46 protein-coding genes (1 of these 46 running past the window's edge) are annotated in these 57671 nt (G+C 39.4%); 24 read left to right on the top strand and 22 right to left on the bottom strand.

Translation table 11 applies throughout. The features are described 5' to 3' along the window. From L2672_RS02935 to L2672_RS02925, 3 genes are all read right to left on the bottom strand, one after another. A protein-coding gene (locus tag L2672_RS02935) for an RsmB/NOP family class I SAM-dependent RNA methyltransferase (RefSeq protein WP_248994353.1) crosses the window boundary here: on the bottom strand, window positions 1–1228 show its 5' portion. Its footprint begins 119 nt before the window's first position; only the first 1228 of its 1347 coding nucleotides appear in the window; it begins with the start codon at window positions 1226–1228; the stop codon falls past the left edge of the window. A 134-nt stretch (window positions 1229–1362) separates the two neighbouring features. Beyond that, window positions 1363–1680 (bottom strand): EscU/YscU/HrcU family type III secretion system export apparatus switch protein, encoded by a 318-nt coding sequence (locus L2672_RS02930; protein ID WP_248994352.1) that lies wholly within the window; start codon window positions 1678–1680, stop codon window positions 1363–1365. Between the two features lie 17 nt (window positions 1681–1697). Next, on the bottom strand, window positions 1698–3827 hold the full coding sequence (locus tag L2672_RS02925; RefSeq protein ID WP_248994351.1) for an MSCRAMM family adhesin SdrC: 2130 nt from the start codon (window positions 3825–3827) through the stop codon (window positions 1698–1700). 270 nt (window positions 3828–4097) lie between these two features. On the opposite strand from L2672_RS02925, the gene L2672_RS02920 reads away from it, so the two are divergent. Both L2672_RS02920 and L2672_RS02915 read left to right on the top strand, forming a co-directional pair. Beyond that, window positions 4098–4901, top strand: a complete 804-nt coding sequence (locus L2672_RS02920; RefSeq protein WP_248994350.1) for an MlaA family lipoprotein — start codon at window positions 4098–4100, stop codon at window positions 4899–4901. Between the two features lie 48 nt (window positions 4902–4949). Beyond that, a complete protein-coding gene (locus L2672_RS02915; RefSeq protein WP_248994349.1) occupies window positions 4950–6098 on the top strand; it encodes a response regulator in 1149 nt (382 codons plus the stop codon). Between the two features lie 82 nt (window positions 6099–6180). On the opposite strand, the gene L2672_RS02910 is transcribed toward L2672_RS02915, so the two are convergent. From L2672_RS02910 to L2672_RS02900, 3 genes are all read right to left on the bottom strand, one after another. Further along, complete coding sequence (locus L2672_RS02910; RefSeq protein ID WP_248994348.1) at window positions 6181–6546, bottom strand: cytoplasmic protein; 366 nt, start codon at window positions 6544–6546, stop codon at window positions 6181–6183. Window positions 6547–6807: 261 nt separating this feature from the next. Then, window positions 6808–7956, bottom strand: a complete 1149-nt coding sequence (yiaY, locus tag L2672_RS02905; protein WP_248994347.1) for an L-threonine dehydrogenase — start codon at window positions 7954–7956, stop codon at window positions 6808–6810. Window positions 7957–8189: 233 nt separating this feature from the next. Next, complete coding sequence (locus L2672_RS02900) at window positions 8190–8825, bottom strand: peptidylprolyl isomerase (protein WP_248994346.1); 636 nt, start codon at window positions 8823–8825, stop codon at window positions 8190–8192. Between the two features lie 205 nt (window positions 8826–9030). Between L2672_RS02900 and L2672_RS02895 the strand changes: the two genes are divergently transcribed. The 3 genes from L2672_RS02895 to L2672_RS02885 all read left to right on the top strand — a co-directional run bounded on the left by L2672_RS02895 (window position 9031) and on the right by L2672_RS02885 (window position 12401). Further along, entirely contained in the window at window positions 9031–10317 is a 1287-nt protein-coding gene (locus tag L2672_RS02895) for a DEAD/DEAH box helicase (RefSeq protein WP_248994345.1), read from the top strand. Next, window positions 10314–11369, top strand: coding sequence for a CobW family GTP-binding protein (locus L2672_RS02890; protein ID WP_248994344.1), 1056 nt, complete (start codon window positions 10314–10316; stop codon window positions 11367–11369). The genes L2672_RS02895 and L2672_RS02890 overlap by 4 nt, the downstream gene beginning before the upstream one ends. A gap of 114 nt (window positions 11370–11483) precedes the next feature. Further along, window positions 11484–12401, top strand: a complete 918-nt coding sequence (locus tag L2672_RS02885; protein WP_248994343.1) for a LysR family transcriptional regulator — start codon at window positions 11484–11486, stop codon at window positions 12399–12401. A gap of 56 nt (window positions 12402–12457) precedes the next feature. On the opposite strand, the gene L2672_RS02880 is transcribed toward L2672_RS02885, so the two are convergent. The 5 genes from L2672_RS02880 to nadK all read right to left on the bottom strand — a co-directional run bounded on the left by L2672_RS02880 (window position 12458) and on the right by nadK (window position 19597). Then, a complete protein-coding gene (locus L2672_RS02880) occupies window positions 12458–13198 on the bottom strand; it encodes a sulfite exporter TauE/SafE family protein (protein WP_248994342.1) in 741 nt (246 codons plus the stop codon). A gap of 100 nt (window positions 13199–13298) precedes the next feature. Continuing rightward, entirely contained in the window at window positions 13299–13589 is a 291-nt protein-coding gene (locus L2672_RS02875; RefSeq protein WP_248994341.1) for a putative quinol monooxygenase, read from the bottom strand. 252 nt (window positions 13590–13841) lie between these two features. After that, the gene (locus L2672_RS02870; protein WP_248994340.1) at window positions 13842–16655 is read right to left on the bottom strand and encodes an FAD-binding and (Fe-S)-binding domain-containing protein; all 2814 of its coding nucleotides are present in this window, start codon (window positions 16653–16655) and stop codon (window positions 13842–13844) included. Window positions 16656–16719: 64 nt separating this feature from the next. Then, window positions 16720–18375 (bottom strand): L-lactate permease, encoded by a 1656-nt coding sequence (locus L2672_RS02865; protein WP_248994339.1) that lies wholly within the window; start codon window positions 18373–18375, stop codon window positions 16720–16722. Window positions 18376–18718: 343 nt separating this feature from the next. Next, window positions 18719–19597, bottom strand: coding sequence for an NAD(+) kinase (gene nadK, locus L2672_RS02860; protein WP_248994338.1), 879 nt, complete (start codon window positions 19595–19597; stop codon window positions 18719–18721). 157 nt (window positions 19598–19754) lie between these two features. On the opposite strand from nadK, the gene grpE reads away from it, so the two are divergent. After that, a complete protein-coding gene (grpE, locus tag L2672_RS02855) occupies window positions 19755–20357 on the top strand; it encodes a nucleotide exchange factor GrpE (RefSeq protein ID WP_248994337.1) in 603 nt (200 codons plus the stop codon). A 108-nt stretch (window positions 20358–20465) separates the two neighbouring features. On the opposite strand, the gene dxs is transcribed toward grpE, so the two are convergent. Genes dxs through xseB form a run of 3 tightly spaced genes read right to left on the bottom strand, consistent with a single transcriptional unit; the run spans window position 20466 to window position 23493 of the window. Continuing rightward, the gene (gene dxs / locus L2672_RS02850) at window positions 20466–22331 is read right to left on the bottom strand and encodes a 1-deoxy-D-xylulose-5-phosphate synthase (protein ID WP_248994336.1); all 1866 of its coding nucleotides are present in this window, start codon (window positions 22329–22331) and stop codon (window positions 20466–20468) included. A gap of 19 nt (window positions 22332–22350) precedes the next feature. Next, window positions 22351–23232: a (2E,6E)-farnesyl diphosphate synthase gene (ispA, locus tag L2672_RS02845; protein ID WP_248994335.1), complete on the bottom strand. Its 882-nt coding sequence runs from the start codon at window positions 23230–23232 to the stop codon at window positions 22351–22353. A gap of 30 nt (window positions 23233–23262) precedes the next feature. Continuing rightward, on the bottom strand, window positions 23263–23493 hold the full coding sequence (xseB, locus tag L2672_RS02840) for an exodeoxyribonuclease VII small subunit (protein ID WP_248994334.1): 231 nt from the start codon (window positions 23491–23493) through the stop codon (window positions 23263–23265). A 230-nt stretch (window positions 23494–23723) separates the two neighbouring features. Between xseB and pomA the strand changes: the two genes are divergently transcribed. The 3 genes from pomA (at window position 23724) to thiI (ending at window position 27216) form a co-directional block, all read left to right on the top strand. Continuing rightward, window positions 23724–24491 (top strand): flagellar motor protein PomA, encoded by a 768-nt coding sequence (pomA, locus tag L2672_RS02835; RefSeq protein WP_248994333.1) that lies wholly within the window; start codon window positions 23724–23726, stop codon window positions 24489–24491. Between the two features lie 2 nt (window positions 24492–24493). Next, window positions 24494–25426, top strand: coding sequence for a flagellar motor protein MotB (locus L2672_RS02830; RefSeq protein WP_248994332.1), 933 nt, complete (start codon window positions 24494–24496; stop codon window positions 25424–25426). A 335-nt stretch (window positions 25427–25761) separates the two neighbouring features. Then, window positions 25762–27216, top strand: coding sequence for a tRNA uracil 4-sulfurtransferase ThiI (thiI, locus tag L2672_RS02825; protein ID WP_248994331.1), 1455 nt, complete (start codon window positions 25762–25764; stop codon window positions 27214–27216). Between the two features lie 158 nt (window positions 27217–27374). On the opposite strand, the gene L2672_RS02820 is transcribed toward thiI, so the two are convergent. Next, a complete protein-coding gene (locus tag L2672_RS02820; protein WP_248994330.1) occupies window positions 27375–27611 on the bottom strand; it encodes a hypothetical protein in 237 nt (78 codons plus the stop codon). A gap of 180 nt (window positions 27612–27791) precedes the next feature. Between L2672_RS02820 and L2672_RS02815 the strand changes: the two genes are divergently transcribed. The 4 genes from L2672_RS02815 (at window position 27792) to rlmM (ending at window position 31146) form a co-directional block, all read left to right on the top strand. Further along, on the top strand, window positions 27792–28703 hold the full coding sequence (locus tag L2672_RS02815) for a transcriptional regulator GcvA (RefSeq protein WP_248994329.1): 912 nt from the start codon (window positions 27792–27794) through the stop codon (window positions 28701–28703). After that, a complete protein-coding gene (locus L2672_RS02810; protein WP_248994328.1) occupies window positions 28684–29415 on the top strand; it encodes an alpha/beta family hydrolase in 732 nt (243 codons plus the stop codon). Before L2672_RS02815 ends, L2672_RS02810 begins: the two co-directional genes overlap by 20 nt. Window positions 29416–29435: 20 nt before the next feature. Continuing rightward, the gene (locus L2672_RS02805; protein WP_248994327.1) at window positions 29436–29825 is read left to right on the top strand and encodes a DUF423 domain-containing protein; all 390 of its coding nucleotides are present in this window, start codon (window positions 29436–29438) and stop codon (window positions 29823–29825) included. 217 nt (window positions 29826–30042) lie between these two features. After that, window positions 30043–31146 carry a 23S rRNA (cytidine(2498)-2'-O)-methyltransferase RlmM gene (gene rlmM / locus L2672_RS02800; RefSeq protein ID WP_248994326.1) on the top strand — a complete coding sequence of 368 codons (1104 nt, stop codon included), beginning with the start codon at window positions 30043–30045 and terminating at the stop codon, window positions 31144–31146. A 107-nt stretch (window positions 31147–31253) separates the two neighbouring features. On the opposite strand, the gene L2672_RS02795 is transcribed toward rlmM, so the two are convergent. Further along, the gene (locus L2672_RS02795; RefSeq protein WP_248994325.1) at window positions 31254–32264 is read right to left on the bottom strand and encodes an isocitrate dehydrogenase; all 1011 of its coding nucleotides are present in this window, start codon (window positions 32262–32264) and stop codon (window positions 31254–31256) included. 479 nt (window positions 32265–32743) lie between these two features. On the opposite strand from L2672_RS02795, the gene L2672_RS02790 reads away from it, so the two are divergent. The 6 genes from L2672_RS02790 to L2672_RS02765 all read left to right on the top strand — a co-directional run bounded on the left by L2672_RS02790 (window position 32744) and on the right by L2672_RS02765 (window position 42225). After that, window positions 32744–35497, top strand: a complete 2754-nt coding sequence (locus L2672_RS02790) for a S9 family peptidase (protein WP_420833128.1) — start codon at window positions 32744–32746, stop codon at window positions 35495–35497. Window positions 35498–36812: 1315 nt separating this feature from the next. Next, complete coding sequence (locus L2672_RS02785; RefSeq protein ID WP_248994323.1) at window positions 36813–37433, top strand: fimbrial protein; 621 nt, start codon at window positions 36813–36815, stop codon at window positions 37431–37433. Next, window positions 37399–39972: a fimbria/pilus outer membrane usher protein gene (locus tag L2672_RS02780; RefSeq protein ID WP_248994322.1), complete on the top strand. Its 2574-nt coding sequence runs from the start codon at window positions 37399–37401 to the stop codon at window positions 39970–39972. Before L2672_RS02785 ends, L2672_RS02780 begins: the two co-directional genes overlap by 35 nt. Further along, window positions 39956–40645 carry a fimbria/pilus periplasmic chaperone gene (locus tag L2672_RS02775; protein WP_248994321.1) on the top strand — a complete coding sequence of 230 codons (690 nt, stop codon included), beginning with the start codon at window positions 39956–39958 and terminating at the stop codon, window positions 40643–40645. Before L2672_RS02780 ends, L2672_RS02775 begins: the two co-directional genes overlap by 17 nt. Next, complete coding sequence (locus L2672_RS02770; protein WP_248994320.1) at window positions 40635–41147, top strand: DUF5462 family protein; 513 nt, start codon at window positions 40635–40637, stop codon at window positions 41145–41147. Before L2672_RS02775 ends, L2672_RS02770 begins: the two co-directional genes overlap by 11 nt. A gap of 244 nt (window positions 41148–41391) precedes the next feature. Beyond that, entirely contained in the window at window positions 41392–42225 is an 834-nt protein-coding gene (locus L2672_RS02765) for a F4 family fimbrial subunit (protein WP_248994319.1), read from the top strand. Window positions 42226–42316: 91 nt separating this feature from the next. Here the strand turns inward: L2672_RS02765 and L2672_RS02760 are convergent, their stop codons facing one another. From L2672_RS02760 to L2672_RS02740, 5 genes are all read right to left on the bottom strand, one after another. After that, the gene (locus L2672_RS02760; RefSeq protein WP_248994318.1) at window positions 42317–42730 is read right to left on the bottom strand and encodes a DUF3192 domain-containing protein; all 414 of its coding nucleotides are present in this window, start codon (window positions 42728–42730) and stop codon (window positions 42317–42319) included. A 61-nt stretch (window positions 42731–42791) separates the two neighbouring features. After that, the gene (gene xni, locus L2672_RS02755) at window positions 42792–43562 is read right to left on the bottom strand and encodes a flap endonuclease Xni (RefSeq protein WP_248994317.1); all 771 of its coding nucleotides are present in this window, start codon (window positions 43560–43562) and stop codon (window positions 42792–42794) included. 4 nt (window positions 43563–43566) lie between these two features. Beyond that, window positions 43567–44922, bottom strand: a complete 1356-nt coding sequence (ppnN, locus tag L2672_RS02750; RefSeq protein ID WP_248994316.1) for a nucleotide 5'-monophosphate nucleosidase PpnN — start codon at window positions 44920–44922, stop codon at window positions 43567–43569. A 48-nt stretch (window positions 44923–44970) separates the two neighbouring features. Beyond that, window positions 44971–46527 (bottom strand): GGDEF domain-containing protein, encoded by a 1557-nt coding sequence (locus tag L2672_RS02745; RefSeq protein ID WP_248994315.1) that lies wholly within the window; start codon window positions 46525–46527, stop codon window positions 44971–44973. Window positions 46528–46764: 237 nt separating this feature from the next. Continuing rightward, window positions 46765–48915, bottom strand: coding sequence for a tetratricopeptide repeat protein (locus L2672_RS02740; protein WP_248994314.1), 2151 nt, complete (start codon window positions 48913–48915; stop codon window positions 46765–46767). 424 nt (window positions 48916–49339) lie between these two features. Here L2672_RS02740 and L2672_RS02735 point away from each other — a divergent pair, with 424 nt between their 5' ends. Continuing rightward, on the top strand, window positions 49340–51154 hold the full coding sequence (locus L2672_RS02735; protein ID WP_248994313.1) for a M61 family metallopeptidase: 1815 nt from the start codon (window positions 49340–49342) through the stop codon (window positions 51152–51154). 90 nt (window positions 51155–51244) lie between these two features. On the opposite strand, the gene rdgC is transcribed toward L2672_RS02735, so the two are convergent. Further along, entirely contained in the window at window positions 51245–52156 is a 912-nt protein-coding gene (gene rdgC, locus L2672_RS02730; protein WP_248994312.1) for a recombination-associated protein RdgC, read from the bottom strand. A gap of 303 nt (window positions 52157–52459) precedes the next feature. Between rdgC and L2672_RS02725 the strand changes: the two genes are divergently transcribed. The 4 genes from L2672_RS02725 to L2672_RS02710 all read left to right on the top strand — a co-directional run bounded on the left by L2672_RS02725 (window position 52460) and on the right by L2672_RS02710 (window position 57004). After that, window positions 52460–53389 (top strand): porin, encoded by a 930-nt coding sequence (locus L2672_RS02725; protein WP_248994727.1) that lies wholly within the window; start codon window positions 52460–52462, stop codon window positions 53387–53389. Between the two features lie 225 nt (window positions 53390–53614). After that, window positions 53615–54304 carry a phosphate regulon transcriptional regulator PhoB gene (gene phoB, locus L2672_RS02720; protein ID WP_248994311.1) on the top strand — a complete coding sequence of 230 codons (690 nt, stop codon included), beginning with the start codon at window positions 53615–53617 and terminating at the stop codon, window positions 54302–54304. A 232-nt stretch (window positions 54305–54536) separates the two neighbouring features. Beyond that, the gene (phoR, locus tag L2672_RS02715) at window positions 54537–55835 is read left to right on the top strand and encodes a phosphate regulon sensor histidine kinase PhoR (RefSeq protein ID WP_248994310.1); all 1299 of its coding nucleotides are present in this window, start codon (window positions 54537–54539) and stop codon (window positions 55833–55835) included. 197 nt (window positions 55836–56032) lie between these two features. Then, a complete protein-coding gene (locus L2672_RS02710; RefSeq protein ID WP_248994309.1) occupies window positions 56033–57004 on the top strand; it encodes a PstS family phosphate ABC transporter substrate-binding protein in 972 nt (323 codons plus the stop codon). The last annotated feature ends 667 nt before the right edge of the window (window positions 57005–57671 follow it).

Here is a 57671-nt window from a genome sequence, read left to right as displayed (position 1 = left end):
CAAACTGTGGGTGTTGAGCCAAAAATGCCTCAACCACTTGTTGGTTTTCTACGGGTGACAGTGAACAAGTGGCATAAATTAATTCACCACCGGTTTTAACCGCGGCTGAGCTTCTGGACAATATATCAAGTTGAAGAGCCGGTTTATTCGTTATGCTGCTGGCATCATCTATCCAGCGCATATCTGGGTTTCTACGCCAGGTACCGGTACATGAACATGGGGCGTCAACTAATACTCCATCAAAGGAATTCTCTTTTACAGGTAAGGCGTCAGACTGCCAAGGTGCAAGGGTTATATTGTTAAACCCTGCGCGTTTGGCTCGTTTTTGTAGCTCTACAAGGGCATTTTTACGAATATCGGAAGCGGTAATGTGACCATTAATTTTAGCGTGTTGCATTAACGACATTAATTGTAAGCTTTTGCCGCCAGCGCCTGAGCAGGCATCCCACCATTGACTATTGTCTTTAGGTGCACAAATTTGGCCAATAACCTGTGAGGCCAGATCTTGAATTTCAAGTTGGCCGTTGGTGTATTCTTTTACTTGATTAAGGTTAATACTTTTATTGCCAAGGTTAATCGCATCAGAAAAGTATTCACAACCGGTTGCGGCAATATTTTGAGCTTGAAGTTGAGCCAGTATTTGAGTGGCATTAGCTTGTTGCACCCGTGCCCAAATAGGGGGGCGAGCACATAAAGACTCAATAAGTGCGAGTTTTTCAGTGGTGTCTTCAATAGGGCAATGTTGCCAAAACCATTGTGGTACTAAATCCGCTTCGATGACTTGAGGTAAGCCAGATAATTTTTTAAAGGTATCTAACTTTTGTAGCAACGTTTGTGGCATGCTGGTTTCAGCTGTATCTGTATCAATTGTAGCGTTTTTAGCGCCAAACAACGTCCAAGCTTGCTGAATATCTTGCCACGGATGTTGCTCTAACGATGCGGTAATAGACAACATTTGAAAAAATGTCTGTTGTTGTTTGTAGTCACCTAACTGATTCAACCATCCCCACCAACGGAATAACCCAAATAGGCTTTCACGAATAACACGTCTGTCTTTAGAACCGTGTTTTTTATGCTCTCTAAAGTATAGTCCAATAATGCGATCAGCAGGTTGTTTGTTGCTAAAAACGTTATTAAGTAAATTTAAAATGGTGTTGGCATAACTAATTGCGCGCTTTTCGGCACTTGAATTGGCAACTTGGGTGATCACTATTTGAGAGTCGGTCATGAATGGTTAACTATTTGCGTTACAGGTAGGGACGAAGTGCTAGTTTAACATGGCAGAGGTTTATTTGCCTATTGCAGCGCTATAACAATTGTTGGTGCAGCGCCACAGTATTAGATGATATTTCTAACGCTGACTTAGACTTCAGTGATAATTTTTTGGTGCAAATTGTGCCATTTTTCCGGAAATTTTCCATCTAGCATGTACACAAATGCAATAAGTTCGGCGATTAATAAATACAACTCTTGAGGGACTTCTTCACCTAATTCTAGTAGTTGTAAAAACTCGCTTAAGTGAGGGTCTTGGTGAATATGAATGCCAGCATCTTTGGCGATAGCAATAATTTCTTCGGCCACTAAATCTTTACCCGACGCGGTCACTTTGGGGGCTGTTTTTCCATCAAAACTCAGTGCTACGGCTTGCTGTACTTTGCGTTGATTGTCATTGGATTCCATTTTTCGCCTCGATGTTGTTAAGCGCGGGTTTTCACTAGAAAGTGATCACCGGGTAATAAGGTTGCAGGAATATTGGCAATTTGGGTCGTGAATTCGCCAGGGGTAAAGCCTATTTGGCTAATTTTCTGTGACAGAGTGTCATTAAAGCCATCAATTTTATCTAATAAAAGCTGATTACTGCTTTTAAATTGTAGATTCAGTTGATTAGCCTGCTTATGTGCGTTCACTAATACAGCCCCTTGGGATAAATTGAATTTTAATTGTAATCGCCAACCTTGTTCCGACTCGCCATCTGCTGTTTTGTCTCTTTGAAAATGTCCTTCAAACTGCTCATTTTTTTGATTGAGAGAGTAGGGTAAGGCGAAATACCAATTTACCCCTTGGTCATTATTGCTACTGGCTTGTTGATACAACTGAAAACTGCTGGCCAGTTGGTGAATACTGTCTAAGCCAGCCACTTTGTCTAATAAGCCTAAAATGCCCGCGGGGGCAGAAGATGATGCGGCGGTAAGTTTTTGCAGAGCTTGTAAATGGTACTGTAATTTAGTCGAAATCGTTTTGTTGCTTTGTTGCGCTTTAACCCCAAGCAAAAGTTGAAATAGTGTGGTAATGGCGCCGCCGGTAAAAAGTTGTGTAGGCGAAGTATGGTTAACAGGCTGCGATAAATTGATACTGGCTAAGCTTGCTAGTTCATTGGTTAATGTTGAAGGTAGTGCAAGTTCACTTAACGGTTGTCTGGCAAGTTGAGGTAGCAGTTTTAATAGTGCTACGGCCAAGTTTTGCGGCTGCTGGGCGTTAACTTTCGCCTCTACTGGCATTGACCCAGCTTTAGATAACGCCTTTTGTAACACATCTATAGGGGTTGCTAGCGGCTTGGTATCTTGTGTTGTGTTAGCTTTAGGCTGCTCAAGCATGTTAAAGGTTGGCGGCGTTATGGTATTGGCTGCTTGGGGTAATGCACTGGCAATATTTTTGGCAAGCACTTTTGCTGTGGCGGCATCAATGGTTGTTTGGTTGCGAGCTAAATTTAAGGTTTGGGCGTTGGCTGTTGTACTGGTTGATGAACTTGCTACCGCAGAGTTGGTTTTTCCTTCAAGTTGACCACTACTTGCATTATTGGTTTGCGGCGACTTTGCGATATATTGCTGCAGTGGATTCAATAATGTGTCAGCACTTTTAGCTAGGGAGGCTTGGGCTGTTTGACTTGTTTGATTCGCTTGAGTTGCTTGCGGATTGGATAACTGACTTTGTCCTTTTAAGTCAGCTGAGGTTACGTTTGGGTTTATTGAGGTAGCCTCTAGCTTCTTGAACAGTTGCGATAAAATTTGACTTGGCTCAGGCTTAGTAATGATTAATGATGCGTTGTTGTCAGTTGTGGTCGCTATTGGAGATTTAGTGCTGGGTGTCAAGTTGACATTTATCTCCGCTTTAACTGGGGTCAGAGTTAATAACAAACTTTTATTGAGGTACACGATACTGGCAAGATACTGACCTTTTGCTAGGTTTGCTGAATCAAGTTTTATGGTCGGGCCATCCGCAAATGTCATTTGATTGTTATTAATCGTGGCTGTGGGGAGTGGGTAGCCTTGTGATCGTGATGCCAGTTTAACTAACTCATTAGAAGACACCCCATTTTGACTGGCTAAAGCCATTAACGATGCAGGTAGTTTTGTTTGAATTGATTGAGCAAGTAACACTAATTGCGTTGCTAAAACCGCTTGGTTCCCCGTAGCTGATTGGCTAACCGCTGGTGTAGTTAATTGTGGTAATTGTTGCTTGAGTGTCGATATTGCATCAGCCGTTATCGCGACCTTGGCAACCGTTTGTAATAGCTTTTGCTGTTCGTGGGTTAAGGCGACTTCATAGGGCTGATTGGCAATAGTTACTGTTGCAATTTGCGATGGTTGGCCTGATGTCGTCAGTTTTACTGCTTGCAGCTGATTGGTTGCAATAAGCGTGCTTTCTACACCGGAGTTAACGGCTGCTTTTTGTAGCGTTGTTGAGGTGGTCGATTCACTTGACGCTGCAGGCTGATTCAGCGAGCCAGTAACAGCATTTTTGTTATTGATGACATGTTGGTTGTGCTGCGTACTCGCACTAGCTTGCTTGCTATTAACCACGGTTGCCTTCATTTCGCTGCCTTTCATTGTTGTGCCATTTTGTTTACTAAGTTGTAGTGTTTTTTCTACAAAATTAGTTTGATATTAATGACTGCTGAAGTATTCTTACAACTGAATTGGATTTAATCGGTTATATGTTAATCACTTAAGGTACCCTAGCTTAACTAAAAATCACTCGGTGATTTTAACGATTATTCTCCTCAATTATTATCGACTTGAACATTCATTGCTTTAATAAAAACGACAAAATAGCAGTTTGTTTATTAACTAAAGATGTTGTCTTTTTAAGAGAGTATTATGACGAAGTATAAAGGATTATTACTTCCTTTGTTGTTACTTAACCCAGTATTAGTAGCGGCAAACGAGCCAGAAAATGTTACGGAACCCTTATCGGAAACTTCAGTATCACCTGAGGTTGCAGAAATAACGGTGACTTATAATGACCCCCGCGACCCATTTGAAGGCTTTAACCGCGTCATGTGGGATTTAAATTACTTGTATTTTGACAGGTATTTATTCCGCCCAGTGGCTCATGGCTATAACGACTACATTCCTCGACCGGTAAAAACCGGTGTTGATAACTTTGTTCGCAACTTTGAAGAACCCAGCTCAATGGTGAACAATGCGTTACAGGGTAAATGGGCTTGGTCTGCCAACGCTGGCGGGCGTTTCACTATCAATACAACAATAGGCCTATTAGGCATTATTGATGTTGCTAATATGATGGGGTTGGAACGTAAGCAAGATGACTTTAATGAAGTGTTAGGATATTACGGTGTGCCGAATGGCCCTTATTTTATGGCGCCATTTTTAGGACCTTATGTGACGCGCGAACTCGCGACAGACTGGGTTGATGGTCTATACTTCCCTTTGTCAGAGTTTACTTTATGGCAATCTGCGTTGAAATGGGCATTAAAAGGACTACATACTCGCGCCTCCGCAATTGATCAAGAAAGATTATTAGATAATGCTCTAGACCCATATACCTTTGTAAAAGAAGCCTACTTTCAGTACATGGATTATAAAGTTTATGACGGTAACGTGCCTCAAAATCAACAAGATGATGAGCTTTTAGACGAATATATGGATGAGCTAGAATAGCCGGAGAAATACGCTTCTTCGGCAGGTGTTAGTCTGTGGAGTTGTTGTATGACACTAACAGGTAAGTCCATTTTATTTGTCGAAGATGACCCTATATTTAGTCAACTGGTTACTGACTTTTTAGAAAAAAGAGGGGCTAAAGTTGAACACTCAGTCGATGGTAGGCAAGGGTTGGTTCAATTTAATGAAAAGTCTTTTGATATCGTTATTGCTGATTTGAATATGCCTAAATTGGGTGGTTTACCTATGATCAGGCAAATGATGGCGATTAACCCTAATGTGCCCGCTATTGTGATATCGGGCAATGATGTTATGTCTGACGTGATTGAAGCGCTCAGAATCGGCGCGTCTGATTATTTAGTGAAACCCATAACCGATTTATACATTATTGAATCAGCAATAATGCAGGCTTTGAGTCAAGCCAAATTGAATCAATCAAACCTGACTTTAGATCAAACGCCACTAGACGCAGATGATATGTTAGCGCAGCAATTAGCTGAGTTGTCATATCAAGAGCTGAATGAAAACTTAGCCATGCTTGAACAAAGCGCGCAAGCGGCTAAAAATGTACAACAACAGTTGTTTCCGGCATCTCATATTCAATACCCCCGTGCATCTATCGATTACAGCCTCTATAAAAATAGTGATGTAAGCGCATATTTTATTGACTCAACTATGGTGGGTGATGACCACCTTGTTATGTATATGGCTCATTTTCAGCCTGAAGATAATAGCGCAGCATTTGCCTGTGTTCTGTTACGTAGTTTTATTGATCAAAAGTTGAAAAAGTTCAGAAGTAATGCTGACAAAGAGCTTATTAGTCCCACCAATATGTTGGGGTATTTACATGAACGTATGCAAGGGTCAGGGTTACATATCTTTACTAACATGGCCTATATCAGTGTTAATTTGTCGTCTTATGAAGCGACTATTGCGCGGGCAGGAACAGGGTTAAAGTGTTATTTACGCAACGCTAACGGGTTATTGCCCATTGCGTTACCCGATTGTCAGCCAATTGGCTCAGTGTTATGGAGTAAACCCAGCGTGCAAACGCGGCAGCTTTCGGCTGGGGAATATCTGTGTGTTGGCACTCACTTTAATGATCATCAACAAGCGTTATTAAATAATCATTTTACAGGGCTGATATTTAATGAGTCGACCCATGCTGGTGGATTTATGCAGCTAGATTTTGGTTAGCGTCTAAACCTTGCTGAAATAACAAAGGCTTAATCTTTACGATTAAGCCTTTTTAGTAAGCTTGTTTAGTACTTCACTGCTGTTAACTGATTTTTTCGCAACGTTGTAAATAATCATTAATGAGGTGAATCATAATATCGTTCACCGACGCATCTTGGCAGCAATTGTCTAAAAAGATTTTAAAGGTCACTAAGCCGTGACCATCATTTTTTAGGCGGCTGCTTCGCATAGCAAAATAAGCTTCTTCTTTGTCAGCTTTACGCACGGTCATGCCGTCAACTTCAAACAGTTTACTGCCTGCATTATTATGCCATTTGGTTATTCTATCTAGGGCAATTTCGCAGGAATGGTTAACTTCAATGTGGCTTTGCCAGCTGGCAGGTTTGTCATTTTCTTGGTAATGCGGGCAACGAACGGTGTAATTGTGTACATGAGTAATAGCGGTCATGGTCAAGCCCTTTTTCTATAAAAGATGATTCATCATAGACCTTAAAATCAATAGGGGTCAATGGATATTATGAGAACTGAGAACTAGATTCACTTTTTACCGATGTAATATTTAAGCTGTTGTTGGTAAACAATAAATTTAAATTAATTATCGAGCTTCAGCTGGTAAGGCGGCAGCCTTGTTACATAAGAAAAAGCCTGAAGTGCCACATTTAGGTAGCAGATACTTCAGGCTATTTAACCGAGTATTGGCGTTTAAAGGTTACAATGCCGCTTTATAAATCTCGCAAATTTCTGCTAGGTTTGCTTGTTGTGGATTCGTAAAGCCACAAGCATCTTTTAAAGCGTTTTCGGCTAAGGTTGGAATATCCTCTTGCCTTACACCTAACTCAGTTAAGGTTGCAGGAATATCAACGGCTTCAGATAGACTCTTAATGGCTTCAATTGCCAAGTTTGCCGCTACGTCAGCATTTAGACCACTAATATTCTCGCCCATTGCTTTAGCAATATCACTTAAGCGTTCAGGTACTACTTTGGCGTTATATTGTTGGACATGTGGCAACAGAATGGCATTACAAACACCATGAGGTAAGTCGTAGAACCCTCCTAACTGGTGAGCCATGGCATGCACATAACCTAAGCTGGCATTATTAAATGCCATACCGGCTAGAAATTGTGCGTAGGCCATTTGTTCACGTGCTTCAATATTTTGTCCATCTTTAACCGCATTAACCAAATTGGCTTTTATTAGTTCAATCGCCTTAATCGCACAAGCGTCAGTAATGGGGTTGGCACCAATAGAAACATAGGCTTCAATTGCATGGGTTAGTGCGTCCATACCTGTTGCCGCGGTTAACGACGCGGGTTTCTCTAGCATCAGCTCAGGGTCGTTTACAGATAAAATGGGCGTGGTATTTTTGTCAACAATGGCCATTTTGATGTGACGAACTTCATCAGTAATAATACAGAAACGCGTCATTTCACTGGCAGTACCAGCGGTGGTGTTAATCGCTACTAGAGGTAGTTGAGGTTTCGCAGACATATCCAAACCCTCATAATCTTTAATGCTGCCACCATTGGTTGCCACTAAAGCTATGCCTTTGGCGCAATCGTGAGGAGAACCTCCGCCCAAAGAAATAATAAAATCACATTGGTTTTCATTGAGTAAGGCTAGTCCAGATTCAACATTGCCCACTGTTGGGTTTGGTTGAACACCATCAAACACCGTGACCGCAATTTGAGCCGTTTGCAGCTTATCAGCCACTCTGCCCACTAAGCCTATTTTTACTAAAGGTTTATCGGTCACAATAAGCGCATGTTTAAAGCCTAAGCTTTGAATGTCTTTAATTGCTTCTTCAACACTGTCTTGGCCTAAAATATTAACGCTAGGAATAAAAAATTTTGTCGCCATGATGTTACCTCTGAGGATTTATTTATCTGAGATAAACATAACAAGCGAAGTGAAATTAAATTGTGAGAGTGGTCAAACAATGTGGTTGGAAGTACTTAAAAAGAGGTAGCTATGTTAACTGGGAAACACTTTTGCAAAATCTGCGATATCAACCTGCTGAATTTGTCAGCAGGTTGATAAACGGTATGAAATATTTGGCTTATTAAGCGGTAAACCAAACAAAGCTTATTGGGCTAGCTTGGACATTCAGTCGCTATAATACTGTTAATAACAATGTCTTCTACTGGGACATCATTGAACACCGCGTTGCCTTTAATCACACTTTGGGTATTAACCGCATTCATAATATCAATCACTTCGATGCCTTCGACTACTTTACCGAATACGGCATAACCGCCTTGACTAGGATAGTTTAAGCCGTCGTTGTCATGGATATTGATAAAAAATTGACTGGTTGCTGAGTCAAGAACTTGTGTTCTGGCCATTGCTATAGTGCCACGGTCATTTTCTAAGCCAACACTCGATTCATTTACAATAGGGTCATAAGGGGTTTTATACTCAAGACCCGTCTCAAATCCACCGGCTTGGTTAACAAAGTTATTCACTATGCGATGAAATATGGTTCCATTGTAAAAACCTTCATCAACATAGCGGATAAAGTTGGCAGAAGTGATAGGCATGTTGGTTTCATCAATACCTAAGGTAAATGCCCCCATGGTGGTATCGACGCTATAACATGAGTTAACGACTAATTCAGGTGCAGGCGTTGGTGGAGGTAAAGGTGTTGGTGGGGTTGAACCGTCTGAAGAGTCTGAACCGCCACAAGCGGATAATGCAATCAAAGCTGATAGAATAAGATAAGGTTTCATATTTTTTAATTATATGTTGTAGGTGGGAGCTATTTTTGTTGTTTTGGTGTGTTATTTCAATAGAAAAAAACAATAGATACAAAGTTTTACATTGTAGTCTGCATCAGTTACAGGGGAATAGCATTTAACCGTGAAAAAATCTGAGTTTCAGGCGTAATCAGTATACAATAGCCCTCGCTATTTTTTATTCACTGTAGAGTCTGCTATGTCCTTCACTTCCCTTAATTTACACCCAGAAATTCAACGTGCTTTAGATGATATTGGCTATGTGACTCCTACGCCTATTCAATCACAGGTTATTCCTAAAATTATGGCGGGCAGTGATATTCTGGCGTGTGCTGAAACAGGAACAGGTAAAACGGCCGCTTTTGCTTTACCGCTTATTGAACGTTGTATTGCCGATAAAGCATCTGATTCCTCTAGCGTGTTGTCTGTGTTGATCATGACTCCTACTCGTGAGTTAGCCATTCAAATTGAACAAAATATTGTGCAGTACAGCCAACATTTACCTATTAAAAGTGCGGCTGTTTATGGTGGTGCAAGTATTCGCCCACAACTGGCCGCTATTAAGCAGGGCATTGATATTTTGGTGGCGACACCGGGCCGATTATTTGACTTAGTAGGCCAGCATGATTTACAGCTCAACCAAGTGAATTATTTGGTGATTGATGAAGCGGATCGCATGCTTGATCTGGGCTTTGTAAAAGATATTGAAAAAGTGAAGCGGTTAATCAATCGTCAACATCAGTCAATGTTGTTTTCTGCTACGTTATCGAATGACATTAAAACCTTAGCTGAAAAAATGCTCGATTCGCCCGTTCATGTTGATGTTGCGCAAACGACCACGGCTGCAACGGTGAGCCAATTAGCCTATCAAGTTGATAAACGTCGCAAGGCAGAGCTACTGTCTGAATTGATAGGCAAACATAATTGGCAACAAGTGATGGTGTTTACCAGCCGTAAAGAAACAGCCGACCATTTACAAAAAGAACTCAGTTTAGATGGGATTAAAAGTGCGGTTTTTCATGGAGATAAATCACAAGGTGCGCGCAATAAAGCCCTTGAAGGCTTTAAAGCGGGTGAGATAAGAGTACTGGTGGCAACCGATTTAGCCGCAAGGGGATTAGACATTCAAGCACTGCCTCGAGTCATTAATTTTGAATTACCTGAAGAAGCAGAAGATTATGTGCACCGTATTGGGCGTACTGGTAGAGCTGGGTTAACAGGTGAGGCTATTTCGCTGGTAAGCCCTCAAGAGCAAGAATATCTTTTAGCTGTTGAAGCGGTAATACAACAAAAGTTAGTACTACAAACTGTTAAAGGTTATGAGCAAGGCGCGCCACTACCAGCAAGATACCGAGAAGTGGCAACAGAACCGAGCAAGAAAAGCTTTAAGAATAAACGTAACCGTCCATCTAAAAGTCAAAGCAAAGCTGCTTTTGATAAAAGTGCAGCTAAGCCAAAGCGTCAAGGTAAATACAGTAAAAAATGATCATTCGCCCCGTTAATACTAATGTCATTACCGGTTTTTTAGGGGTTGGTAAAACAACCCTTATTAAGCAACTATTAGCCAACAAACCTGAGGGTGAGGTATGGGCCGTACTGGTTAATGAGTTTGGCGAAATAGGCATTGACGCTGGGCTTATCAATGATACTCCTGATTACTCCATCACCATTAAAGAAGTTGCTGGTGGCTGTTTGTGCTGTGCAGCAGGGGTGCCAATTCAAGTGGCCATTAATCAGATTATTCAACAAGCTAAGCCTGACCGATTACTAATTGAGCCCACAGGAATTGGCCATCCAAAACAAATTATTGCCACCCTAACGTCCGAACATTATGTCAATGTGGTTAATCTTCAAGGCAGTGTTTGTGTGGTTGATGCGCGTAAAATTGATGATGAGCGCTACATTACTCATGACACTTACTTGCAACAGTTGATGGTTGCCGATCTTGTGGTTGCAGCCAAAGCAGAACTTTATCAACCCCATCATCTGCCAAAGTTAGCGGCGTTTTTAGTACAGCATTCTTTTACGCCAGAGATATTAGTGGGTAGCCAATTTTTTCAATCTACACACTTTGTCGAACAATTGCTGGCTAAGCTGGCTAAGCCGACCGAAAAACCGCAGCAAAAAAACGTGATGACCTTACAGCCTGCAACCCCTAACTTTATTGCCCACAGCCGTCATCAAAAAGTGCAGCAAGGGTTTGTAGAGTCAGAACATCAACCGATTGAACTTGGCGAAGTGGTCTGCAAAACGAATAAAGGCGAAGGCTGTCATAGCGTTGGTTGGTTAATTTGTCCGTCAAAGACCTTTGACTTATCCAAAATTTTAGAGTGGTTAAAACAGTTTACTGGTTCAAGCGTATTAAGAGTAAAAGCTATTGTCATTACTCATGAAGGAATTTTAGCGGCAAACTTTGTAGACGGTGAATTTACATTCTCTGAGCTAGATGACACTTTAGATTCTCGTATAGAGATAATTAGCGAGCAAGTGCTCGATCAAACCGAATTACAAGCATCACTGCTAAACTGTACACTTTAAAGCGGATAAACCACATAAAGGTTAACTTACAGAGGAGCATGTGTTTGTAATAGGCGACATGTTCTGGAAGTGTTTGATGCGGTTAACTCTCTCAACTCAACAAAGGTATTGGCTATGCTGCTAGAGGATTTAGTGGTCATTTTAAAAGTGGCAGAGTTTCGCAGTATTACCGCTGCTGCAACCAGTCTTGATATGCGAACCGCTACCGCCAGCGCTGCGGTTAAACGGGTTGAAGCAGCCTTAGGTGTTGAGTTATTTGTAAGAACGACCCGCCAATTACGCTTATCTTCAGCAGGTGAGCGCTATTTACCGCAATGCCAAGAAGCACTCAATATGCTTGAGAAAGCAAAAATTAGTATGCGTGAAGAATCGGGCATTATTGATGGTGAATTGCGTATTGCGATTTCTTCTGATCTGGGCCGAAACATCATTACCCCTTGGTTAGATGAGTTTTTAGAGTTATATCCCAAAGTGTCAATACATTTAAGTATCAGTGATAGCAATGTTGATTTCTATCGTGATTCAGTTGATATGGCTTTACGTTATGGCTCGCCATCTGATGCCAATATGTACGGCTTTAAAATTTGTGATGTACCTAAAGTGTTGTGTGCCAGTAATGATTACTTAGCCGAATATGGCACGCCAACGACCCCTGATGATTTACTTAACCATAACGGACTGTTTTATCAAATTAGAGATATTTTATTAAATGAATGGCAATTTAGTCATGGTCAGGAAAACATCAAAGTAAAACTAAAAGGCAATCGAGCCTCCAATGATGGCGATTTAGTTCACCGTTGGTGCGTTGCTGGCAAAGGTATAGCGCTCAAATCTTCGCTTGATATGTCCAATGACTTGCTTGCAGGCAGGGTGGTAAACGTGATGAAAGATTTTACCCCCACTCCTACCGCACTTTGGTTAGTGTGCCCAAGTAGGCAGTCTATTACTCCAGCTGTTCGCTTGTTAAGGGATATGCTTAGGGAAAAAACTCAACAAACATTTTCTAATCTGAAAAAACAAGGTGTGTTTTAACATTATTCTGTTGTATTTTTATGCCGTTGTAGCGTAGTTAACGTCATTTTAACAGCTTAAAGTGCTGATACTCCTGAATAAAGCATTTTTGCTCCGGTAATAAGTAAAATGACATAACTTATTTTATAAATCAGGTTTTGAGAAATAATGTTAACCAACCAAACCCCCGTTTTTACGCCAATAAATGCAATGGGGATCAATACTAAAGAGGTGGTTAGATTTTGCGTATCTAGTTGCCCCATATAACCATAGGGAATTAATTTAATAAAATTAATAACCGCAAAAAACACCACACTAGTGCCAATTAATTGCTCTTTAGGAAGGTTTTTGGGTAATAAGTACATACTAACCGGAGGTCCGCCAGCATGGGCAATAGTGCTCGAGAAGCCAGATAACATCATCAATAAGTTAACTTTAATAGGTTGAGCAGGCTGAGTATTATTGAATAAAAATTTTTGTGCTAAAAACACTAATGCTAAGCCACCAATAATCAACTCAATAAAGTGTGGCGCTAAATTACCAATAAAGTAAGAAGCACTTATTACTCCTACAATGGCTAAGGGCATCATTAGCTTTAGTTCACTGTAATTACAATTTTTGCGGTGGTAATACAGTGCCATTAAGTCCATAACACATAATAAAGGTAATAAAACAGCTGCAGCTTGAACTGGGGAAACGGTCATAGCCATCAAAGGAACTGAAAGCATACCTAAAATGCCGCCAACTCCGCCTTTACCCATACCATAGAAAAATACAGCAGGAATAGCCGCTAGGTAAAACCAAAAATCAGTAATCATAGTGTGCTAATTTGCTCCTGAATAAACTTGAGATTAGCCAAATACTTTGTTGCTGGCTCAAAGTCTACTGTTAAGTTTTTTATGGGAAAACCCATACAAGTTATGCAATTTGCGCCATCTCATTAAGCGTAAAGCTGGCAACATGTCCCTGAGTAGCTGTCATGTATTCAGCAAGATGTTGGTTTTGCATATGGTTTTGCCATAACTTCCGAGACTGCCAGTTTTCGTAAAATGTAAAGTGGGCTGGATTGTCACTATCTTGATGGAGATTGTAATTAATACAACCTTCTTCTGCACGGGTAACATCAATTAATTTTACTAGCTCAGATTTCACCAATTCAATGCTATCTTCATGAGCAATAATATTAGCAATGATAGTCAGCTTAGTCATAAATAGTCCTTAATGTTGAATTATATAGAAACAAGACGTGGTTAATATGAGCAAATTATAGGTAAACAATGGGTAGTGAAAAACAGCTTAATATTTTAAATACTATCAAATAAATTTTGATAGTTATGCGGGAGTATAATAAGACCGTTCATCTGATTGAGTAACCAAAACTGCAGCTACTCGCTTAGCTGGGACATAAAAAATAGGCCAGTCGGTTGGACTGGCCTATTTTGTGTTGATTAAACGTTAAGCTTAGCGAGAGCTTTCTTCTACTAAGTACGCTAAATGACGGTATGAAATACCACTGTGTTGAGTTAACCCTACTTCACACATACGGTTGGCGTAATAGCCTTCTTTAGCTTCAACCGGTAATAGCTTTTTGATGTTACGCAGAGCACTGGCATTGATTTCAGGTTTATATAACCCTTTCTCGCCAGCATAACCACAACATTCAATACCTTCTGGACGAATAATATTGCTTGCACACGCTTCTGCAATAGCCATCATTTTAGGCTCAACTTTCATATGACGAGCGCTACAACCAATGTGTAATGCCACATTGTTTTTCTTGTTAATGGTCAACTTAGGCAAAATATCATCATGCAGGAATTCAACTAAATCGACAATTTTGACATTATTATCAATGTTGTTGTTTTGCAATGTACGTTTAGTACAAGACAAGCCATCGATAATAACCGGTAATGTTCCGCCTTGGGTTAGTTTGCTCACTTCATCAATCAGCTCTTGGCGCTTAGCGTCGGCATTTTTAAAGTCGCCTTTTGATTCCCACATTTGTCCACAGCATAACTGACGCGTGTTATCAGGAGTGATGACATTGTAGCCAGCTCGCTCCAATAAAGTCATAGTGACTTCAGATAGTGTGCGGTTGTCAGGGTCTTTTGGTGTTGGGCCAAAGGTTCTGCCGCCACAAGCCGGGAAGTAAACCACTGTTGGTTGACCTGCTTTATGGACAGGAGGCTTAGCAACGTTACCACCTTTAGGGAAGTCAGGGTTCCAATAAGGAACTTCTTTAGTCACCATACGACCCACATTCATTAATGAATTGGTGATCTTGTCGCCAGTAATTTTATGAATGACACCTAAGGCATTAAAACCAGTACTGATTACTGTGTTTACTGCACCAAAATGCTTAGCTTGGAAATCAAGCACTTTTTGCTCAGTAGAGGTGATTTGCGGGGTACGTAATTTACGCACTAATTGCCCCATGCTGTTATCAACCGGACACGCAATAGTACAAAGCTGACACGCTGCACAGGTATCAATAACATCATATTGAGCACTCGCGCGCATTTCTGCAGCGGCTTGTTTTTCACCGGCTTGCTCTAAACGCTCGATTTCTCTGAGTGTGGCAATACGCTGACGAGGAGAGAAGTTCAGTGCCGATGTTGGACAAGTTTTTTCACAAAAACCACATTCGATACATTTATCAACTAAGTCGTCAACAACTGGGCATGGCTTGATGTTTTTAACGTGTACTTGCATATCATCATTTAAAATCACCCCAGGGTTAAGTAACCCTTTAGGATCAAATATCTGTTTGATTTGCTTCATTAGCGTGTAAGCATCTGTACCCCATTCCATTTCAACAAATGGAGCTACAGCACGGCCTGTACCGTGTTCAGCTTTCATTGAACCATCGTATTTGTTGATCACCATTTCAGCTACGTCTTGCATAAACGCGTGGAAGGTATCTATGTCGGCTTGAGTCGCAAACTTAGGGGTAATAATAAAGTGGAAGTTACCCGCTAATGCGTGACCATAGATTACCCCTTCAGGGTAGCCGTGCTTGAGGAATAATTCAGTTAAGTCCGCTGCGGCCTCTGCAAGGTGCTCTAGCTCAAATGCGACATCTTCAATAATAACTGACGTGCCTTTTGGGCGTTCACCACCAATAATTGGGAATAAACCTGAACGCATTGCCCAGTACTTACTGAATACAGCAGGATCTGAACTGAATTCAATAGGGCGTTCAGTTTGGATGTGAGCAATCTTGGTAATCACATCTTGGGTGTACTGCTGTAGAGTTTCATTGTCATTAGCACGACATTCGATTAATAGAATCGCAGCACCTTCGGGCAGTTCATTTAACCAAGTCGGCATTCCAGGCTTACCGGTAACTGACTTAATTGACGCCCAATCTAATAGTTCAACCGCAGCTACACTGTCGCCTTTCATTGGAGGAACCGCTTTAGCCGCATCTTCCATATTAAAGAATACTGCCATAGCAGAGGCTTTAAATTTAGCTTCTTCAACAGTGTGATAGGTGACGTCATTAACAAAGGCTAATGTGCCTTCTGCACCGACGATTAAGTGATTAATTAAATCGAACGGGTCATTGTAATCCACTAAAGCATTGATGCTATAGCCAGTGGTATTTTTAATGGAGAATTTTTTACGAATACGCGCAGCTAAAGTCGGGTTTTGCTGGGTCATTTCCGCTAATGACGTTAATGAATTTAGTAATTCTGAATGCGTTTGGCTAAATGCAGCTTTTGATTTTTCACAGCCGGTATCTAACTCAGTACCGTCAGCAAATAATAACTTGGCAGAAGCGATAGTTTGGTAACTGTTTTGCGCAGTACCACAACACATACCAGAAGCATTGTTAGACACGATGCCGCCGATTTTAGCAGAGGCTAAAGTGGCTGGATCTGGACCAATTTTTTTGTTGAATGGCTTTAATGCCGCATTAGCATCAGCACCAATAACCGCTGCACCTAAAGTGACCGTTGATTTATCTTCGCTAATTTGTAATTTTCTAAATCCATCATGACCTAGAATTAATAGAATGCCTTCACCAATGGCTTGACCTGATAGACTGGTGCCCGCGGCGCGATAGGTAACAGGTGCATTGTATTTACGTGCAACTTCTAGAGTGGCTTTAACTTGCTCGAGCTCATCAGCATGAACCACAATTTCAGGAACGATACGGAAATAACTTGCGTCAGTAGACCATGCAAAACGTTTTACAGGATCATTAGTGACGGCCTTGTCGCCTAGTTTAGCTCTAAGTTCTTCCGTGATTTGTTGATAATTAATTGTCATAACACATTCTCATGCTTGTAATGTAGCAAGCGATTAACTTGCTACATTAAGAATTGTAAAAGGACTAAAAGCCGCCCCAAATAAAGGCGATTGTTCCTGCTGCCATAGCATAAGCTAATGCAACTGGCATTGTTTTACGGATAATTTCAGATTCACGTCCAGCCATTCCAACAACGGTTGCAGCGGCAACTACGTTCATTACACACATCATGTTACCGGCGTTTGCGCCAATTCCTTGAAGTGCTAATGCCATTGCGTGATTCATACCAATGTTGTCAGCAACAGAGTATTGAAGACCTGAGAACATCATGTTTGAGAAGGTAGCCGAACCTGATAAGAAGGCACCAAAAATACCGACAATAGGAGACACCCATGCCCAAACTGCACCCATGGTGTTAGCTAATAAGTCAGCCAATGCAACTGGCATTGATTGCAGTCCAGCAGCATTAGCTCCTGAGTTTAAGAAAATTTTCACCATAGGAACCGAAGCACCTAAAGAGATAATGGTTGGTAGCATTGAGCTACAAGAAACGGTAAACGATTGCTTAATGGCTTTTGGTTTCATTTTGAAAATAATAAAGCCTAGTACACAAACCAGAACAAAGAAAATACCAGGTGCATAGAAGGTCGCAAAACCTGCTTTTAACTCTGTACCCAATAGGCCAGTCCAGCTGACATTAAAGCTGTTTAACCAGTCCTTCAATGGCGTTACTACACGTGAAAGCACTAATAATGCCGCCATAATAATATACGGAGACCATGCGGCAATTTGTGAAAACTTAGCTTCAGTAGGCTTAATTTCTGCTGCGCCTTGCTTGATGTTTTCATCTTTATCGGCAAAGTCATTCCAAGGGGTTTCTGGTAATAACCAGCCTTTTTTGGCGACAGGAATCACCACAGCCATGCCAATTAATGCACCAATAACCGATGGGAATTCAGGGCCAGCAATATAGTTAATCATCCATGCTGGAACCGTGAAGGCGAAACCTGCAAAGAGGGCAAATTTCCAAATTTGTAAGCCTTCTTTAAATGATTTGTTGGTACCAAAAAAGCCTGTTAATACACACACTAATACCAGTGGGAGTAGTGAGCCAGTAATAAGGTCAATGGTGATCATATGCATGGCAATGAATTGAGCGTAATCAACAAAACTACCACCATGTTCAGCAATTTGAGCGGTGGCCATTGATACGCCATTTTCCATCAGGCCTTGTTCCATACCAAATAGTACCGGCAAACCAATAGCACCAAATGAAACAGAAGTAGAGTCAGCAATTAGTGCCACAACGGCAGCAGCAATGGGCGGAACACCTAAAAGCACTAATAATGGCGCACCGATTGCCGCAGGCGTACCAAAACCAGCAGAGCCTTCAATGAATGAGCCAAATAACCAACAAATAATGATGACCTGTACTCGCGCATCAGCACTAATATTGGTAAAACCGGCGCGAATGGTATCCATTGCACCAGAAAACTTTAACGTATTGAGAAGGAAAACGGCACCGAAAATAATTGAAAGGGGAGTTAAGGCTGATAATATTCCTTCTACAACGGATGCGGCTAGAAGCGTAGTATCCATTTGCCAAATAAACACGGCTGCTAATCCGGTTGCAACCATAGAAATTGGCATCGCTTTTGATGCGGGTAATTTAAGTAAAACTAGAAACACCATAACGCTGATGATTGGCGTTAAACTGGCGATTAGTTGTAACGTGGTCATGTACACCTCTTTGCTTGTGGAGATATCATTAATTAAAGGTAACTTGCTTTTTTATGATTTTACTATCTTCGGTGTAGCTCGAAGATGCTGTAATAGACTCCATTAAGTGATCCAAGGTCTTGATCAAGATCATTTAAAGTTTAGTCAGTCACTCAACAAGCAAATTATGTGACTTGGCCACATATGTAAAAATGTCAAGTGAGATAGAGGTCACAGCAAAGCAAACCCTTTCAAGGCAGCTATTTTACTGAATATTAGCGAGAGTGAATGTGAACTACCTCACGAGGGTAATATCCCTCGCAAAATAGTTGAAATGACGAAGTAGATGGATGTGACGAGAAGGTTAGAAAAGTTTGCTTCCCCAACCTAATTTGTTACGAAGTACATGAAAATAGTTATGGCCTTTGGGGTGGATTAATCTTAACTGTTCATTCGAGCGTCTAATAATAATCTCGTCACCAGGTAACACGGCCAAATGCACATGACCATCACAGCTGACTTCTAAGTTTTCGCCATTTTCTGGCGACACCACCAATTTAATGGTACTGCAAGCATCAACCACAATGGGTCGACAAGATAAAGTATGCGGGAACATGGGTACTAAAATAAGCGCTTGAAGATTTGGGGTTAAAATAGCGCCGCCAGCAGATAAAGAATAAGCCGTCGAACCTGTTGGGGTTGAAATAATCATCCCGTCAGCCCGTTGGCTATACATAAATTGCTCGTCAATATAAACCTCAAACTGGATCATATGGGCAATTTTTCCAGGATGTAATACGGCTTCATTCACGGCAGTATTGCTTGAGGTAATTTTACCGTGACGGTGGACTTCAGCTTCTAATAAAAAGCGAAACTCAGTTTCAAACTCACCGGCTAATACATCGGCAAGAATGTCTTCAAAATTATCCGGTGGAAGATCCGTTAAAAAGCCAAGGTTGCCTCGGTTTACGCCAATGACCGCAACGTCAAAGCGTGCCAATACTCTGGCAGCACCTAACATGTTGCCATCGCCACCGACGACAATAGCAAGATCGCATTGCTCACCCATGTCGATTAAGTCGAGTACTAGAACATCATTACCCAGTTCAGCAGCCACTCTTGATTCTACAATCACTTTGTAGCCTTGAACGGACAGCCAATGGTGCAAACGCTTTAAGGTTAGGTTTGTGCCTTGGTGATGTGGTTTGCCTATAAGGCCGATTGTATTAAACTTTTTGGTCATATCGCTAATTGTTGCGTTAGAAGCCTTGAAACCCCAAAATTGATCCCCATAATATACCCAAACTGAATAAAAGTGTCAGAACAGGGTAAATAATTCTGTTTCAGACCTATTTTTTATGACGCACACTGTATAAATTGCATTTTTAGCTGGAGTGAAAATGAGCAACGAATCACAAGATATTGAGATCAAAGATCAAGTGGAAGAAGGTACCATCAATGAAGCGGGCGAAGAAAGCTTAATGGATGAGTTAACCCAAGCTAATTTTCGCATTGAAGAATTAGAACAGCTGTTAGCAGCATCAGAAGCCGCCCTAGAAGAACGTAAAGATGTTGAAATGCGTGCTGCAGCAGAAACGCAAAACATCCGTACTCGTGCAGCTAAAGATGTTGAGCAGGCTCGTAAGTTTGCTTTAGAAAAGTTTGCCAATGAATTGTTACCAGTTATTGATAACATGGAACGCGCTTTACAAGGCACTTCAGCAGAAGATGAGGCAACTAAAGCTATTTACGAAGGGGTTGAATTAACCTTAAAAGGCTTCTTAAGCACGGTTGAAAAGTTTGGCGTAAAACAAGTTAACCCATTAGGTGAAGCATTTAACCCTGAACATCACCAAGCAATTGGTATGCAACCAAGTGGTGAATACCCCGAAAATACCGTAATGTTAGTGATGCAAAAAGGCTTCATTTTAAATGAGCGTTTACTTCGCCCTGCAATGGTAATGGTGTCACAAGGCGGCGCCAGTGTAGATACTCAAGCGTAATTGCTAACAGATAATCTAGCCGCTATTTTAGTTGCTAATATCATAAAAAAATGGGCTGATTAATCAGCCCATTTTTTATGTCAAACTTGTGTTAAATTTACGCTAAATCTAGGTAAGATATTGGCTAATTTGCTGTTCAATACCCTTGGCATCCAGTTTTAGTTCGCTAATAATTTCATCGGGTGCGCCATGCTTAATAAATTCGTCTGGCAAACCTATTTGAAGCACAGGCTTAATAATTTTAAGTTGTTGTAGCGCTTCCATCACTCCTGACCCCGCACCGCCTGCAATGGCGTTTTCTTCCACAGTGACAATCACGTCATGGGTATTTGCTAGTTCAGTTAATAATTCAATGTCTAATGGTTTAACAAAACGCATGTCTGCTACGGTGGCATTTAAAGATTCTGCTGCACCTAAAGCCGCGGCTAACGTAGTACCAAAGTTAACAATGGCAATTTTCTCACCTTGGCGCTTTAGTACTCCTTTACCAATTGGCAAGGCGGTCATTGCTTCCACTTGCTCAGCTCCGGTTGCACTACCTCTTGGGTAACGCACCGCTGTTGGGCCGTCTTGGTAACAATATCCAGTGTAGAGCATTTGACGACATTCATTTTCGTCAGATGGTGCCATAATCACCATATTAGGAATACAGCGCATAAAGCTTAAATCAAAAGCCCCTTGGTGAGTTGGGCCATCTGCGCCAACAATGCCACCACGGTCAATAGCAAATAATACTGGCAAGCGTTGCAGGGCAACATCATGAATTAGTTGGTCGTAACCACGTTGTAAAAAAGTGGAATAAATAGCAACAACAGGCTTTAAGCCTTTGGTCGCCATACCGGCACCTAAGGTTACTGCATGTTGTTCGGCGATTGCTGCGTCAAAGTATTGCTTTGGAAAACGTTGAGAAAACTCAACCATCCCAGAGCCTTCACGCATAGCGGGGGTAATCCCCATCACTTTATCGTCTTGTTGGGCGATATCGCATAACCATTTACCAAATACCTGAGAAAAAGTAGGTAAGCCTGGTTTAGTGGCAGGTTTTTTAAATTGAGTCGGGTCAAATTTAGGTACTGCATGCCAACCAATTGGGTCTTTTTCTGCTGGCTCATAGCCACGACCTTTTTTGGTCATAATATGCAGAATTTGTGGCCCTTTGAGGTTGCGCATATTACGCATGGTATCAACAAGCGCTTCAACATCATGACCATCAATCGGGCCAATGTAGTTAAAGCCTAACTCCTCAAATAAGGTGCCAGGCACCACCATACCTTTTAAGTGTTCTTCAGTACGCTTAGCCATTTCTTTGATGACAGGCATACCTTTGAGTACTTTCTTGCTGTTTTCACGAATCGTTGTGTAAAAACGCCCTGACATCAGTTGTGCTAAATGATTATTGAGTGCGCCGACATTTTCAGAAATAGACATTTCATTATCGTTTAGCACCACTAGCATGTCATTATGTAAGTCGCCAGCATGATTTAAGGCTTCAAATACCATGCCGCCAGTCATTGCACCGTCGCCAATGACCGCAACGGTTTTGCGATCTTTACCTTCTTTTTCAGCAGCAATGGCCATCCCTAATGCAGCACTGATAGATGTGCCAGAATGACCAACACTAAAGGTGTCATATTGGCTTTCTTCACGCCATGGGAAAGGGTGTAGCCCATTCTTTTGGCGGATAGTGTGCATTTTTTCTCGGCGATCAGTTAATATTTTATGCGGGTATGCTTGGTGACCCACATCCCATATTAACTGGTCAAAAGGGGTGTTGTAGACATAGTGAAGCGCAACGGTTAATTCAACCGTACCTAATCCAGAAGCAAAGTGACCACTTGAAATCCCCACAGACTCTAATAAAAACTGACGTAATTCATTAGCAACCTGAGGCAATAATCCCTGTGGCAGTGTTCTTAAATCCTCTGGCGTATTAGCTTGGGCTAATACTGGATATTTAGCATTATCGAAACTCATAGTGAGATATTCTGTCTTATTATATTCTTCGCTCGATGATGTATCGGGCAAAGTCGGCAATTAACTGGCTATTATATGGCAATATTTCCAGCTCTGATAATGCATCACTAACAAGTTGTTGTGATGTCTTTTTTGCACCTTCTAAACCAAGTAATTTTGGAAAGGTGCTTTTATTTGATTCCTCATCGCTACCTTGAGGTTTTCCTAACTCTTCGGTACTGGCAATGATATCTAAAATATCGTCTTGAACTTGAAATGCTAAGCCAACTTTGTGAGCATAGCCCATTAATGCATTAAATTCTTGAGTTGGCGCATTTGCGGCAATTAATGCCATTTCAACAGCGCAGCTTATTAATGCGCCAGTTTTCTTATTGTGTAGCTCAGTTAGCCTTGCTAAATCGATACGAGTATTGGTAGAGCTTAGATCAATTGCTTGCCCTCCGCACATACCTTGGTAGCCAGACGCTTTTGCTAATGATTTTACAATCGCTAATTGCTGACTAGCACTTAGGCCTTGAATGGGTTCACTGATAATATCAAATGCTAATGTTTGTAATGCGTCGCCAGCCAAAATAGCACTGGCTTCATCAAAGGCGATATGAACAGTCGGTTGGCCTCTTCTTAGGGCATCATCGTCCATAGCGGGTAAATCATCATGAATTAAAGAATAAGCATGAATACATTCAACTGCGGCAGCAAGGTTGTCTAATGTAGATAACGGCACATTAAACATTTGGCCGACACTATAAACCAAAAATGGTCGTATGCGTTTGCCACCTAATAATGCACCGTGGGTCATCGCGGCTTTAAGAATAGGGGCGGCATCATCAAGATTATTTAAGTGTTGGCGAAGAACTTGATCAACACGTTGTTGATAGGTCTTTATTGCATCAGATAACACTGGAATACCTCAAAAAACTGCTAAGCAGATTTATTGTTCAACATCTAATGGGGCTAGGGTGTCTTTCTCATCCATTAGTATTGACACTTTTTGTTGCGCTTGCTCAAGTTTAGACTGACTTTGTCGCACTAGTTTAATGCCGCGTTCGAATTGCTTTAAGGCATCATCAAGTGAGACTTCACCTTGTTCTAAATTGGTCACAATGGTTTCTAGCTCATTTAATGACTCTTCAAAACTGAGGTTTTCGGTTTTTTTTGCCACGATTTCTATTCCTTCTATTCAGCGTGTGACAAGGTATATCAGCTAGGCTTTTGGGTCAAATACAGACGCTGTTTATTTGCTCAATAGCACGCTTTGTTACTGAAATTTGTTCAGAAAGTCGAAATTCGGGCTAAACTTGAAATGATTTTGTCCGATAACATAGTAAGATGATGTTTATAGCTTAACTATAAGCAGGTTCGAGCAGACTTGACTGCATTTGAGGAGAAGTTGTGGATTTAGCAACCCTGATAGGAATTCTAGGTGCATTTGCCTTCGTCATTGGTGCAATGGCTACTAGTGGTGGTATTTCGATATTTATCGATGTCGCGTCACTGTTGATTGTAGTAATGGGGTCATTATTTGTTGTCATGATGAAATTCAATCTTAAGCAGTTTTTAGGTGCCATTAAAATTGGTCTAAAAGCATTTATGTTTAAAATTGATAAGCCTGAAGATTTAATTGAGCAATCAGTCAATATGGCCGATGCTGCTCGTAAAGGCGGATTTTTAGCGTTAGAAGAAGCGCAAATCAGTAATACCTTTATGCAAAAAGCAGTCGACATGTTAGTTGATGGTCACGACGGTGATGTGGTGCGTAATGCGCTTGAAAAAGATATTGCCTTAACTGAAGAACGTCACAAAGCGGGCGTAGGGATATTTAAAGCCATGGGGGACGTTGCTCCTGCTATGGGTATGATTGGTACACTTGTTGGTTTGGTGGCGATGCTGTCGAATATGGATGACCCTAAATCAATTGGCCCGTCAATGGCGGTGGCGTTGTTAACTACGCTTTATGGGGCTGTTATCGCCAATATGATCGCCATTCCAATGGCCGATAAATTGGCATTAAGAATGAATGAAGAGTTATTGAACCGAAATCTCATTATGGATGCGGTGTTGGCGATTCAAGATGGCCAAAATCCACGTGTTATTGAAGGCTTCTTGAAAAACTATCTTGCCGAAAAACAACGTAAAATTGATACCACGGACGGAGAGTAAGCATGGCTAAGCCCAAGTGTGACTGTCCACCTGCTGGGGCGCCATTATGGTTAGCAACTTTTGCTGACTTGATGTCATTGTTGATGTGTTTCTTCGTGCTGTTACTGGCCTTCTCTGAAATGGACGTCATGAAGTTCAAGCAAATTGCCGGTTCAATGAAGTATGCTTTCGGGGTGCAGAATAAAGTTGAAGTGAAAGATATTCCTAAAGGTACTTCGGTTATTGCTTTAGAGTTTAGACCTGGCAGACCCGACCCCACGCCGATTGAAATAATTAACCAGCAAACCAATGAAATGACTCAACAAACCATTGAGTATCAAGCGGGTGAAGAAGACAGTGCCGGTGGTGTACAAAAACAAAATGGTGCTCAGCGAGGCGGTAACGCTAGTGCGACGGCTCAAAAAGAGGCTGAAGCGGTTAAAAAAGATGCTGCGTCATCGCAAGATAATATCAACGAACAACTTAAAAAAATGGCTGAGCAACTCAATGAGCAAATTGTCGATGGTGCCATTGAACTTGAGTCATTAGGACAGCAAATTATTATTCGTATTCGAGAAAAAGGCTCATTTGCCTCAGGTTCAGGTTTTTTACAGCCAAAGTTTAGGCCAATTATTCGTGAAATAGGTGAGTTGCTAAAAGATGTTCCCGGTATTATTACCGTTTCTGGCCATACTGATGGCGCACATATCAGTAATGAACTTTATAGTTCTAACTGGGACTTATCTAGCAAACGAGCGGTTGCGGTTGCTCATGAGTTGATGAAAGTACAAGGTTTTGATGAAAGCCGTATGAAAGTGATGGGCGAAGCATCAAATAACCCTTTAGTGCCAAATGATAGCAATACTAATCGCGCGCGAAATCGACGAGTAGAAATTGCCATTGAACAAGGCAAACCAAAAGAATCAGACGAAATTACCGTGATTCAATCTCAATAAGCCTAAATATTGACACTATACAAAAGCGCAGTGGCTAGCACAGCGCTTTTATTTTTGAGCGAACTTTAAGCATATTTGTTGGCGCTAATGTAAAGCGTAAATATGAGATCTCGATAGAGCTAAGAGTATTACATCAAGGCATTATTTTGATATAATCCGCCAATTGCTTGCTTGTTTGCACAAATATCAATGGTCAACTAAGTAACTACATACTAGGTTGTCTAACTTTTATTTATACAAATCAAGTCGTTATTCTATAAATTCAAAACACTATTACTTAATATAGCTGAACTAATAACGAGTTTCAGTTTTGAATTATTGCTGTCGGAACCACTATGAAGTTTATCGTTAAGCTATACCCAGAAATCATGATGAAGAGTAAGTCTGTAAGATTACGCTTTACCAAAATGCTAGAAACCAATATTCGCAACGTGCTCAAAAAAGTGGATGAAGAAGCAAAAGTTCAGCGTTTATTTGACCGTATCATCGTTAAAGTACCAGATGGCAAGCCTGAATTAGTAGGGGTGTTTGGTGAGCGCTTAGCTTGTATTCCAGGTATTGCGCATGTGGTTCAAGTGAGTGAATACCCATTTGATACCATTGACAGTATTTACCAACTAGCGTTACCCCGCTACCGTGATGAAATAGCTGGTAAAACTTTTTGTGTTCGAGTTAAACGTAGTGGCAAGCATGACTTTAATTCAATTGAGGTAGAGCGCTACGTAGGTGGTGGTTTAAATCAGCATACAGATGCTTTAGGCGTTAAGCTTAAAAACCCAGATGTTACCGTAAATCTCGAAATTGACCGTGACAAATTATATATGGTTGAACGTCGTATCGAGGGTCTAGGTGGCTTCCCTATGGCGACCCAAGAAGATGTTTTATCGCTAATTTCGGGTGGATTCGACTCTGGTGTATCAAGCTTCCAATTTATTAAAAAAGGCGCGCGTACCCATTACTGCTTTTTTAATTTGGGTGGTGCACAACACGAGATAGGGGTTAAACAAGTGGCTTACCACTTGTGGAGCACCTATGGTTCGTCGCATAAAGTACGCTTTATTACCATTCCTTTTGAGCCTGTAGTTGAGCAAATTTTAGAGCGCATTGATAACGGCCAGATGGGGGTCATCCTTAAACGAGTCATGATGCGCAGTGCAGCTAAGATTGCTGAAAAATACGGTATTCAAGCATTGGTGACGGGTGAAAGTTTAGGTCAGGTTTCAAGCCAAACATTAACTAATTTGAACGTTATTGACCGCTGTACAGACCTGTTGATCATGCGTCCGCTGATCGCCATGGATAAGCAAGATATTATTAATCAAAGCCGTGTTATTGGTACTGAAGATTTTGCCAAAACCATGCCGGAATATTGTGGTGTAATTTCTCAAAAGCCAACGGTTAAAGCCGTTCTGTCAAAAATTGAAGCAGAAGAAGCTAAGTTTGACGAAGACCTAATTGAAAAGGTAGTCGCTTCAGCCAAGGTTATTGACATAAGAGATATTGAGTCAGAAATGAATCAACAAATTACAGAAACAGAAACCGTGACCGATATTGCTAGTGGTGAAGTTGTGATCGATGTACGTTCACCTGAAGAAGAAGAGCGTAGCCCACTAGAGATTGATGGAGTGGATATTAAAGTGATTCCATTCTTTAAATTAGCAACTCAGTTTGCTGATTTAGATAAGTCTAAAACTTACTTATTGTACTGTGATCGTGGTGTAATGAGTAAATTACAGGCGCTATATTTAATTGAGCAAGGCCATAGCAACGTTAAGGTTTATCGTCCTTAATTTGATATTGAGTTGACTCCATGTTTTAAGTAACAAAAAAGGCTTACAGATTATGTAAGCCTTTTTATTTGCAGATAGAAACAAAAAAAACGCGATAAATGCGTTTTTTGTGTTTTATATGACATAGAATAGAAATTCTAATGTCTGTAAGCTAGAGCTTAGTCGGCGATTAAGGTTGTTGCTGTTTGAACTTCTTCATCATTTTCGCTAGCAACATCTCTATTAACGTCTTTAGCTAGTTCTTGTTGCATTTGGTTCATGTTATCAGTTAACTCTGCATTTAATGTCGCATGTAAATCGCTAACATCAATTTGGCTTAACTCATCAGCTTGAGCTGCTGAAACAGCGAGAACAGAAACAAAAGCAATGGCTAAAACAGATTTTACATTAAACATAGGGTGCCTCCGGGCAGACTAATCACTCGATTGCCGGACACTCCAAATAACGTCGTAGAAGCTGTCCAACTCACTAAATTTCAATGGTGATAATTTAATCAAAAACACAGTTCTTTACAAACGACAAAAAATATCGATAATCATTAGAAAAACTAATTCAAAAACGAGAGATGGATCACTATGTCTAGACGGTTACCCCCATTAAATGCAGTAAAAGCATTTGAGGCCGCGGCAAGAAATCTAAGCTTTACAAGGGCTGCAGAGGAGCTGTTTGTCACTCAGGCTGCGGTAAGTCATCAAATTAAAGCATTAGAAGATTTTTTAGGTCTGAAGCTGTTTAGACGCAAAAATAGATCATTATTGTTAACAGAAGAAGGCCAAGGCTACTTCTTAGATATTAAAGATATCTTTATTCAGCTAGGTGAAGCGACTGACCGACTACTGGCTCGCAGTGCGGTGGGGTCATTAACTGTAAGTATGTCGCCCAGTTTTGCCATTCAATGGCTAGTGCCTCGTTTGGCTAAGTTTAGTGAAAAGAATCCAGATATTGATGTACGAATTAAAGCGGTAGACAGCGACGCAGGCTCGTTAACCGATGATGTGGACGTAGCAATTTATTATGGCCAAGGAAACTGGGGCGGACTTCGTGCTGATAAACTGCGTAACGAAGTGTTAATTCCCGTTTGTTCTCCATTACTTCTTAACGGCCCAAAACCCTTAAATAGCCCTCAAGATCTTAAACACCACACGTTATTGCATGACTCTTCTAGGCATGATTGGCAAGCTTGGTTTAGGCAATGTGGTATTAGCGATATTAATGTGAATCAAGGGCCTATATTCAGTCATTCTTCATTAGTATTACAAGCGGCAGCGCATGGTCAAGGTATTGCATTAGGCTATAGTGTACTGGCTCGTCCTGACATAAAAGCAGGTCGTTTAGTGTGTCCATTCTCTGAGGTATTAGTGAGTAAAGATGCGTATTATTTAGTGTGCCAACCTAACCATTCTGAACTGGGTAAGGTGAGTGCATTCCGTGAATGGATGGTGGATATGTTTGCTGAGGAGTCGCGTAGTGATTTACTCGCAGGATAAACCAACGTTACCTTTAGCAACTGATTACCTATTAGACGGTGATTTACAATCAGATACCTTAATAGTGTTAGCCCATGGTGCTGGCGCCAATATGCATCATGCGTTTATGGAGCAGTTAAGCCATGAGCTTAATAACAAAGGCTTTGCGGTATATCGATTTAATTTTCCTTATATGCAAGCCAATATGTTAGATGGCAAAAAGCGTCCACCAGATAGAGCGCCAAAATTATTGGCTCACCTTGAGTCAGTTTTAGCTGATATTCATCAAAAGCAGCAACAAGGTGAAATTAAAGCAAGCAATATTGTCTTTGTAGGTAAGTCTATGGGCTCAAGGATGATGGCCACATTGACCTCTTTAACCCATGAGTTTATCAATACAGATGCTAAGCAACTTGTTGAGCAAATAAAAGGGCAGGTATGTTTAGGTTACCCATTTGTGCCTATTAAAAAAGGTGGCGAACCTCGCTTGTCTCCGTTAAATGATTCAACAATGGCCACATTAATCTTACAGGGTGAGCGAGATAAATTTGGCTTGCCTGAGCAAATTAACCGTTGGCCATTACGTGCTGATATTGAAGTCGTCACTATTGCTGATGGTGATCATAGCTTTGCGCCGCGCAAATCATCGGGGCTGACGTTTAATCAAAATTTAGCTGTTGCCGTGGATGAGATCGCATCATTTTCAACAAAAGTATGTTCTGATCACCCATAAAATTTTTTTCAAGGTTTAGCATGAATAGTCGACTTTTATTTATTGGTGCCATTAGTGGATTTATTGCGGTGGCGTTAGGGGCATTTGGTGCTCATGGATTAAAAAATATTGCTCCGCCTGAGTTAATTAGTATTTTTAATTTAGCGGTTGAATATCAGTTCTATCACACCTTTGCGATATGTTGTTTGGCGTTTTCTGCGCAGTGGTTATCAGCTAAGCTTATCAAATGGTCAGCCATATTCTTCTTACTGGGCATGGTGTTATTTTCTGGTTCCTTGTACCTCTATGCACTTATTGGGGCAAAATGGTTAGGGCCTATTACCCCAATGGGAGGATTTTGTTTGTTAATTGGCTGGGTATTGTTTGCTCTTGCTGCAATCCGTAAACCAAAATCTGCGGTGGTAGAATAAACTTGCTATAATACCAATCGTAATAAATAGCTGATCACCCTAGCTTGTTAAAATAATCGATAACAGCGTTAGATTTTTTGATTGTAGAATAACTATTTATCGAAAAACCTGTCTTGTTCTCGAACATTTTTCCAGCGCTATTTCTGATCACTTACTTATCGTGATTGGTATAATCCTGCCAAAATTGCTTCAAGATTCACTTTTGCTAAGGCTTTACATGAAAAACCTATTCCTTTTTTGCCGCGCTGGATATGAAAAAGACTGTGCTGCAGAAATTCAACAACGTGCAGCAGAGCTTAATATTGGTGGTTTTGTTAAAACCAACAACAATGATGCTTATGTTATTTTTCAATGTTTTGATGACAATGGCGCAGATGAGCTAGTTGAAAAACTGGCATTAAGTTCATTGATTTTTGCGCGACAAATGTTTGCCGCCGCTGAGTTACTTAGCGACTTACCCGAACAAGATAGAGTAAGCCCCATTGTTGAGGCGTTAAGTGAACTGTCTAAATGCGGTGAGTTACGTGTTGAAACCCCTGACACCAATGAAGCGAAAGAGTTGTCGGGTTTTTGCCGCAAGTTTACCGTGCCACTGCGCCAAGGCTTGAAAAAGTCAGGTGCATTATTAGGCACAGAAAATCCACGTCGACCGATTATTCATGTTTGCTTTATTGGCCCAGGTAAAGCTTATGCAGGATACTCATTAAGCCATAATAGTTCGCCACATTTTATGGGTATTCCACGCCTAAAAATGGCTGCTGATGCTCCGAGTCGTTCTAGTTTAAAGTTAGATGAAGCCTTTAGTGCTTTTTTATCTAAAGAAGAGCAAGAATTACGTTGTCGTAGTGGTTTAAACGCTGTCGATTTAGGTGCATGCCCTGGGGGCTGGACTTATCAACTGGTGCGCAGAGGCATGATGGTTGCCGCGGTTGATAATGGGCCAATGAACCAAAAGTTAATGGATACTGGCCAAGTTAAACATTACCGTGCCGACGGTTTTAGGTTTGAACCGCCACGAAAAAATATTTATTGGTTGGTGTGTGACATGGTTGAGAAACCATCAAGAGTCGCCGAGTTAATGGAAGCTTGGGCAATTAATGGTTGGTTTAAAGAAGCCATATTTAATTTAAAATTACCCATGAAAAGCCGTTACAAAGATGTGCGAGTAATTTTAGATACCATGGCAGAAATTTTTAAAGAAAACGAAATTGATTACCGCCTGCAATGTAAGCATTTATATCACGATAGAGACGAAGTGACTGTTCACTTGTGGTTATTCCCAGACAAGGGTGTTAACTACGCTGTACTAGGTGAGCGATAGCTCATCTAGTAACTTCGAAAGCTTAGTGATTTCAAAGATGATAAAGCCCTAATGAAAATTAGGGCTTTATTGTTCAACTGAAGCAGCAATATTATTGCTGATGCAAATTACCCTAAACGTTCTAGTACCGCTTGTGTAAAGTCGGTTGTGCCGTGAGTGCCGCCTAAGTCTCGCGTGGTGCGATCACCTTCTTCAATTACCGATGCTATGGCATTTCTAATGGCTGCCGCTTTATCCGCCATTCCCAAATAGTCCAGCATTTGAATAGACGCTAAAATGACTGAGGTAGGATTAGCTAAATTTTTACCGGCGATATCAGGCGCACTACCATGCACGGCCTCAAAGATAGCCGCGTCTCGACCAATATTCGCTCCAGGAGCCATGCCTAACCCCCCCACAAGTCCTGCGCATAAATCAGATAAAATATCGCCAAATAGGTTTGTAGTGACCATTACATCAAAGTTCTCTGGGTTCATCACTAACTTCATACAAGTGGCATCGACAATCATTTCTTCAGTGATGATATCGGGATATCGTTGACTGACCTCGCGGGCGACTTTTAAAAACAGTCCTGAGGTTGACTTCATAATGTTGGCTTTATGAACAATAGTGACTTTTTTACGATTTTCTTTTCGTGCTAGTTCGTAGGCAAAAGTAACAATTTGCTCAGCTCCCTGACGAGTAATAATACTAGTTGCTTCAGCCGTTTCACCATCATCAGATAGTTTTTGGCCTAAACCAGAGTACATTCCCTCCGTGTTTTCGCGCACAGTAATAATATCAATATTATCATATCTTGCTTGAGTACCTTTAAAGGAGTTCACTGGACGAACATTGGCATATAAGCTGAACCGCTTCCGTAAGCTAACATTGATTGAGCTGAAGCCTTCTCCAACAGGTGTAGTTAATGGCCCTTTAAGGGTAATACGATTTTTTTCGATTAAATCCAGTGTTCGTTGAGGTAATAATTCACCGTGCTTCTCTAAAGCCGTTAACCCCGCATCGGCAAATTCATATTCAAAATCACATCCCGCTTTATCAAGAATTTTCAGTGCTGAATCAATAATACTTGGGCCAATACCATCGCCTGGAATTACAGTAATTGTTCTTGTAGACATGTTGAATCCTTAAAAGTGTTTATCAATTAAGCCTATTTTCGAGCACTATTTAACTTAATCATGTGAACTATCAATAGGTGTTAGTGCGACCTTATAGGCTCTTTTTATCATGACTATTTGATGCTCATGGTGAGGGTGAATGCTCTGTTGGTCGCATTTTAAATGCCATTAATGTTTATTTACAGAAAATAGTGAGTCAGCTCACATTAAAAAGGGTATTTGTAACGCATTTTGCATTAAAATACCGTTCCACAACTTATGGTTAACTTTTCATTGTTGCATGTTAGATTTGTTGAAAATTCGCGCGCAATATTATGACATTGTCACCATTGCATAATGTCTATCCTTAAGCTGAATAACAAGACGACTATAGTCGTATGAATAAGTTAACGTTTTATTCAGCACTGTGGATGACCACTCGCTTCAAATATAATAAGAGGAAGATTGTGAAACTATCTCGCCAGCTCACTAAGACATTGATGATAGTCTTGACACTATTTAGTGCCAGTCCAAATGCATCGCCTTTATCATTAAATGACATTATGCATTTTAATGACCTACAAAAACCGCAACTCGCCGACAATGGTAAAGTGATGGCGGTTGAAGCTAAGCCAGATAGAGGCGAAAGCTATGTGATTGTTAAATCAACTGATGGCAAAAAATCCTTTGACATTGCGGGTGGTACAAAGCCAGCCGTAAGTCGCAATGGGCAGTTTGTCAGTGCGATTATTCCTGCCAGTTTGCTAGATAAAGAAACCAAAAAGCCTGATGAATTAACTCAGCAGCTTGCTTTACTTGATGTGACTAGCGGTTCTCAGCAAATATTCGACAACGTTAAATCAGCTAGCTTTAGTGATAACGGGGAATATTTAGCTGTGTGGTTTAAGGCTGATAAAAATGCTGAGTCTGCTGAAGACAAAGATGACAGCAGTCAATCTGATAACAGTGATAAGCAGCCTAAGGTTGAAAAAGATGATGAAGGCAGCAAACTTGTACTTATTCATTTAGCGTCGAAAAAACAAACCGAACTAACCCATGTCACACAATATACTTTTGATGAATCTGGTAATTACTTTGCTGCCAGTGTGAATGATCATTCAGCTAAAAATCATCAATTGATTGTGATTAATTTAACCCACCAGTCTAAAAGAGCTATCTACACAGGCGATAATGAACAAATTGGTGAGCTTGCTTTAAGTAATGATGGCCGTAATGTGGCTTTTACCAGTGGAAGTTTAGCCAGTAAAAGAGTCGCTAGAGAATATCAGCTGCATATTATTGATATCACTTCTGGAAAACATCGTCAGCCTAAAAGCGACAACTGGACGTTAAATCAATTTTCAACACTGATGTTTTCTCGTGATAACGAGCGCTTATTTGTTGGGCGAGTACCTCAAGTTAGTACGCCAAAAAACATCACTAAATATACTGATGAAGCCTCATTATTTGACCAAAATATTATCACTGCCAATAAAAACTTGCGAGTTTGGCATGGTGATGACCCTAAAATTAAACCACAAGAAGTTAAAGAGTATAAAGATGAGTTAAAACGCACTTATTTGGCAGTTTATCATATTCAAGCTGATCGCATTATTCAGTTAGCTGACAAAGAGGTTCCCACGGTACATTATGGCGAACAGCACCGCTATTTAGTTGCTACTTCAGATGTGCCTTATCAAAAAATGGTCACATGGGCAGGCTTTTATCAAGATATTTATCTTGTTGACTTAAATACCGGAAGACGCATTTTAGTGTTGGCGCAGCAACCGACAAATCAGCTACCGACATTGTCGCCTAACGGTAAGTTTTTAAATTATTATCAACAAGGCAATATTTTTGTATACGATATCGCTCAAGCAAGAAGTCATAACTTAACGGCAGAGATTAACACCACTTTTGCCAATGAAGATCACGATTACCCAAGCGCTGCACCCGGTTATGGTTTTGGTCCTTGGTTAGAAAATGACAGCGGTTTTATTGCATATGATAAATACGATGCATGGCAATTTAATATCGCTTCAAACAGTGGATTTATGTTAACGGCTGGCAAAGGTCGTGAACAACAGGTGGAATATCGCATTCAGGGACTAGTTGAAGATAAACAACCAACAACCCTTAAAAGTGGTGAGTTAGTGTTGCTTAAAGGCTACAGCCATATCACTAAAGCCGATGGGATATTTCAAGCAAAAGTGGGCGAAGCAGGTGTTACGTCGCTCACTGATGCGGACAGTAAATTAACAGTATTGGCAAGAGCAAAAGATGCTCAAACCATTTTATATTCATCAGAGAGATTTGACTTATACCCTGATATTTATGCTGTTATTAAAGCAGACTTTGATAACAAAGTTAAGCTGACTGATCTTGATAGCCAACGCCAAGCATTTGATTGGGGGAAAGCTGAGTTGGTGTCATGGACTGGCGGTGATGGTGAACCCATTGACGGCGTGCTAATTAAACCCAGTAATTATCAGCAAGGTCAAACTTACCCAGTGATGGTGTATTACTATCGCTTTATGAGTGACAGGTTACATTCGTTTCCAGACATGAAAATTAACCATCGTCCAAATTTTGCATGGTATACCAATAACGGTTACGCCATTTTCTTACCCGATATCCGTTTTGAAATTGGTTACCCTGGTATTTCAGCAGTGAAAGCGCTGACATCAGGGGTGCAAAAAATTATTGATATGGGTATTGCTGATCCTAAGAAAATTGGTCTTCATGGGCACTCATGGAGTGGTTATCAAACGGCATTTGCAGTCACTCAAACCAATATGTTTGCCGCTGCCGTATCTGGTGCGCCAGTCTCTAACATGACCAGTGCCTACAGTGGTATTCGCCATGGTAGTGGATTAGCTAGGCAGTTCCAATATGAAATGGGTCAAAGTCGTATTGGTGAAAGCCTTTACAAAGCACCGCAAAAATACATTGAAAACTCACCGGTGTTTTATGTAGAAAGAATTAAAACACCTATGATGATTATGTTTGGTGATATTGACGATGCAGTGCCGTGGGAGCAAGGGGTCGAAATGTATCTTGCCATGCGCCGAGCGGGTAAAGATGTGGTATTTTTGCAATATGAAGGCGAGCCTCATCACCTGAAAAAGTATCCAAATAAATTGGATTACACTATTAAAATGCGCCAGTATTTTGATCACTACTTGTTGGGTAAACCCGCGCCAATGTGGCTAGATAAAGGCGAAGCTTATCAAGAGTTTGCCGAAGGTAATTAATCGTTTATGAATTAATTACCTTAAATCGTTTTAACAATTGTGGTATCAACTGCAATTGTTAAAACAACTTAAGTACCAGCTATCCCTGACTCATCAGGTATACCCAACTCATACACGCCATATCGCTCATCCAATTTTTTCTATTCACTTGACAAACCTATCACCCGTCATTCCGGCAATGCTTGTGAGCCGGAATCTGCTTTATAGCGATCAAGCTATAGTACTCTTAAACCCTACATTAATAAAAAAGATTCCCGATAACAGCACTCGGGAATGACGAATAGTGGGGTTTTGGTGATAGGTTTTCGCTATTCACCAGCTACACTCGACTAACCAACCTGTCACCCGTCACCCGTCATTCCGGCAATGCTTGTGAGCCGGGATCTGCTTTATAGCGATCAAGCTTTAGTAGACTTAAACCCTATATCAATAAAAAAGATTCCCGATAACAGCACTCGGGAATGACGAATCGTGCGGCTTTGATGATAGGCTTTCGCTATTCATTAGATACATCCAACTTACCAACCAGTAACCCGTCATTCCGGCAATGCTTGTGAGCCGGAATCTGCTTTATAGCGATCAAGCTTTAGTACTCTTAAACCCTACATCAATAAAAAAGATTCCCGATAACAGCACTCGGGAATGACGAATCGTGCGGCTTTGACAATAGGTTTTCGCTATTCACCAGCTACACTCGACTAACCAACCAGTCATCCGTCATTCCGGCAATGCTTGTGAGCCGGAATCTGCTATGGGGGAGGGTTCTAACTTTCGTAATAAACTGAATTGACAAACATAACTCACATCAAGTATTGCTTGTTATTAAATCAGATTCTTCAGTTATATGAACAACGGGATTTAGGGACAGTTATCATCATAATTAAACTGTATTTATCGAGATTTCTTCGGTGAGCTTAGTATTTTTTAAGCTATATCGAATTCAGCGTATGCCATTTTAAATTAAAGACAAATTAAATAGAGTTAAACGCGTATTAAAGTAAATTAACAAGCAGTCAGTTTTTTAACTGTTTTATCTGACACTTGATTTTGTAGGTTTTATGCAGGCAATTGATTTAATGGGGTTTATTATAGTTGTGAAGACCGGCCTGGTTGGTGGTTAAAAATTAATAATATAAATAAAATGGTCTTTTATGATGTGTAAAAAGTTGGGGGATTAATAATTTTTATTAATTTGGAAAATTGTGTTTTTTTAATTATCGTTCATTCCACTTTTAGCTTGTTACTTTCATCTTGTTGTTTTGTTTAATTCAACTCAGCCAGATATGTTGTGAATTAAAACTAGTTAAGGCTAATTATGAATGCAAAGTTTCTCGTACTAACATTATTTGGTTTGTTGGTTGCAGTTGGAAAGTTTACGAAAGCACTTGCTCTGTGCATATTCTTATCCTTGGTTAGTTTTAGTGCGACTACGGCTAAAGAATCTAGCGCAGAAACTAAAATTAAAATTAAAGGTGTTATCGTGACATCTGGCTGTAGCTTTAGCTTCCTAACACAAAGCAATAATGTCGATACAATAGACTTCGGCGATTACAACGTCAGTAATGATCGAGGGATAAAAGAGCAGATTTTCCATATTCAGGGGAGAGAAAAAGGAAGTGCTGAGCTTGGCTGCTCTGCATTTTTAGCCGCACAAGAAAAGGTATCAATATCTTTTGGGGACTCATCAGGTCGACAATTAGACCAAAGAGGGGTAGTTACATATGGCGCGGGTAACAATATTCGAGTTGAGATTAACTCTACAGATCTAGAAGCAAGTAATAACAATCCTATCACCTTATCTAACAATGAAATTAAGTATGATAAAGATTTTGCATCTAAGGGGAACTTTTCTTTTATAGCTAAACCATTAGGTTTAAAACAGGCTGAACCAGGAGAGTATAATGGCAGCCTTTCCATTTACATTAAATATAATTAAAAAAAAGTTATTTAACGAAAAAGATTCAATTTTCTGTTCACTATTAGTCAGTTTGTTATTTTTTTCTGCGATTATTTCTGATTCTAAAGCGGAATCTGTGAATGAACTAACGGAAAATGTTCTACTGAATGAAAGTATTCAGGAAACTCAAAAAGTTGAAACAAAGAATTCGTTGATTTCAAATGAGAATGTGAACTTAGTAACATCGCTTGAACATGAAAAAGCTGTACCACAAAGTGAACCCATCGAAAGTACTGAAGAAATAGAGTTTGATTATAGTTTCTTTAAAGGCGGCAGAGATGAAAAGTGGCTTGGACTAGATTCTGTCAATATTTCAAATGGAAGTTACGTTGTCGATGTAATCGTAAATAATAAATCAGCAGGTAATAGATTGTTGGTTATATCCGATGAAGACCATCCAAATATTTGTTTTGACAGTAAGTTTTTAGACTCGATAAATCTATCATTGGACTCAGATTTTTACAAAAATTACTATCATAGTGACTTAGATTGTTATTTTATTAATAATCAAAATAACTCCGATGCAAACTTTGATTTCCCAACTCAGCAACTTGTATTAACTATTCCTCAGGCTGGAATTAGAAAAGTAAACTTAACAGACGTTGAATGGGATTATGGGTCAAACTCTTTAAGAACATTATATAATGCTAATGTTTTTGCTAATGAAAAAAATATAGATGTTTTTGCTTCTACTCAAATTAAAGCCAATATTAGTCGTTGGGTACTTAATGGTTATGCTTTCGTCGATGATAATAAGTTTGAAGTTGACTTTGCTTATGCAACTACTCCTTTAAGAGACTATCAATCTGATTTTAGCCTAGGCCGGATTTTTGGTGGGGGGAGTATTATTAATGGAGATAGCATGGATGGTTTGTCTATTTCCAGTAATAGATTAATGAGTTCGAGTCACGGTTATAGCCCCAAATTTGTTGGTATTGCCAATAGTTTTGCAAAAGTGACTTTAGTGCAAAATGGTATTTCTGTCCATTCAGAAACGGTTTCACCCGGTCCTTTTGTTATTGAAAATGTTACACTTATTCGAAGTGGTGATGTGAGAATGGTCATTACAGAAAGTGATGGTACAGTCAGAGAAGATGTTATTCCTATCAATATATCACCTTCAATGTTAAATAATAATGAAATTGAATATTATGTCAGTCTAGGGAAACGTAACAATGACTTTGCTGATGATAAAGTTTTTATATCTGCTAATGGTGGTCTTGGTTTTGAACTGTTTTCTTTGAGAGCAGAAGGACTTGCACATCCAAACTACTTTGCTTTAGGGGCAAGTCTTGAAACAAACTTTGACTGGTTAGGCAGTGTTTCTTTTGAAGGTGAAGTGACATTAGCTAATTTTAGTGACGTAGGGAGAAAAACTGGCAACAAAGTCAGCGTTTCGTTAATGAGATTCTTGACAGAGTCAACGAGTTTTCGAGTACACACGACTTATTATGATTCTCAAGACTATATCGGATTTTCAAAATTTTATGCGAAAGATTATGATAATTTAATTAAACAAAGAACGCGTAATGAAATTAATATAAGCGCAAACCATAGGCTATCTAATTTTTCTAGAATATATACTTCATTGTGGCTAAGGGAGTATTTTGGTTTTCCAGATAGTAAAGGGGCTACACTTTCATTTAGTGCTAACCTTGATTATTTAGATTTTTCATTAGGCGCAACTTACTCAAATAATGCTAACACAGATAATTACAGTTTATCAGCCTCTGTTTCAGTGCCATTTGATTTAATAAACCGCAATGCTATTTCAACAACATCATTGACATCAAACAAAGGTGGCTCTGTCAATATAAGTACTGGCATTAGTTCTTCCATCAATGATCAGTTAAGCTTTGGTCTTAATCATAGCCAAAGTGTTAATGGGGAAAGTTATTTATCGTCTTTGAATTCGTCATATTTAAGCAATTATGGATTTGCAAACTTTAGGGTCAGTAATTCTGAGAGAAATATTACTGGTTCAGCTTCCTTCAGCGGAACAATGGTTGCAATACCACAAGAGAAAACTTTTCTATTTTCTCAAAACTTAAGTGACACAATTGCTGTTGTTAATGTTAATGGTGTTGAAAATGTAAAGTTCAATCAATCACGAATGGGAACTGATTCAAATGGTAACGTTGTTATTCCACTCACCAGTTACAAGTTAAATCAAATAACATTGGACGCTTCTAGTTTACCTAATGATTTAGAGTTATTTGAAACTAATACTACAATTGTTCCTTCTCAAAATGCCGTCGTTTATCTTCCTTTAAAGCACTTTGAGTTAAAGCGCTATATTTTACAAGTGAAAAATTCAAAAGGTGATTTTGTTTCAGCAGGAACATGGGCCTTTGATCAGAATGGTACGCCACTTGGTTTTATATCTAACAATGGTGTTCTAGTGTTTAACTTAATTTCAACTCCTGAATATATTGATTTGGCCGGTTGTATAATTAAGTTTGATAAATTAGTTGAATCGCAATATCTGCAAGGGGTCACCTGTGAAAAATATAAGTAAATTGATTTTAATCGTATGTTTGTTTTTTTCTTACAATGCTCATTCTGCTCTATCATTAGATGCGACTAGATATATTTTCAATGAAAATAGTTCTTCAGTATCTGTAATGATTAAGAATGATTCTCAAAGTGAGTATGCGGCGCAAATTTGGATTGATAATTCTAGTCCGGATAAACAGCCAAAGTTTATTGTTACACCGAGTTTTTTTAGAATAAAGGCTGGCAGTACTCAAGTGGTGCGTATTATCAAAGCTGTTAAGGATATTTCTCAAGATGATGAAAAATTATTTTGGTTAAACTTACAAGAAATTCCACCCAAATTGGCAGGTAACGGTTTGAATATGGCGATTAGAACTCAGGTTAAAGTTATTTATCGCCCAGAATTAATTAGAGAGTATCGCTATGCTTCTGAGAAGAAGTTAACCGTAAGCCATGAGTCAGGTAAAACTTATCTCAGAAATACAACTCCTTATATTTTTGCTATCGGGAATCTGTATAGCCTCAATGGTATTGTCGAATTAAGTAAATCTAATATTGCTAGTTTGTCCATTTTTAAGCCTGGAGACTATATAAAAATAGATGGAGAGGTTGAGGTTACTGCCCTAGATGCTATTAATGATTATGGTAATGTGGAACGCTATATTCTAAATGTGGAGGATGAAAGTGAACAATAAAATTATATGTAATTTGAGCATCATTTTTTATTTGCTATTTCCTATAGATGTTGTCGCTGAAGAGGTTGACTATAAGGTATTTGATTTAGGAGGAGTAAATGTAGCTCATGTAGAAGGTCAGTTTTTAATTGTTGAGCAATTTTTGCCAGAGCCTCAGCTTTTAAGATTAGATTCTTATAACAAAAGATTAGCGAAATTAATTGAATTAAATGACTGTGAACTAGTGCAGCTTTTTCCCGGTAAAGCGACTATTCGGTTTAAAGGCTCTGATCCAGAGTCTGATTCTTACATCATTGCTGACATAGCTTTAAATATTGATGGTGTTCAATCTGACTTAAATATTAATGAGTCAGAAGGTCTTGTGCAATTGGTGTTGCCAGACGATTACAAAACAATTGAGCTAGTTGCAGTTGGGAGTTTTAAAATCTATGTTGTCAATAATTTAAATAAATCATTTGAGTTAGACTTGGTCATTAATGCAAGAAGTGTTTATTCAATTTAGTTGCTTTTTAATGTTTTTTAATAATTTTTATTAAGTTTTATTCCTCGACTTAACTGGTATTGTAGCAGCGATTTTTTATGCTTTAAACCAAGTTACATTAAAGTGTTAAAAAATTATTTTTATCAGAGACGCATAATTTAATGATTTATTTTACCGCTAAGGATGAGTAGTTAATAGATAGTTTTAGCATTTCTGAAGTTTTCTTATTAATCATTAAAAATTAAACAAGTTTAAGGAATGAGTTATGAATAAAAGTAAATTAGCTTTATCTGCCATTGCGTTAGTAGTGTCATCTGCATCAGTTTATGCATTTACTGAGTCTCCAAATGGTACGTTTCAAGGATCATTAGATTTTAATGGTGTTATTACTAATACTAATCCAATTTGGGCGTACCAAATTGAGCCAACTTCTCCTGCAAGAGTAAAAGATTTAAATGCCCAGCTGAATGAAGGTCAAATACAAAGTGACGGTTCAATCGTATTTGATTTTTCTAGAGTAGGTACCGTTCCTTTTGTTGAAGGTTACATGAAGGGGGCTGCAGTACAAGGTGGTGTAGGCTTATCTCCAGTAGTGACTGTTTTAACATCAACGGGCGACATTGAAGTAGTGGGCCCAAATATGGCAAAAGAGGGGATTCATAATATTTCTCTAAATATTGAGGAAAATGGTATCCGAGTACCTAATGCATCTCTAGAAATGAAGTTGTCTTCTGGTACAAGTGGCGCAGCAACATACAATGGTCAATATTTTTGGCCTGAATCAGCAGTTAACTATGGTGTTGCACAATCTGCTATGTCGCGTGCAGTTAATTTAGTGCTCGGTAGCGAACCTTTTGCCGCTATATACGCTGGAAAACAAAATTCAGCAGCTGCTTCAAAAGTTTTAAACCCTGCTGATGAAGGTACTTGGACAATTTATGACCCAAGTAACGTCGGTTACGGTTTGACACGCACAGAATATAGAAATGTTTTTGGTGCTTTTGCAACTACAGTTTCGCACATTCAATTGCATGCTAGTGTTAATTCAGTTCCAGACACTTGGTACGCAACATTGCCAGTGAACATTGTTCTTCAATAATATAGTTGTTCAATAGTTTGGCCTAGCTATACAGACTCGCTTCTTGCTGCTTTAGGCATCAAGCGAGTTTTTTATTAATTATCGGTCTTTATTATATACTTTCTGCGGTTATATCTGATGTTGTTAGAATTTTTGCATCAACATATTGCTGATAAGTTTCAGTTCCCCATGCAATAAGCTTGTTGTTTTTAAACAGTAGTGGAGTGCATTCATCTCGTGTGGTAATGCCGTCAGATTTTATGTGATGGGTGCGATAATATAACAATTGATACTGACCATCTTCAGCCGTTTTAGCCTCAACAAAATCAGCACGGCCAAATATTTTTTGTATATCTTCAATTGTTTGCCCAAAAGCAATCTCAGATATTTTTTGTTGATTATAGGCTTGTCTATCTTCCCAGGCTCTTTCCTCTGGTGAGGGTTCATAGGTAAACATTACCACTATCACAAAACATAGGTAGCTGATAAATACTGCTCCTATTATATAAGTCGCTTTACTTTGCATTTTATTTTCCATCATTAAGCTGTTGAATTAACAGTTTGTCCTTGTTGGCATAATCAATAGTTTATTTATCAACACTGGCCTGGTAGCGCAATTGTTTCAAATTAATATTCAGTGGTAAATCGCATTGTAACTGGGCTAGTTTGTAACTGATACGGGCAATCTCTTTACCTTCTTCTAGCTTTTTGGCTTGTTTCGGGCCTAAATTATTCAATAGCCGATAGAGGTTTGCTAATGTCCTGAATTTATTTAATAAATCTGCTGCAGATTTAGGCCCTATGCCTGCAATCCCAGGAATTTTATTACCTGAATCACCTGCTAGGGCAATGTAATCAATAAATTGGCTATGGATGACACCGAGTTTGCGTTCGTAATCTGTGATGTTGAATGCACTTTGATTAAAGTGATCCCATAGCACAAGGTTATGTTGAGGGAGTTGGCTAAACCCTTTATCTGTTGATGCAATTACAACATGACCATTATTTTGAGTGATTTTTAAGGCTAGGGTGGCAATAACGTCATCGGCTTCAGATTCTGCATCATATGAAGTGATGTGTGCTTGTTCAAGATTTTGTTTAATTTCACGTAAGCCTTTCTGTAATGGCTCAGGCATGGGTTTTCTACCTTTTTTATAATCAGGGTAGAGTTTTTTTCGCCAAGATTCTTTGTCACCATCCCATACCACGACAACATGGGTGGGTTGATGAAGTTTAAGCATTTTATGACAAGCGGCTAAGGTGCGAACGTTAACGCTTGCTATGTCGTTTTCATCCGGTAATACCGCATGAATTCTACGTACTAGGTTTAATCCATCAATAATAAGTAATTTGTTCATTGGGTTATTTTAATACTTTATAGCATGGCTCATAGGCGCTGCCTGGCAGCTTCATTCGTTGTTGCTCTACAAAGGCATTGAGTAACTTATCCATCATTTCCATTAATTTAGGATCACCTTTAATTAAAAACTTTCCGTGGTCCTCAATCAGCTTTATAGTATCGCCTTTTACGTTGCCGGCAACAATACCTGAAAATGCTTTGCGTAAATTAGCGGCTAATTCTGCTTTATTCGCTTGGAAATAAAGATTTAAATTTTCCATGACTTCATGAGTTGGCTCAAAAGGTAATTGAAATTCAGGTTCAATTTTTAATGACCATTGATATTGGTATGCATCACCTTTCAGCTTTCTATAGTCTTTTACATTTTTCATGCCTTGCTTCATTATCTGGCCGACTTTTACGGGATCATCAATAATAATTTGATATTTGTTTTGAGCTTCTTCACCCAAGGTTACCGCAATAAAAGCGTCTATCTCTTCAAAATATGCGGCACTTTCTTTAGGGCCAGTTAATACTAGTGGGAAGGGGATGTCGGCATTTTGTTTATTAAGTAAAATACCTAATAAATAGAGTAACTCTTCAGCAGTACCAGCTCCGCCAGGAAATATAATAATACCGTGTCCTAATCGAACAAAGGCTTCTAAGCGTTTTTCGATATCTGGAAGAATAACCAGTTCATTGACGATTTGATTAGGAGGCTCAGCAGCTATAATACTCGGTTCTGTCAGGCCTATATAACGGGCATTTTTAACTCTTTGCTTTGCATGTCCAATGGTAGCACCTTTCATGGGGCCTTCCATGGCACCTGGGCCACATCCTGTACAGATATCTAGGCCTCTAAGCCCTAATTGATAGCCCACTTCGCGGGTATATTGGTATTCAATTGAATTAATGCTATGCCCACCCCAACACACAACTACATTAGGGTCTTTCATTGGTGAAATCGCTCTGGCATTACGAAGAATATCAAATACGACGTTAGTGATATGACTAGCGTTAGTTAAATTGATGTGCTTTAAGTTATCGTATTTATTGGTGATATAAATAATATCCCGCAACACCGCAAATAAGTGCTCTTGAATACCGGCAATAATGACGCCATCAACAAATGCACCTTCTGGGGGATTGAGTAGTTCTAATTTGATGCCACGCTCTCGCTGTAGCACATTAATATTGAATGTATCGTATTTATCAAATAATGCTTGAGCGTTATCACTGACTAATCCTGAAGAGAGTACTGCTAAGGAGCAATTTCGATAGAGTTGATAAAGCTCACTTTTAGCCCCTTGTTTAAGGCGGTCGACTTCTAGTTGGGAAAGCTGATCTAAGCTGCCGCGTGGGCTGATTTGTATAATCATAAGCAATTCCTTAAGGCTTTGAGGGGGGGGATAGCCTTAAGCAATGGCTTATATGTCTATCACCACTCTGTCACGGCCATTGTTTTTGGCGCGGTATAGGGCCGCATCTGCTCGCTCAAAAGCGTCTTGCATGGTTTCATTGTCCATCACTTGCGCAGCACCTATAGATAATGTAACGGTAATTCTCTGATTTTTAAACTTAAAGGGTATATTTTTTACTTTTTCTCTTACTCGGTTTAAAAGAATTGAAATGTGGTCTTCGGTAATTTCTGGTAGTAGTAACACAAACTCTTCTCCTCCGTATCTGGCAACAAATTCGCTGTCACGGAGAGAGTTTTTTAATGCCATAGCAATAACTTGTAGCGTTTTATCACCGGTACTATGACCAAAGTTATCATTGACACTTTTAAAATGGTCGATATCTGTTACCGCGATCCATAAAGGTGTTTTAAATCGAATATGATTGCGATACTCAACATCCATTCTATCTTCCAGCGCGGCTCTATTCGCAAGCTGGGTCAACGGGTCTAGTAGGTTAAGCTTCTGATGTTCAAATAGCTTTTCTTTGTAACTGTTGGCTTCTTGCGTGATGTTATTTAACTCTTTACGCATCGCTTCAATTGATTTACGTAAAATGCTTTGTTCGCGTTGTTCAAGAGCCTCTTTACGAGAGAGTGCATCACGCAATGATGAAAGCTGTATGGTTAGCTGAGTTTTTAGATCACTAACATCATCAACATCAGTAATAATGCCACCTGCATTATCCACTCTTAAATTGATTTCTTTGTTCAACTGTTGTTTTAATTGATGACTTCTTTCATTGCTATTATGCGAGCTTGTTACCACATCTCGCACGACGGTTAAGGCATCATTTAGCGCATATAGAAAATCTTGAGAAGCAGACTTTTCTCGCGCGATATTATCGAGTAAAAGGCTTAAAATAGTTTGGTACGACTCAAGTAAAGTATTGAGGGTGATGTCTCCTTGTAATACTTCTTTCATCACAAGAATCTGGTCGCGTTGATCTTTTCTAAATTCTATTTCTGATATTTTGACTGCTAATTCACGGGCTAACTGAACGTGTTGCGGTAAAATTTCATAGTTATCGGCTTGAGAGAATTCTTGTTGTAAAATTGATTCATAAAAACCAACTAGCTTTTCAACTTTGGGAATGTATTCCCAGACGGTATGAAAAGGTTTACCTAAGTCCTGCTTAAAATATTTGATTTCTTTTTTAACTTTTTCAGGAGCTGAGTTGACTCGCTGAATTTGCCTTATTACTCTCGATAAACCCATGCGGCTTTCTTCAAGTTGGCTCATAGTTTGGTTGTATTGGCTTTTTAAAATGCGTTCGATATCAACTAGATCGGGAAGTGCTTCGTCAATTTGGTCGTAATCATGTAAATGATGGCGTAGCTTTGCGAGTTTATTGTCGAGTTCTAAATTTTGTCCTTTACAGGCTAAGCTTAAATTTCCAATAAACTGAATTAATGTTTTAAGCTTTTCATTTCTATCTTTATTGATTTCTTCTAAAGAAACGCGAGCAGCATGTAGTTTTTGTTTCATGAGCGTTATCTGAGATATCGCTAATTCAGAGTCTTTCATAAAATGCCTTGTTGCTTGCTGGAGCTGATTGTTAAGAAGAATATTTTTATCGACTAGCTGTGTATAAAGCTGAACAGCAAAAAGTCTAATACTATTACTATAGTAAACATATCTATAAAATACATAAGAGTCATTAAAACTTATGTAGCAATACTATAACATAGTGGCTCATAGGGGTATGAAAAAACACTGTAATTTGTGCAGTTACTATGTGTTTGCTGCAAATTTCACCGACAACTAGTTAGGCCACCAATCCTCTGTAATGGTTAGGTTACTTTCAGCTTTAATTATGCCGCGTTTTAATGCTTGAGTAAGATTCAAATAAAGTGGTGACCTAAAAATTGTCGCTGGAGCAAAGTTTAAGGACTTTAACGAAACATAGGTGCTTTCAGGCTGTGTCATCGCCGCAGCTAAAGCATATTGTACGGTTTCAAAATGAATTTCAGGTGTGACAGATATATCAGGATTGGATAGCAATGGTAGTTTTATGTGGCCAACATAAACTCGTGATAGTGCCATATTTCGAGTGAAACTGGGTATCAGCGGATTATTACATAGTGCGTTGCTGGTGAATTCCAAAACCTGTTGATGAAGTGATTGTGCATCAATGTCATGTTTGAAGCAGCAAGCATATTGCCCCGGTTTAACAATATAAATATCGGCAGATAGTCGTTGACTTAATTCAGTAATTAATTTTTTTATTTGTATCGCTGATTGGGTTAAGCCCATTTGGGTGTCGCATCTTGTCAATGCTTCAATTTTTATCAATGCCAAAGCGGCCAACTCCGTTTGTCGATATTGTTGTAGCTGCTTTAGGCAGGCTCGAAGTCCATTCATTTGAGTAATAGGCTCAAGTAAGCATAATTTTTTGTAGTGGCGCTGCGCAGCAATAAGTTTGCTCGAGCGGTTGAGTGTCACGGTAAATACAATCAAAGTCAGAACAAATAGTCCGAGTATTAATGTAATGATTAATTGTTTTTGCTGTATTTGCTCAGTTGAGTCTTGCAACTGATTTTGAAGTAAACTTAAATCAAATTTAAGCTTTTGCTCTGTGAGTCCAGATGCACTGCTATTGTCCTCGCTACCTTCAAGGTTTTGAGGTGAAAGAGCAATAAGTTGATCAGCAACTTCTAATGCTTTGTCCATTTCTCCAAGCTCTCGGTAAGCTTTTAATAAATAGCTTAATACTTCTCGCTCTGAGTTCATTAAGTTTTTTTGCTTGGCTATTTTTAATGCATTGTTTGCATGGACAACAGCTTGTCGCCACTCACTTAGTTCAAGCAATATTTGGCTAAACAGTGCTTCATTATAAACCAAGTAATGATTGACCTTTTTGGCGACAAATATGTTATTGGCGGTTGTGATAGAGGTTAATGCTGCTTGAGGGTTACCTAAGTTTAAATAGGCTTCGGCAATATTATGGTTATTTAATGCTTGGGCTATTTCACTGCCTAATTTTTCGTTGATTTGCAATGCATTCAAGTAATAGTCGATGGCTTTATGCCAAAGCGTTTGCTGTCCATAAATCATGGCTATGACTGTCAGAGATTCAGCAATATAGGCGTCTTGACCAATACCTTGAAAACTTGTAACCGCATCATGAGCGTACCTTAGAGCATCGTCCCATTGTTCAAGATCGCGATAAGTTCGAGCTAAATTTAGCTGAGCATGTGCCTTAATACCTGGATATTTAATTCGATTACCTACTCTAAATGCTTCGGTGTAATACTGTAGTGACTTTGTATGATCATTATTGCGGTTATGGTACTTGCCTAGAGCCATTTCAGCGCTAGCGATGAAGTAGTCGTTTCTAACTTGGTAAGCTATTTCTCGATATTTATTTAAATGTGTGAGTGCTGGGCCTCTTTGTAAAACTAATAAATTTAAGGTGCTTAAACTTTGGTGTAAGTTAAGTTTAAAGTAGTTTGCCTCAGTGGATAAATCTGAACTAATTAAGTTCAGCGCATCATTGTATTGGCTTATTGCAAATTCATAGTCTTGTGATTGACGTCCCTTAAGTCGCCCTTTAAGCATGATCACTGCAGCCTTATCTATTGGGGTTGATGCAACAATATCAAGTTGGTCAATCACTGTTTGAGCGTGTTGATATTTGTTTTCCGCTACAACACCTGATTGAAGATAGAGTCTAGCTAATAAAATTAATTGCTGAATTAGTGTATTAGATTGCTTTTTTTGCTGAGTTGCGATGGCATGAAATTCATCCTTACTTGAGAATGATAATGGGTGCTGAGTACTTTCTAATAACTCAGTCAATAAAGCTTGCGGAGTCTCTCTGAAAGTAATTTCTTGTTCAGCAGTTGTGTTGGCTAATGCTGTTGTGGAAAATAACAGTCCAGCTAATAAAAGGATAATCACATAACACCGCATAAAAATACATCTTCCTTAAAGTGTTTGGTATGCTAAATATTTAACTTAATCAGCAGTTTATATTGATTCGAATAATCGCTTGTTCAATCGGTTCTCGACGATAATAATCTCAACTTGGAATAATTATTGTTTTGTATATCGTCCTTTGCATCGCTGACGGTGTTGAATAAATGGGGTCTTTAGCTTGAAATCAGCATAAAATTCAAGTTTGTATATAAGCGAATCAATTTTTTATCTCTCAGCGCTATTTATTCGCCCCTAACTCGAGTTCAGGTTATAGTAACCTAGTAATAATCATTTGGTACATTTTGTAACGTAATACAACAAACTGCTGAGACCAATATCATAAGTTGTTATAATTCATCATAAGAAGATACTTTATCGCAAAGTAAAATCAATATAATAATATCAAAAGGATACCACTGTGAAACCCTCTACTTTAGCATTAGTTGTTTGCTGCGCTTTTATTTCGAACGCAGCTATTGCTGATGTCGAATACCACATAGATTTAACTGAACCTGAGCATCATTTAGCGCAAGTGTCAGTGACCTTCCCAAGCACATCAAAAAACTCGTTAGTGATTAATTTACCGGTATGGCGTACGGGTCGTTATGAAGTGTTACCTGTTGCAGATGGCGTGCGTTTATTTGAAGCCACAGACAGAAAAGGTAATTCGTTAGATTGGCAACGTACTGCAAGCGGTGAATGGCAAATTAATTTACCTAAACCCACAGAAGTAACCATTAATTATCAAGTCTATGCTAATCAGCTAGGTGATCGTTTACGTCATATTGATAGAAGTCATGCTTTTCTTGATGCCAGTGGCATATTTATGTATAGCCCTGAATTTAGAGATGAAAATGTAACAGTGAACATGTCCGTTCCTAAACGTTGGCAAAGTTATTCAGGAATGAAACGTGGTAATAAGAAACATTCATTTATTGCTGAAAACTATGATGTATTAGTTGACTCTCCTATTGAAACGGGGATTAGCCAACATTTTACCTTTGAAGCTGATAACCGAGATTACGAAGTGGTATTTTGGGGTGAAGGTAACTATGACACTCAGCAAATTGTCACAGACTTAGAAAAAATAAGTTATCAGGCTAAGGCCATATGGGATGGCTACCCATTTGAAAGATATGTTTACATGATTCATGCAACTAGCGGAGCACGCGGTGCTACTGAACATTTAAACTCTACCGTTATTCAATTACCTCGTTTTAACTTCCGCGAACGTAAAGATTATTTACGCTTCATTAGTACCGCCTCCCATGAATTTATACATACTTGGAATGTAAAAGCTTATCGCCCGCAAGGGTTGGTTCCATATGATTATCAGGCAGAAAATATGTCTGAACTACTATGGGTTGCCGAAGGGTCGACAAGTTATTTCCAAAATCAATTATTACTACGAGCAGGTGTGATCAGCGCCAAAGAGTTTTTTGAAGATTTAAGCAAGCGAATAAATAATAACTTGCATAAACCGGGACGAGAAATCCAATCTATTAAAGAAGCCAGTTTAGGGCAGTGGAGTAGCACTCGCGGAGACTACTCGCTTAACCATAGTGTCAATATCTATGCAGAAGGGTATATGACCTCATTAGCGTTAGACTTTAGCTTACTTGATGAAACTCGACTTGCTCATTCTTATCGTGATGTGCATAACAAGCTATATCAAGATTTTAAAGTACCACGAGGGTATTCAGTGCAAGATATAAAAGATATTTTGTTTGAATTATCAGGCAAAGATTATCAACCATGGTGGCAAGCAAATGTAACCTCAGCATTGAGCATTGATTTTGAGGCATTATTAGCTAAAGCAGGCTTAACTATTGGTTATAGTAATCCGTCAGCAACTAAGGTTGATGCAGGATTAACTGTATCTACTGCTGGCGATCATTTAACGGTGACTCATGTGGTTAGAAATGGCGTTGCTTGGCAAGCAGGAGTTAATGCGGGTGATATCATTGTTGCGGTGAATGGTTTAAGAGTGTCGGCTTCGGATTGGCTTAAACGTTTAGCTGATTTTAAGCCGGGTAATACTATTAAGGTGAGCTTATTTAATAATGATAAATTGGTGACTCGCGAAATCACCTTGGCGGAGCAGCCTAAAGGGGAGTTAAAAATTCTGCCTTTAAGTCAGGTGTCAAACCAGCAAAAATCCTTCTTAAAAGCTTGGATTGGTATAGATTGGCCGTTTGATAATAATGGTCATTACCTAAAAGCGAAACAGTAATTTTCATGCCGTTTGTGTTATAAAAATGCCCATCAATGATGGGCATTTTTTATGACTGTCGATAAAGATTCTTTCACAGAGTCAACAACTCTATAAACTCTGCTCCATTGGGCCAAATGCACCATGTAAAGCTTGAATAAATGCGATTAACTCACTTCCCATTAAAGCAAAGTCCGCGTCTAATCTAGCCATAGGGTCGTCATTACCTAGGTCATCATTACCTGCTCTAAATTCTTCCGAAAACTTGATACGTTTAATGCTGGTATCAGACTGCATCACAAAGGCAATGGATTGAGCAAAATGTAAAGCCAACTTGTGAACTTGTTTCCCTGTGGCGATATGAGCCAACACTTCATCTTCTTGTAATACTTGCTGTTTAAAGCGAACAATGCCGCCTTCATCAGACTCAGACTTCAATTCTGCTTCATCTTGCATTTCAAATGGTTGAGGTGCTTCTCCTGCTTGTAGCCACTCAGTTAATGTGTGCTCAACTGGCTTTGCATAACTCAATGGAATAACAGGCAGGCTGCCTAAAGCTTTGCGCAATAAAGCGAGTAACTCTTCTGCTTTGGTGGCGCTTGAACTATCCACAAGTATCATTTCTAATTCAGGCAGAATAAGCGCACGGGTTTGGCTTCGTCTAGAAAATGCACGGGGTAGCAAAGTCGTGGTGATGTCATCTTTCATGGCATCTTTTTCTTTTTTGGTTACTTTACGGCTTTCTTGAGCTTCTATTTCAGCAACCTTTTCATCCATAGCCTCTTTAATCACTTGGCCTGGTAAGATTTTCTCTTCTTTTGTAACGCAGATTAAGTGCCTGTTTTGAGCACTATGCACTAATGTTTGGCCTTGCTTACCTAACGCGTTAGAAAAACCAAATTTACTAATATCTTGGCTTGAACAAGGGCTAAAAGTGAAGTCAGCTAGCGCTTTTTCTAGCGTTTCTGTGTCGGTGGAAAAAGGCTTGTTAAAACGATATAGGGTGAGATTTTTAAACCACATAAGAAAGACACTCATTAATAGATAAAATAGTTGGCCAAGCAGTTTACGGCATCTGGAACACGGGGTAAACAGCGATGTTATATCGTCTTTTATGGCCCCAAAGACAGATTCATAAAAGTGTCATAAAGTATTTGTTTGATTTTAGTATGTTTATAATCAATGTCTTACATGATATTTGTAGGGAGCTTATTACTCAATCTTCAACAAACATTCATCATTGCAATATTTTTGAAACAAATAGGCTGCAAAATGCGCCTCGTTCCCAAAACAATGACTCGACGAATTAATCGTCAAAAGGATGAAATGATGAACTTATTTACCAAAACGCTTCTTGCTTCAGCCGTTACCTCGGCAACCCTATCATCAGCATATGCCGCTGATCCACTTCAAGTGTATGGTAAGTTGAATGTGACTGCACAGTACAACGATGTTGCAGGTGATTCAGAAACAACTATTCAAAGTAATGCATCTCGTTTTGGTGTAAAAGGTGCTTTTGATTTAGGTAACAATTTAGAAGCTTTTTATACAATCGAATATGAAGTAGATACGGGTGATGCTGATAAAGAAAACTTTAAAGCTCGTAACCAATTTGTTGGTTTGAAAGGCGATTTTGGTTTATTTTCTGTAGGTCGTAACGACACTGTTTTAAAAATTTCTCAAGGTAAAGTAGACCAGTTCAATGATTTAGCCGGTGATGTTAAGAATGTGTTTAAAGGTGAAAACCGTATGGCACAAACTGCGACCTATTTGTCACCAAAGTTCAGTGATTTCCAAGTGGGTGTAACCTATGTAGCGGATGGTGATGAAGATCAAGCTGACGAAAATGGTGTAAGTATGGCAGTAACTTATGGTGATTCAGGACTTAAGAAAACGCCTATTTATGCCGCCATTGCTTATGATTCAAAAGTAAAAGGTTATGATGCTGCACGTGCAACGATTCAAGGTACTGTTGCAGGGCTTGTGTTAGGTGGTATGTATCAACAGCAAGAGAAAATTGATTCAGGTGTTTCAGATAATGGCTATTTATTAAGTGCTGCTTATAAAATTGATGCAGTGACAGTTAAAGCACAATATCAAGATATGGATAGTGTAGGTGATTCATGGTCTGTTGGTGCTGATTACAAGCTAGCTAAACCCACTAAAGTGTTTGCATTCTATACCAGCCATGTGACTTATGATTCTGGTGATGTTGATGATTCATATTTTGGTCTAGGTTTAGAGCACAAGTTTTAATCATTAAGTCATCTGGTTTTAACATAGAATAAGGGAGCTTCGGCTCCTTTTTTATTGGTTTATGAGTCGATATGACTTTGGGGAATAACAACCGCGTTATAAAAAACATTTATGAAATCAGCATTAATTGCTTATTATGCTTAATATTGTCCTTAAGATCATAAATCTGTAATAAAACTGACCAATAATAGTCATTGTGGCAATTTACTTAAAATAGAAGCGAATATGACAGCAAGGATATTAATTGTAGAAGATGAATCAGCCATCCGTGAGATGCTGACCTTCGTAATGGACCAACATGGATTTTCAACGATCGCGGCTGAGGACTTTGATTCAGCTTTGACACAATTAGCTGAACCATATCCTGATCTTATTATTTTAGATTGGATGTTTCCCGGTGGTAGTGGTATCCAGTTAGCCAAGAGGCTTAAACAGGATGAATTTACCCGCCAAATTCCCATTATTATGTTGACCGCTCGTGGTGAGGAAGAAGATAAAGTTAAAGGCCTAGAAGTGGGCGCAGATGACTATATTACTAAACCTTTTTCGCCTAAAGAGTTGGTAGCACGTATCAAAGCGGTTTTGCGAAGAAGTGCGCCAACGCGTTTAGAAGAGACTATTGATGTTCAAGGTTTACAGTTAGATCCTGTGAGTCATCGAGTGTCAATTGGCGATACGGTACTTGATATGGGACCTACAGAGTTTAGATTATTACATTTCTTCATGACTCATCCTGAGCGAGTATATAGCCGTGAGCAGTTGCTTGATAATGTGTGGGGTACCAATGTTTACGTTGAAGATAGAACTGTAGATGTTCATATTAGACGCTTGCGTAAAGCAATTGAGCAAGGCGGATACGATAAACTCATTCAAACCGTTCGCGGTGCGGGTTACCGTTTTTCAACACGTATGTAAAGTTTACGTATTGTGACTGTATGCGATGACATAATTAGTGCTAATCTAGGCCTAATCTGCAGTGTCATCATGTTGAATATTAATTGGCAACCACCTATGCCAATTAATATTTTTAACTTAAGCTGCGGATAACAGATTAGCTTACGATTTTATTGATACAAGGTTTATTTCGCCTTGTATGTAAATCAATTTGATGTGTGGCTCAGGTTACTTACACCTACTTAGGTAATATATGTTGGACTCATATTCGGGCTATCGTCTGTTGTTAAGACTGGGCTTATTTCTATTTATACTATTACTACTTGGCCTTTTGCTTGACCAAGTCTCGTTAGTGATGATACTTGGGGTGATAGGGCTATTAATTTGGCACTATCGACAGCTATCTCGGTTGAATTATTGGCTTTGGAAAGATAAAAAACTCACCCCACCGCAGGGTTCTGGAAGTTGGGAAGGGGTATTTAATGGCATTTATCGATTACAAGGTAAAAACCGCAGGCGAGTAGGGCAATTGGCGTCTTTACTGAGTCGTTTTCGACAAGGTGCAGAAGCTTTGCCCGATGCGGCTGTCGTATTGGATTCTGAACATAACATTTTATGGTGTAATAAACTCGCACAACTTATTTTAGGTTTTGTGTGGCCTCAAGACAGTGGCCAACGAATTGATAATCTGATCCGTCATCCTGATTTTTCTGCTTATATTCGTAAAAATGCATTTGCTGAACCGTTAGAAATTCCATCCCCTGTTTCAGAGCGTCGTCTGTTAGAAATTAGATTAATGCCATACGGAGATAGGCAATTACTTCTTATTGCTAGGGATAAAACACGCATTCATCAATTAGAAAGCATGCGCAAAGACTTTGTGGCAAATGTGTCCCATGAACTCAAAACACCATTAACCGTCCTACAAGGTTATCTTGAGATAATGATCAGTATGGAAGAAGCTGATTCTATTAATCAAAAACCTTTGTCGATGATGCAGCAACAAACATCACGAATGCAGTCTATGGTGGAACAACTATTAGCCTTGTCGCGAATTGAAGCGGGTACCACCGTCGACTTATCAAAGGTGGTGGATATGTCCAGTATGTTTTCTCAACTTAAAGTTGAAGCTAACGCTTTATCTATGGGTGATTATGATGTGACATTTGACTGTGATGTAACGGTCAGCCCCCATGGCGATGAGTTACAACTTAGAAGTGCGTGTTCTAATTTGATTTCTAATGCCATTAGGTACACCTCACCTGGAGGTAAAATTGTTATTAAATGGCAATTAGTTAATTCGGGGGCTGAATTTAGTGTCACAGACACTGGGGTAGGTATTGCACCACAGCATATATATCGGTTAACAGAGCGTTTTTATCGTGTCGATAATGCGCGTTCCAGTAAAACAGGTGGAAGTGGCTTAGGGTTAGCGATTGTGAAACATGCTCTTGGGCATCATCACAGTCAACTGTTAGTAACCAGTGAGCTTGGTAAAGGCAGTCGTTTCAGCTTTATTATTCCTAATCATTTATTAGCTCGCAAAGAGTAATTGGCCCATGCAGCGTTAATGTATGCCACCCTATAATGCCGTCAATATTGACGGCATTATAATTTTTAGATGACAAAAGTTGGTGAAAATTCCTCGCTGTCATTTAACTGTCACATAAGAGTCATAGAGTTGTCACTAATGAAATAGATACTGACGGCGTTTAAAAAACTTTAGTACGCTTAATTTGGAGCAATACAATGAAACTTAAAAAACTTGTCGGCGCGATAACCCTAACTGCCGCTGGTGTTTTCTCTGCAGCATCTATGGCTGCAATTGATGAAACGTTACCTGTATATGAAAAAACAAGTGGTGTTTCTGGTAACTTGTCTTCTGTTGGTTCTGATACTCTTGCGAACATGATGACGTTATGGGCAGAAGAATTTAAACATATTTACCCTAATGTAAATATCCAAATTCAAGCCGCGGGTTCTTCTACTGCACCTCCAGCTTTAACTGAAGGAACATCTCAGTTTGGCCCTATGAGCCGTAAGATGAAGCCGAATGAAGTTGAGTCATTTGAAAAGCATTTCGGATACCAGCCTACTGCAATCCGTGTTGCTATTGACGCTTTAGCGGTATTTGTTCACAAAGATAACCCAATCAAAGGGTTAAGCATCGAACAAATTGATGGTATCTTTTCTTCAACTAATAAGTGTGGTGGCCAACAGGTTGAGCGTTGGGGGGATTTAGGGTTAGACGGTAACTGGGCGGCAAAAGATGTTCAGCTATATGGTCGTAATTCTGTTTCTGGTACTTATGGTTACTTTAAAGAAAAAGCATTATGTAAAGGTGACTTCCGTGCCAATGTGAATGAGCAACCTGGTTCAGCATCAGTTGTTCAATCGGTTTCTCAAGGTTTAAACGCCATTGGTTATTCTGGAATCGGTTATAAAACAGCAGGTGTTAAAGCCGTTGCAGTATCGAAAAAAGGTGATAACTACGTAGAGGCAACTTCAGCTAATGCCGCTAATGGAACATACCCATTATCTCGTTACTTATACGTATATATTAACAAGCACCCAAATAAAGATTTATCACCAATGGATCGTGAATTCATTCGTTACATACTATCTAAGCAAGGTCAGCAAGTTGTTGAAAAAGATGGCTATGTTCCATTACCTCGCTCAGTCATTGCTAAAGACTTAGAAAAAGCAGGCATCCGCCTTTAAATTGAGCTTAGTGACGAAAAAGGCCTCTTAATTGAGGTCTTTTTTTTGAGTTTTTGCATAAAAAAAAGCAACCTTTAAAAGGTTGCTTCATTGCAAATGCAATTCAAGTGATAACGATAATGCTATCGAATAGGGAATGATGATGAACAAAACAATGAAACGAATTTATTAGGGGTAAACTGGTCTATTTAACAAAAATAAAAACGCTATAAAAATTTGGTTCATGTAATCAGACTAGGCTTCGATAGAAAAGTTCATTTTAATCAGAAAATTTTTATAAATTATTTTTAGTCGTGAGATTTTAATGAATTTTAGCCAAAAAAAAGCAACCTATTTAAGGTTGCTTCATTGCAAATGCAATTTGAGTGATAGAGATAAGCTATCGAATAGGGGGATGATGATGAACAAAACAAAGAGTCTTTATGGTATGGAAAACCTCAAGCACTCAATAAAAATTTGGTTCATGTAATCAGACTAGGCTTCGATAGAAAAGTTCATTTTAATCAGAAAATTTTTATAAATTATTTTTAGTCGTGAGATTTTAATGAATTTTAGCCCAAAAAAAAGCAACCTATTTAAGGTTGCTTCATTGCAAATGCAATTTGAGTGATAGAGATAAGCTATCGAATAGGGGGATGATGATGAACAAAACAAAGAGTCTTTATGG

Source organism: Shewanella gaetbuli (assembly GCF_023284065.1).
Lineage (GTDB): Bacteria > Pseudomonadota > Gammaproteobacteria > Enterobacterales > Shewanellaceae > Shewanella > Shewanella gaetbuli.
This window is presented reverse-complemented; position numbering and strand designations above follow the sequence as displayed.

Excerpts from the sequence above, each read along its gene's own strand:
- L2672_RS02930 (WP_248994352.1), bottom strand. The coding sequence starts at position 1,680 with ATGGAATCCAATGACAATCAACGCAAAGTACAGCAAGCCGTAGCACTG.
- L2672_RS02925 (WP_248994351.1), bottom strand. The coding sequence starts at position 3,827 with ATGAAAGGCAGCGAAATGAAGGCAACCGTGGTTAATAGCAAGCAAGCT.
- L2672_RS02920 (WP_248994350.1), top strand. The coding sequence starts at position 4,098 with ATGACGAAGTATAAAGGATTATTACTTCCTTTGTTGTTACTTAACCCA.
- L2672_RS02915 (WP_248994349.1), top strand. The coding sequence starts at position 4,950 with ATGACACTAACAGGTAAGTCCATTTTATTTGTCGAAGATGACCCTATA.
- L2672_RS02910 (WP_248994348.1), bottom strand. The coding sequence starts at position 6,546 with ATGACCGCTATTACTCATGTACACAATTACACCGTTCGTTGCCCGCAT.
- yiaY (WP_248994347.1), bottom strand. The coding sequence starts at position 7,956 with ATGGCGACAAAATTTTTTATTCCTAGCGTTAATATTTTAGGCCAAGAC.
- L2672_RS02900 (WP_248994346.1), bottom strand. The coding sequence starts at position 8,825 with ATGAAACCTTATCTTATTCTATCAGCTTTGATTGCATTATCCGCTTGT.
- L2672_RS02895 (WP_248994345.1), top strand. The coding sequence starts at position 9,031 with ATGTCCTTCACTTCCCTTAATTTACACCCAGAAATTCAACGTGCTTTA.
- L2672_RS02890 (WP_248994344.1), top strand. The coding sequence starts at position 10,314 with ATGATCATTCGCCCCGTTAATACTAATGTCATTACCGGTTTTTTAGGG.
- L2672_RS02885 (WP_248994343.1), top strand. The coding sequence starts at position 11,484 with ATGCTGCTAGAGGATTTAGTGGTCATTTTAAAAGTGGCAGAGTTTCGC.
- L2672_RS02880 (WP_248994342.1), bottom strand. The coding sequence starts at position 13,198 with ATGATTACTGATTTTTGGTTTTACCTAGCGGCTATTCCTGCTGTATTT.
- L2672_RS02875 (WP_248994341.1), bottom strand. The coding sequence starts at position 13,589 with ATGACTAAGCTGACTATCATTGCTAATATTATTGCTCATGAAGATAGC.
- L2672_RS02870 (WP_248994340.1), bottom strand. The coding sequence starts at position 16,655 with ATGACAATTAATTATCAACAAATCACGGAAGAACTTAGAGCTAAACTA.
- L2672_RS02865 (WP_248994339.1), bottom strand. The coding sequence starts at position 18,375 with ATGACCACGTTACAACTAATCGCCAGTTTAACGCCAATCATCAGCGTT.
- nadK (WP_248994338.1), bottom strand. The coding sequence starts at position 19,597 with ATGACCAAAAAGTTTAATACAATCGGCCTTATAGGCAAACCACATCAC.
- grpE (WP_248994337.1), top strand. The coding sequence starts at position 19,755 with ATGAGCAACGAATCACAAGATATTGAGATCAAAGATCAAGTGGAAGAA.
- dxs (WP_248994336.1), bottom strand. The coding sequence starts at position 22,331 with ATGAGTTTCGATAATGCTAAATATCCAGTATTAGCCCAAGCTAATACG.
- L2672_RS02830 (WP_248994332.1), top strand. The coding sequence starts at position 24,494 with ATGGCTAAGCCCAAGTGTGACTGTCCACCTGCTGGGGCGCCATTATGG.
- thiI (WP_248994331.1), top strand. The coding sequence starts at position 25,762 with ATGAAGTTTATCGTTAAGCTATACCCAGAAATCATGATGAAGAGTAAG.
- L2672_RS02820 (WP_248994330.1), bottom strand. The coding sequence starts at position 27,611 with ATGTTTAATGTAAAATCTGTTTTAGCCATTGCTTTTGTTTCTGTTCTC.
- L2672_RS02815 (WP_248994329.1), top strand. The coding sequence starts at position 27,792 with ATGTCTAGACGGTTACCCCCATTAAATGCAGTAAAAGCATTTGAGGCC.
- L2672_RS02805 (WP_248994327.1), top strand. The coding sequence starts at position 29,436 with ATGAATAGTCGACTTTTATTTATTGGTGCCATTAGTGGATTTATTGCG.
- rlmM (WP_248994326.1), top strand. The coding sequence starts at position 30,043 with ATGAAAAACCTATTCCTTTTTTGCCGCGCTGGATATGAAAAAGACTGT.
- L2672_RS02795 (WP_248994325.1), bottom strand. The coding sequence starts at position 32,264 with ATGTCTACAAGAACAATTACTGTAATTCCAGGCGATGGTATTGGCCCA.
- L2672_RS02790 (WP_420833128.1), top strand. The coding sequence starts at position 32,744 with ATGATAGTCTTGACACTATTTAGTGCCAGTCCAAATGCATCGCCTTTA.
- L2672_RS02785 (WP_248994323.1), top strand. The coding sequence starts at position 36,813 with ATGAATGCAAAGTTTCTCGTACTAACATTATTTGGTTTGTTGGTTGCA.
- L2672_RS02780 (WP_248994322.1), top strand. The coding sequence starts at position 37,399 with ATGGCAGCCTTTCCATTTACATTAAATATAATTAAAAAAAAGTTATTT.
- L2672_RS02765 (WP_248994319.1), top strand. The coding sequence starts at position 41,392 with ATGAATAAAAGTAAATTAGCTTTATCTGCCATTGCGTTAGTAGTGTCA.
- L2672_RS02760 (WP_248994318.1), bottom strand. The coding sequence starts at position 42,730 with ATGCAAAGTAAAGCGACTTATATAATAGGAGCAGTATTTATCAGCTAC.
- xni (WP_248994317.1), bottom strand. The coding sequence starts at position 43,562 with ATGAACAAATTACTTATTATTGATGGATTAAACCTAGTACGTAGAATT.
- ppnN (WP_248994316.1), bottom strand. The coding sequence starts at position 44,922 with ATGATTATACAAATCAGCCCACGCGGCAGCTTAGATCAGCTTTCCCAA.
- L2672_RS02745 (WP_248994315.1), bottom strand. The coding sequence starts at position 46,527 with ATGAAAGACTCTGAATTAGCGATATCTCAGATAACGCTCATGAAACAA.
- L2672_RS02740 (WP_248994314.1), bottom strand. The coding sequence starts at position 48,915 with ATGCGGTGTTATGTGATTATCCTTTTATTAGCTGGACTGTTATTTTCC.
- rdgC (WP_248994312.1), bottom strand. The coding sequence starts at position 52,156 with ATGTGGTTTAAAAATCTCACCCTATATCGTTTTAACAAGCCTTTTTCC.
- L2672_RS02725 (WP_248994727.1), top strand. The coding sequence starts at position 52,460 with ATGATGAACTTATTTACCAAAACGCTTCTTGCTTCAGCCGTTACCTCG.
- phoB (WP_248994311.1), top strand. The coding sequence starts at position 53,615 with ATGACAGCAAGGATATTAATTGTAGAAGATGAATCAGCCATCCGTGAG.
- phoR (WP_248994310.1), top strand. The coding sequence starts at position 54,537 with ATGTTGGACTCATATTCGGGCTATCGTCTGTTGTTAAGACTGGGCTTA.
- L2672_RS02710 (WP_248994309.1), top strand. The coding sequence starts at position 56,033 with ATGAAACTTAAAAAACTTGTCGGCGCGATAACCCTAACTGCCGCTGGT.